58 protein-coding genes, 1 tRNA gene and 1 riboswitch (1 of these 60 running past the window's edge) are annotated in these 53585 nt (G+C 65.0%); of the genes, 30 read left to right on the forward strand and 29 right to left on the reverse strand.

The genetic code is table 11. The annotated features are described in order from the left end of the window. The first annotated feature begins 108 nt into the window (after positions 1-108). Genes L0D16_RS04715 through queA form a run of 5 tightly spaced genes read left to right on the forward strand, consistent with a single transcriptional unit; the run spans position 109 to position 5407 of the window. Entirely contained in the window at positions 109-450 is a 342-nt protein-coding gene (locus tag L0D16_RS04715; RefSeq protein WP_243030289.1) for a DsrE family protein, read from the forward strand. 37 nt (positions 451-487) lie between these two features. After that, positions 488-1246, forward strand: a complete 759-nt coding sequence (locus L0D16_RS04720; RefSeq protein WP_243030290.1) for a TIGR00282 family metallophosphoesterase — start codon at positions 488-490, stop codon at positions 1244-1246. Beyond that, positions 1243-3828 carry a phosphoenolpyruvate carboxylase gene (locus L0D16_RS04725; protein ID WP_243030291.1) on the forward strand — a complete coding sequence of 862 codons (2586 nt, stop codon included), beginning with the start codon at positions 1243-1245 and terminating at the stop codon, positions 3826-3828. The genes L0D16_RS04720 and L0D16_RS04725 overlap by 4 nt, the downstream gene beginning before the upstream one ends. A gap of 11 nt (positions 3829-3839) precedes the next feature. Next, the gene (locus tag L0D16_RS04730; RefSeq protein ID WP_243030292.1) at positions 3840-4376 is read left to right on the forward strand and encodes a LabA-like NYN domain-containing protein; all 537 of its coding nucleotides are present in this window, start codon (positions 3840-3842) and stop codon (positions 4374-4376) included. Then, the gene (gene queA, locus L0D16_RS04735) at positions 4373-5407 is read left to right on the forward strand and encodes a tRNA preQ1(34) S-adenosylmethionine ribosyltransferase-isomerase QueA (RefSeq protein WP_243030293.1); all 1035 of its coding nucleotides are present in this window, start codon (positions 4373-4375) and stop codon (positions 5405-5407) included. The genes L0D16_RS04730 and queA overlap by 4 nt, the downstream gene beginning before the upstream one ends. 58 nt (positions 5408-5465) lie before the next feature. On the opposite strand, the gene L0D16_RS04740 is transcribed toward queA, so the two are convergent. Together L0D16_RS04740 and mgtE are read right to left on the reverse strand one after the other, a co-directional pair. Then, positions 5466-5855, reverse strand: coding sequence for an inorganic diphosphatase (locus tag L0D16_RS04740; RefSeq protein ID WP_341474613.1), 390 nt, complete (start codon positions 5853-5855; stop codon positions 5466-5468). Then, positions 5855-7204 carry a magnesium transporter gene (gene mgtE / locus L0D16_RS04745; RefSeq protein ID WP_243030295.1) on the reverse strand — a complete coding sequence of 450 codons (1350 nt, stop codon included), beginning with the start codon at positions 7202-7204 and terminating at the stop codon, positions 5855-5857. Before mgtE ends, L0D16_RS04740 begins: the two co-directional genes overlap by 1 nt. Positions 7205-7410: 206 nt before the next feature. On the opposite strand from mgtE, the gene ffh reads away from it, so the two are divergent. The 6 genes from ffh (at position 7411) to rplS (ending at position 11097) form a co-directional block, all read left to right on the forward strand. After that, on the forward strand, positions 7411-8715 hold the full coding sequence (gene ffh / locus L0D16_RS04750) for a signal recognition particle protein (RefSeq protein ID WP_243030296.1): 1305 nt from the start codon (positions 7411-7413) through the stop codon (positions 8713-8715). Positions 8716-8721: 6 nt separating this feature from the next. Then, positions 8722-8982: a 30S ribosomal protein S16 gene (gene rpsP / locus L0D16_RS04755; protein ID WP_243030297.1), complete on the forward strand. Its 261-nt coding sequence runs from the start codon at positions 8722-8724 to the stop codon at positions 8980-8982. 115 nt (positions 8983-9097) lie between these two features. Then, positions 9098-9316, forward strand: coding sequence for a KH domain-containing protein (locus tag L0D16_RS04760; protein ID WP_243030298.1), 219 nt, complete (start codon positions 9098-9100; stop codon positions 9314-9316). 60 nt (positions 9317-9376) lie between these two features. Beyond that, on the forward strand, positions 9377-9865 hold the full coding sequence (gene rimM, locus L0D16_RS04765; RefSeq protein ID WP_243030299.1) for a ribosome maturation factor RimM: 489 nt from the start codon (positions 9377-9379) through the stop codon (positions 9863-9865). Next, the gene (trmD, locus tag L0D16_RS04770; protein WP_243026848.1) at positions 9866-10585 is read left to right on the forward strand and encodes a tRNA (guanosine(37)-N1)-methyltransferase TrmD; all 720 of its coding nucleotides are present in this window, start codon (positions 9866-9868) and stop codon (positions 10583-10585) included. It abuts the gene before it with no gap. A 56-nt stretch (positions 10586-10641) separates the two neighbouring features. After that, positions 10642-11097, forward strand: a complete 456-nt coding sequence (gene rplS, locus L0D16_RS04775; RefSeq protein WP_243030300.1) for a 50S ribosomal protein L19 — start codon at positions 10642-10644, stop codon at positions 11095-11097. A gap of 3 nt (positions 11098-11100) precedes the next feature. Here rplS and L0D16_RS04780 read toward each other — a convergent pair whose 3' ends face one another. Beyond that, a complete protein-coding gene (locus L0D16_RS04780; RefSeq protein ID WP_243030301.1) occupies positions 11101-11754 on the reverse strand; it encodes a response regulator in 654 nt (217 codons plus the stop codon). Positions 11755-11798: 44 nt separating this feature from the next. On the opposite strand from L0D16_RS04780, the gene sdaAA reads away from it, so the two are divergent. After that, positions 11799-12662 carry an L-serine ammonia-lyase, iron-sulfur-dependent, subunit alpha gene (sdaAA, locus tag L0D16_RS04785; protein ID WP_243030302.1) on the forward strand — a complete coding sequence of 288 codons (864 nt, stop codon included), beginning with the start codon at positions 11799-11801 and terminating at the stop codon, positions 12660-12662. A 37-nt stretch (positions 12663-12699) separates the two neighbouring features. Here sdaAA and L0D16_RS04790 read toward each other — a convergent pair whose 3' ends face one another. After that, positions 12700-13557, reverse strand: a complete 858-nt coding sequence (locus L0D16_RS04790) for a sulfurtransferase (protein WP_243030303.1) — start codon at positions 13555-13557, stop codon at positions 12700-12702. 257 nt (positions 13558-13814) lie between these two features. On the opposite strand from L0D16_RS04790, the gene L0D16_RS04795 reads away from it, so the two are divergent. Both L0D16_RS04795 and L0D16_RS04800 read left to right on the forward strand, forming a co-directional pair. Then, positions 13815-14495 carry a zinc metallopeptidase gene (locus L0D16_RS04795; protein ID WP_243030304.1) on the forward strand — a complete coding sequence of 227 codons (681 nt, stop codon included), beginning with the start codon at positions 13815-13817 and terminating at the stop codon, positions 14493-14495. Beyond that, positions 14496-14744 (forward strand): TFIIB-type zinc ribbon-containing protein, encoded by a 249-nt coding sequence (locus L0D16_RS04800; protein WP_243030305.1) that lies wholly within the window; start codon positions 14496-14498, stop codon positions 14742-14744. Between the two features lie 54 nt (positions 14745-14798). On the opposite strand, the gene L0D16_RS04805 is transcribed toward L0D16_RS04800, so the two are convergent. The 8 genes from L0D16_RS04805 to L0D16_RS04840 form a co-directional block, all read right to left on the reverse strand. Then, the gene (locus tag L0D16_RS04805) at positions 14799-15449 is read right to left on the reverse strand and encodes a peroxiredoxin (protein WP_243030306.1); all 651 of its coding nucleotides are present in this window, start codon (positions 15447-15449) and stop codon (positions 14799-14801) included. A gap of 75 nt (positions 15450-15524) precedes the next feature. Then, positions 15525-15851: a nucleoside triphosphate pyrophosphohydrolase family protein gene (locus L0D16_RS04810; RefSeq protein ID WP_243030307.1), complete on the reverse strand. Its 327-nt coding sequence runs from the start codon at positions 15849-15851 to the stop codon at positions 15525-15527. Then, positions 15838-18876: an AAA family ATPase gene (locus tag L0D16_RS04815; RefSeq protein WP_243030308.1), complete on the reverse strand. Its 3039-nt coding sequence runs from the start codon at positions 18874-18876 to the stop codon at positions 15838-15840. The genes L0D16_RS04810 and L0D16_RS04815 overlap by 14 nt, the downstream gene beginning before the upstream one ends. Further along, positions 18873-19370, reverse strand: coding sequence for a GerMN domain-containing protein (locus tag L0D16_RS04820; protein ID WP_243030309.1), 498 nt, complete (start codon positions 19368-19370; stop codon positions 18873-18875). The genes L0D16_RS04815 and L0D16_RS04820 overlap by 4 nt, the downstream gene beginning before the upstream one ends. Before the next feature lie 2 nt (positions 19371-19372). Next, positions 19373-20518, reverse strand: a complete 1146-nt coding sequence (locus L0D16_RS04825) for an N-acetylmuramoyl-L-alanine amidase family protein (protein WP_243030310.1) — start codon at positions 20516-20518, stop codon at positions 19373-19375. Further along, the gene (smpB, locus tag L0D16_RS04830; protein ID WP_105317862.1) at positions 20515-20949 is read right to left on the reverse strand and encodes an SsrA-binding protein SmpB; all 435 of its coding nucleotides are present in this window, start codon (positions 20947-20949) and stop codon (positions 20515-20517) included. The genes L0D16_RS04825 and smpB overlap by 4 nt, the downstream gene beginning before the upstream one ends. Position 20950: 1 nt before the next feature. Continuing rightward, complete coding sequence (locus tag L0D16_RS04835; RefSeq protein ID WP_243030311.1) at positions 20951-21661, reverse strand: carbon-nitrogen hydrolase family protein; 711 nt, start codon at positions 21659-21661, stop codon at positions 20951-20953. A 1-nt stretch (position 21662) separates the two neighbouring features. Next, complete coding sequence (locus tag L0D16_RS04840; RefSeq protein WP_243030312.1) at positions 21663-22271, reverse strand: biotin transporter BioY; 609 nt, start codon at positions 22269-22271, stop codon at positions 21663-21665. Between the two features lie 186 nt (positions 22272-22457). Between L0D16_RS04840 and gap the strand changes: the two genes are divergently transcribed. The 8 genes from gap to mnmE all read left to right on the forward strand — a co-directional run bounded on the left by gap (position 22458) and on the right by mnmE (position 31367). Then, positions 22458-23453 carry a type I glyceraldehyde-3-phosphate dehydrogenase gene (gene gap / locus L0D16_RS04845; protein WP_243030313.1) on the forward strand — a complete coding sequence of 332 codons (996 nt, stop codon included), beginning with the start codon at positions 22458-22460 and terminating at the stop codon, positions 23451-23453. Further along, positions 23454-24623: a phosphoglycerate kinase gene (locus L0D16_RS04850; RefSeq protein ID WP_243030314.1), complete on the forward strand. Its 1170-nt coding sequence runs from the start codon at positions 23454-23456 to the stop codon at positions 24621-24623. A gap of 55 nt (positions 24624-24678) precedes the next feature. Beyond that, on the forward strand, positions 24679-25431 hold the full coding sequence (gene tpiA / locus L0D16_RS04855; protein WP_243030315.1) for a triose-phosphate isomerase: 753 nt from the start codon (positions 24679-24681) through the stop codon (positions 25429-25431). Positions 25432-25463: 32 nt separating this feature from the next. Beyond that, the gene (locus L0D16_RS04860) at positions 25464-26579 is read left to right on the forward strand and encodes a pyridoxal phosphate-dependent aminotransferase (RefSeq protein ID WP_243030316.1); all 1116 of its coding nucleotides are present in this window, start codon (positions 25464-25466) and stop codon (positions 26577-26579) included. Further along, positions 26576-27616: a pyruvate dehydrogenase (acetyl-transferring) E1 component subunit alpha gene (pdhA, locus tag L0D16_RS04865; RefSeq protein WP_243030317.1), complete on the forward strand. Its 1041-nt coding sequence runs from the start codon at positions 26576-26578 to the stop codon at positions 27614-27616. The genes L0D16_RS04860 and pdhA overlap by 4 nt, the downstream gene beginning before the upstream one ends. Beyond that, positions 27610-28605, forward strand: coding sequence for an alpha-ketoacid dehydrogenase subunit beta (locus tag L0D16_RS04870; protein WP_243030318.1), 996 nt, complete (start codon positions 27610-27612; stop codon positions 28603-28605). The genes pdhA and L0D16_RS04870 overlap by 7 nt, the downstream gene beginning before the upstream one ends. 185 nt (positions 28606-28790) lie before the next feature. Next, on the forward strand, positions 28791-30065 hold the full coding sequence (gene hemL, locus L0D16_RS04875; protein WP_243030319.1) for a glutamate-1-semialdehyde 2,1-aminomutase: 1275 nt from the start codon (positions 28791-28793) through the stop codon (positions 30063-30065). 3 nt (positions 30066-30068) lie between these two features. Then, entirely contained in the window at positions 30069-31367 is a 1299-nt protein-coding gene (gene mnmE, locus L0D16_RS04880; protein WP_243030320.1) for a tRNA uridine-5-carboxymethylaminomethyl(34) synthesis GTPase MnmE, read from the forward strand. Between the two features lie 2 nt (positions 31368-31369). On the opposite strand, the gene metX is transcribed toward mnmE, so the two are convergent. Further along, positions 31370-32512 (reverse strand): homoserine O-acetyltransferase MetX, encoded by a 1143-nt coding sequence (gene metX / locus L0D16_RS04885; RefSeq protein ID WP_243030321.1) that lies wholly within the window; start codon positions 32510-32512, stop codon positions 31370-31372. Further along, positions 32509-33774, reverse strand: a complete 1266-nt coding sequence (locus L0D16_RS04890) for an O-acetylhomoserine aminocarboxypropyltransferase/cysteine synthase family protein (protein WP_243030322.1) — start codon at positions 33772-33774, stop codon at positions 32509-32511. Before L0D16_RS04890 ends, metX begins: the two co-directional genes overlap by 4 nt. 129 nt (positions 33775-33903) lie before the next feature. Then, a riboswitch (SAM riboswitch) is annotated at positions 33904-34040 on the reverse strand. 114 nt (positions 34041-34154) lie between these two features. Here L0D16_RS04890 and L0D16_RS04895 point away from each other — a divergent pair. The 5 genes from L0D16_RS04895 to L0D16_RS04915 all read left to right on the forward strand — a co-directional run bounded on the left by L0D16_RS04895 (position 34155) and on the right by L0D16_RS04915 (position 38386). After that, a tRNA-Pro gene (locus L0D16_RS04895) sits at positions 34155-34231 on the forward strand. A gap of 40 nt (positions 34232-34271) precedes the next feature. Beyond that, a complete protein-coding gene (locus L0D16_RS04900; protein ID WP_243030323.1) occupies positions 34272-35762 on the forward strand; it encodes a PhoU domain-containing protein in 1491 nt (496 codons plus the stop codon). Positions 35763-35772: 10 nt separating this feature from the next. Then, entirely contained in the window at positions 35773-36288 is a 516-nt protein-coding gene (locus L0D16_RS04905) for an RsmD family RNA methyltransferase (protein ID WP_243030324.1), read from the forward strand. Beyond that, positions 36289-36774, forward strand: a complete 486-nt coding sequence (coaD, locus tag L0D16_RS04910; protein WP_243030325.1) for a pantetheine-phosphate adenylyltransferase — start codon at positions 36289-36291, stop codon at positions 36772-36774. A gap of 19 nt (positions 36775-36793) precedes the next feature. Further along, on the forward strand, positions 36794-38386 hold the full coding sequence (locus tag L0D16_RS04915) for an aldehyde dehydrogenase family protein (protein ID WP_243030326.1): 1593 nt from the start codon (positions 36794-36796) through the stop codon (positions 38384-38386). A 42-nt stretch (positions 38387-38428) separates the two neighbouring features. On the opposite strand, the gene aroH is transcribed toward L0D16_RS04915, so the two are convergent. After that, positions 38429-38797: a chorismate mutase gene (gene aroH, locus L0D16_RS04920; RefSeq protein WP_243030327.1), complete on the reverse strand. Its 369-nt coding sequence runs from the start codon at positions 38795-38797 to the stop codon at positions 38429-38431. 68 nt (positions 38798-38865) lie between these two features. On the opposite strand from aroH, the gene L0D16_RS04925 reads away from it, so the two are divergent. Further along, positions 38866-39519: a PIG-L deacetylase family protein gene (locus L0D16_RS04925; protein ID WP_243030361.1), complete on the forward strand. Its 654-nt coding sequence runs from the start codon at positions 38866-38868 to the stop codon at positions 39517-39519. Here the strand turns inward: L0D16_RS04925 and L0D16_RS04930 are convergent. The 7 genes from L0D16_RS04930 to L0D16_RS04960 are packed head-to-tail and all read right to left on the reverse strand — an operon-like array spanning position 39407 to position 46038. Beyond that, positions 39407-40783, reverse strand: coding sequence for a chloride channel protein (locus L0D16_RS04930; protein WP_243030328.1), 1377 nt, complete (start codon positions 40781-40783; stop codon positions 39407-39409). The genes L0D16_RS04925 and L0D16_RS04930 overlap by 113 nt on opposite strands. Continuing rightward, positions 40783-41892, reverse strand: coding sequence for an amidohydrolase family protein (locus L0D16_RS04935; RefSeq protein WP_243030329.1), 1110 nt, complete (start codon positions 41890-41892; stop codon positions 40783-40785). The genes L0D16_RS04930 and L0D16_RS04935 overlap by 1 nt, the downstream gene beginning before the upstream one ends. After that, the gene (locus L0D16_RS04940; protein WP_243030330.1) at positions 41873-42655 is read right to left on the reverse strand and encodes a GNAT family N-acetyltransferase; all 783 of its coding nucleotides are present in this window, start codon (positions 42653-42655) and stop codon (positions 41873-41875) included. Before L0D16_RS04940 ends, L0D16_RS04935 begins: the two co-directional genes overlap by 20 nt. Then, positions 42628-43737, reverse strand: a complete 1110-nt coding sequence (menC, locus tag L0D16_RS04945) for an o-succinylbenzoate synthase (protein ID WP_243030331.1) — start codon at positions 43735-43737, stop codon at positions 42628-42630. The genes L0D16_RS04940 and menC overlap by 28 nt, the downstream gene beginning before the upstream one ends. Then, positions 43728-44996 carry a serine--tRNA ligase gene (gene serS / locus L0D16_RS04950; RefSeq protein WP_243030332.1) on the reverse strand — a complete coding sequence of 423 codons (1269 nt, stop codon included), beginning with the start codon at positions 44994-44996 and terminating at the stop codon, positions 43728-43730. Before serS ends, menC begins: the two co-directional genes overlap by 10 nt. A gap of 2 nt (positions 44997-44998) precedes the next feature. Then, positions 44999-45268 (reverse strand): Asp-tRNA(Asn)/Glu-tRNA(Gln) amidotransferase subunit GatC, encoded by a 270-nt coding sequence (gatC, locus tag L0D16_RS04955; RefSeq protein ID WP_243030333.1) that lies wholly within the window; start codon positions 45266-45268, stop codon positions 44999-45001. Between the two features lie 26 nt (positions 45269-45294). Further along, positions 45295-46038 carry a DUF554 domain-containing protein gene (locus tag L0D16_RS04960; RefSeq protein WP_243030334.1) on the reverse strand — a complete coding sequence of 248 codons (744 nt, stop codon included), beginning with the start codon at positions 46036-46038 and terminating at the stop codon, positions 45295-45297. Positions 46039-46056: 18 nt separating this feature from the next. Between L0D16_RS04960 and mnmC2 the strand changes: the two genes are divergently transcribed. Continuing rightward, positions 46057-46710 carry a tRNA (5-methylaminomethyl-2-thiouridine)(34)-methyltransferase MnmC2 gene (gene mnmC2 / locus L0D16_RS04965; RefSeq protein ID WP_243030335.1) on the forward strand — a complete coding sequence of 218 codons (654 nt, stop codon included), beginning with the start codon at positions 46057-46059 and terminating at the stop codon, positions 46708-46710. Here the strand turns inward: mnmC2 and L0D16_RS04970 are convergent. Both L0D16_RS04970 and L0D16_RS04975 read right to left on the reverse strand, forming a co-directional pair. After that, complete coding sequence (locus tag L0D16_RS04970) at positions 46619-47800, reverse strand: polysaccharide deacetylase family protein (RefSeq protein WP_243030336.1); 1182 nt, start codon at positions 47798-47800, stop codon at positions 46619-46621. The two genes, mnmC2 and L0D16_RS04970, sit on opposite strands and share 92 nt — an antisense overlap. Next, entirely contained in the window at positions 47791-48957 is a 1167-nt protein-coding gene (locus tag L0D16_RS04975) for an MFS transporter (RefSeq protein WP_243030337.1), read from the reverse strand. Before L0D16_RS04975 ends, L0D16_RS04970 begins: the two co-directional genes overlap by 10 nt. A 14-nt stretch (positions 48958-48971) precedes the next feature. Here L0D16_RS04975 and L0D16_RS04980 point away from each other — a divergent pair, with 14 nt between their 5' ends. Continuing rightward, a complete protein-coding gene (locus tag L0D16_RS04980) occupies positions 48972-49655 on the forward strand; it encodes a glycosyltransferase family 2 protein (protein WP_243030338.1) in 684 nt (227 codons plus the stop codon). Here L0D16_RS04980 and L0D16_RS04985 read toward each other — a convergent pair. The 5 genes in view from L0D16_RS04985 to L0D16_RS05005 are tightly spaced (at most 11 nt apart) and all read right to left on the reverse strand, a layout consistent with a single transcriptional unit that may run on beyond the window. Further along, positions 49594-50805, reverse strand: a complete 1212-nt coding sequence (locus tag L0D16_RS04985; protein WP_243030339.1) for a glycosyltransferase family 4 protein — start codon at positions 50803-50805, stop codon at positions 49594-49596. The genes L0D16_RS04980 and L0D16_RS04985 overlap by 62 nt on opposite strands. 11 nt (positions 50806-50816) lie before the next feature. Further along, positions 50817-51641, reverse strand: a complete 825-nt coding sequence (locus L0D16_RS04990) for a glycosyltransferase family 2 protein (protein ID WP_243030340.1) — start codon at positions 51639-51641, stop codon at positions 50817-50819. A gap of 10 nt (positions 51642-51651) precedes the next feature. Continuing rightward, positions 51652-52773 (reverse strand): UDP-galactopyranose mutase, encoded by a 1122-nt coding sequence (gene glf, locus L0D16_RS04995; RefSeq protein WP_243030341.1) that lies wholly within the window; start codon positions 52771-52773, stop codon positions 51652-51654. Then, complete coding sequence (locus tag L0D16_RS05000; protein ID WP_243030342.1) at positions 52770-53480, reverse strand: glycosyltransferase family 4 protein; 711 nt, start codon at positions 53478-53480, stop codon at positions 52770-52772. The genes glf and L0D16_RS05000 overlap by 4 nt, the downstream gene beginning before the upstream one ends. A 6-nt stretch (positions 53481-53486) precedes the next feature. Further along, positions 53487-53585: the 3' end of a lipid-A-disaccharide synthase-related protein gene (locus tag L0D16_RS05005; protein ID WP_243030343.1), read on the reverse strand. The gene runs 1071 nt beyond the window's last position; 99 of the gene's 1170 nt are visible here — the last part of the coding sequence; its start codon lies off the right edge, out of view; its stop codon occupies positions 53487-53489.

Consider the following 53585-nt stretch of genomic DNA (forward strand, 5'->3'; position numbering starts at 1 on the left):
ACGGAGCCTGCGGGGATAGGTGCTCTAACCTAGAACCGCGAAGCCCCGCTCTTTAGAGTGGGGAGTCGTCACCACCTGGACTTTGGGGATCCTAACCGTTTTGGGCAGATGTTGACCAACATCAGCAACCACCTTTCCGTTTATGACAACGACCCCTTCAAGGTCAAAATCGTTGTGGTGGCCCATGGGGCCGGGGTTCAGTTTTTCCTCAAGGATCTGGAGGGTACCCCGTGGGCCTCGGCCCAGTATGACCGGGAGGCCCTTTTCCGCCGGGTGAAGCAGCTGGCCCAGCTGAGGGTGGAATACTACCTCTGCGAGATCACCTTTAGCCGGAACAACATCCCCAAGGACAAACTTCTGCCGGAGGAGTTCCTCAAGTGGGTGCCCTCTGGGGTGGGGGCTTTAGGGGAACTCCAGGCCAAAGGGTACGCGTACATCAAGGTGGGTTGAACCTGAAAGGACCCGGACGGGTGCGTATAATGCCCCCATGCGGGTCCTCTTCATCGGCGACGTGATGGCCGAGCCCGGTCTCAGGGCGGTGAGCCTGCACCTGCCGGATATCCGGGACCGGTACGATCTGGTCATTGCCAACGGGGAGAACGCCGCCAAGGGCAAGGGCCTAGACCGTCGTTCCTACCGCATCCTACGCGAGGCAGGGGTGGACCTGGTTTCCTTGGGGAACCATGCCTGGGACCACAAGGAGGTCTACGACCTTTTGGAAAAGGAGCCGGTGGTCCGGGCCCTCAACTACCCTCCGGGTACCCCGGGGCGGGGTTGGTGGCGGCTTTGGTCAGGGGAGGAGAGCCTCCTCTTTGTGCAGGTGATGGGCCGGATCTTCATGGACCCCCTGGACGATCCCTTCCGCACCCTGGATGCCCTTTTGGCCCAGGAAAGGGCGGATTATATCCTGGTGGAGGTGCACGCCGAGGCCACCAGCGAGAAGATGGCCTTGGCCCACTACCTGGACGGGCGGGTTTCTGCGGTCTTGGGCACCCATACCCACGTGCCCACCCTGGACGCCATGCGCCTGCCCAAGGGTACCCTGTACCAGACCGATGTGGGCATGACCGGCACCTACGAGTCCATCATCGGTGGGGAGGTGGAAACCTTCCTGGCCCGCTTCCTCACGGGTAGGCCCCAGCCCTTTAGGGCTGCGCAGGGAAGGGCCCGTTTCCATGCCACGGAGCTGATTCTGGAAGGAGGCAAGGGGGTTTCCATAGGCCCTTATGTGTGGGAGGAACCTTGACGCAGGGGAAGGAGGACACCTTTGACCTCTTGCGGGCGGAGGTGGACCTTTTGGGTCGCCTTCTGGGGGAGGCCATCCGGGCCATCTCGGGGGAGCGGTTTTTTGCCTTGGTGGAGGAGGTGCGCCGGCTTTCCAAAGCCCGGCGGCAAGGAGACGAGGGAGCGAGCGCCGTCCTCCTAAAGCGGGTGGAGGGGCTTTCCCTAGAGGAGGCGGAGGCCCTGGTGCGGGCCTTCACCCACTACTTCCACCTGGTGAACCTGGCGGAGGAGAGGCACCGGGTGCGGGTGAACCGGCTCAGGGCCCAGGCGGAAACCCCGGAGAACCCTAGGCCCGAGGGCTTCCTGGCCTTGGCCCAGGCCCTGAAGGAAAGGGGTCTTTCCCTGGAGGAGGTGGAGGCCCACCTCAACCGCCTGGAGCTATGGCTCACCTTCACCGCCCATCCCACCGAGACCCGCCGGCGGACCCTAAGATACCATCTGGAAAAGCTTCAAGAAGAGCTGGAGGCCAAGGACCGCTCCCGCTTGGCAGCCAGGGTAGCCCTGCTTTACGCCACCGAGGAGGTGCGCAAGGCCAGGCCCACGGTGGAGGACGAGATCAAGGGGGGGCTGTACTACCTGCCCACCACCCTTTGGCAAGCGGTGCCGCGGGTGGTGGAGGGCCTCGAGGCGGCCCTGGAACAGGTGTATGGCAAACGGCCCCGCCTGAAGAGCCCGCTGCGCTTTAGGAGCTGGATCGGAGGCGACCGGGATGGCAACCCCTTCGTCACCCCAGAGGTGACCGCCTTCGCGGGTCGGTATGCCCGCCAGGTGGCCCGGGAACGGTTTCTAGGGGAGCTGGAGGGGCTGGTGCGGGACCTCTCCCTCTCCGAAACCAAGGTGCCCGTCCCCCGGGGTATCCGGGAGGGGGGAGAAGGGGTGGAGCGCTTTCCCGGCGAACCCTACCGCCGCTTCTTTGCCCGGCTTTATGCCCGGCTGGAAAGGGAAGAGCTCAGCACCGAGGAGCTTTTAAAGGCCCTGCGGATGGCGGAGGAGGGCCTGGGGACGGTGGGCTTAGGGCAGGTGGCCCTCTCCTTTTTCCGGCCCCTCGAGGCCCGCCTGCAGGCTTTCGGCCTGGAGCTGGCTCCCCTGGACCTCAGGGAGGAGTCCATAAAGCTTCTGGAGGCTGCCCAGGAGCTTCTCCTCGTGGGGGGTGTCCATCCCGGCTTCCTCTCCCTTTCCCCGGAGGAGAAGGAGGCGCTTCTCACCCGGGAGCTGGCAAGCGCCCGCCCCCTTTTGCCCGTGGGGGAGGAGCCCAAGGGCGAGGCCCTGCGGGTGGCCCTGGGGGCCCTTAGGGCCTGGCGGGACAAGGGGGCGCATGTGGTCTCCATGACCCACCATCCTGCGGACATCCTGGCGGTCTTCCTCCTGGCGCGGGAGGTGGGGTTATACCGCCCGGGCGCTTCCTTGCCCTTTGACGTGGTGCCCCTTTTTGAAACCCTAGAGGACCTCCACCGGGCCCCGGAGGTGCTGGCCCGCCTTCTCTCCAACCCCGTCTTTCTTGCCCACGCTCGGGGCCGGGGTGGGCTAGAGGTGATGATCGGGTACTCTGATTCCAACAAGGATGTGGGCTTCCTGGCCGCCAACCTGGCCCTCTACAAGGCCCAGGAGGCCTTGGCCAGGGTGGGGGAAGGCTATGGCCTGCCGGTTTACTTCTTCCACGGCCGGGGTACCTCCACCGCCCGGGGTGGGGGCCCCGCAGGCCGGGCCATCGCCAGCCTGCCCCCTAGGAGCGTGGGGCACCGCATCCGTCTCACGGAGCAAGGGGAAGCCTTGGCGGACCGGTACAGCCACCCTGAGCTGGCCGTGCGCCACCTGGAGCAGCTCCTCTACCATTTCGCCCAGGCAGCCTTGGGGGAGGGGATGGAACCCAAACCCGAGTGGCGGGAGGCCCTTTGGCAGGCGGGGGAGGAGAGCGTGCGCCGGTACCGGGCCCTTCTGGCCCAGGAGGGTTTCTTCCCCTTCTTTGAGGCCCTCACCCCCATCCGGGAGATCGGGGAACTTCCCATCGCCAGCCGCCCCGTGTACCGGCACGGCCGGGTGCGGGAGATCCGGGACCTGAGGGCCATCCCCTGGGTGATGGCCTGGACCCAGGTGCGCCTTCTCCTGCCGGGCTGGTATGGGCTTAGCGCCTTGGAAAGCCTTCCCCTGGATCTTCTCAGACAGATGTACCAGGAATGGCCCTTTTTTGCCACCACCTTGGAGAGCGCCGCCATGGCCCTGGCCAAGGCGGATATCGGGGTGGCGGGGCTTTACCTGCGCCTGGTGCCCGAGGAGCTTCATTCCCTTTTCCATGGCATCGCCCAGGAGTACCGCAAGACGGTGGCGCTTCTGGAAGGCATCTTCCAGGCCCCCCTCCTCCACAACCAAAGGACCCTGGAAAGGCAGATCGGGCTACGCAACCCCTACGTGGACCCCATCAACTTCGTGCAGGTGGAGCTCCTCCGCCGCTACCGTGCCCCCGGAGGCCGGGAGGACGAGGCCCTGAGGAAGGCCCTCTTGCTTTCCTTGCTAGGGGTGGCGGCGGGTCTCAGGAATGCGGGGTAAGATGGAGGCCGATGGAACTCGGCCAGCATCCTGACCAGCGGGTGGGCGTCTTCGTGGACACCCAAAACCTCTACCACTCCGCCCGGGACTACTATGAGCGCAACGTGAACTTTGAGAGCCTCCTGCGTTTTGCCGTGGGGGGGAGGCGCTTGGTGCGGGCCACCGCCTACGTGGTGGAGAAGGAGGGGGACACCTCCGCCTGGCCCTTCATCTACAAGCTTTCCACCATCGGCTACCGGGTTAGGCGCATGTACCTTACGGTGAAGGAGCTGGGCGAGGGAGGGAAGCCCATCTACGAGGGCAACTGGGATATGGGTATCGCTGCGGATATGGTGCGGCTCATGCCCCACCTGGACGTGGTGGTCCTGGGAAGCGGGGATGGGGATTTTGTGGAGATCCTCGAGGTCCTCATGGAAAGGGGCATCCGGGTAGAGGTGATCGCCTTTCGCGAGACCACGGCCCAGAGGCTCATAGACGCCGTGGACCGCTTTACGCACCTCCCGGAGATTCCCAACGCCTTCATGGAGCCCAAAAACACCGAGCGATGAGCCTGGAGGCTTACGATTACTTCCTTCCCCCGGAGCTCATCGCCCAAGAGGGGGTGGAGCCCCGGGACCTGGCCCGGATGCTGGTGGTGTATCGGGAGGGTCCTTTTAGGGTAGAACACCGCCGGGTGCGGGACCTGCCCGAGTACCTGCGCTCGGGAGATGTCCTGGTCTTCAACGAGAGCCGGGTAATCCCGGCCCGTCTCCTGGCTAAGAGGCCCACAGGGGGAAAGGTGGAGGTGCTGTTGGTGCGGGAAAGGTCCCTAGGTCTTTGGGAGGCTTTGGTGGGGCCTGGGAGGAAGGCCAAGCCTGGGACTTGGCTGCGCTTTCTTTCGCCGCGGGATTTGCGGGAGGTTCCCGGCCTGCACGCGGAGGTGGTGGGGGTGGAGGAGGGTGGGGTGCGGCTTCTTCGCTTTGAAGGGGACCTCCTGGCCCATTTGGAAGAGGTGGGGGAGGTGCCCTTGCCCCCCTACATCAAGGCCAGGATTCCCCCTGAGCGCTACCAGACCGTTTACGCCAAGCGCCCGGGCTCGGTGGCGGCGCCCACAGCGGGGCTGCACTTTACCCCTGAGCTCCTCGCCCGCTTATCGGAGATGGGGGTGGAGCTTCGTTTCCTAACCCTTCATGTGGGGCCTGGTACCTTCCGCCCGGTCAAGGGGGACCTGGAAAGCCACCCGATGCACTCCGAACCCTTTGAAATCCCCCAGGAAACCGCCGAGGCCGTAAACCGGGCCAAGAAGGAGGGGAGGCGGGTGGTGGCGGTGGGCACCACCGTGGTGCGGGCCTTGGAAAGCGCCTATCGGGAAGGGGTGGGGGTGGTGCCGGGTGCGGGGGAAACCCGGCTCTTCATCCGCCCTCCTTACACCTTCCGCGTGATAGACGCCCTTTTCACCAACTTCCACCTGCCCCGCTCCACCCTCCTCCTGCTGGTGGCGGCCTTTTTGGGCTATGAGAGGACCATGGAGGCCTACCGGCTGGCGGTGGCGGAGCGGTACCGGTTTTACTCCTTGGGGGATGCCATGCTCATCCTTTAGATTCGGACCTTTTGTGTCCCCGAGATGGGGTCTACAGAAGGGCTTTTCCAGGGTGGTGCTAGAGGGAAAGGCCTAGGCTTTTGAGGAAGGCCTGGGCCTCTATGGGGCTTAGGAAGCGGGCCCGGCGTTCAGGGGAGAACCAGGCCAAAAGGGGCGCCAGCTCCTGGTCCTTGGGGAGGGTGGCGTCCGCTAGGACCAGCTTGTGATCCCCATCCGCTAGCCACACCATCCCCACCACTTCTCCTTCCACCCGGGTTCCCGGGGGGAGGGGTGGGCCCAGATACACGGCATCCACTTCCTCCCCGTCGGCGGGATTGATGAGGCCCGGGATGAGGCCGTAGTTTACCGGCGCCGGTTGGTCCACGGCCACCAGGCGGAGCTTCCCTTCCTTCCAGGCATAGCGGAAGGGGCTTCCCTTGCTCCACTCCACCACCATGGAAAGCCGCATCATCCCAGGTTAAGGAGAAGCTGGGCCACGGTAAGGTAGATGAGGAGGCCCGAGATATCCGAAAGGGTGGCCACCAGGGGATTGGATACCAAGGCCGGGTCTACGCCAAGACGCCTCAGCACCACCGGGAGCATGGCCCCTACCAGGTTGGCAAACAGGACCAGGAGGAAGAGGGCTAGGCCCACCACTGGGGCCAGGGGGGCGTGGCCATCCAGAAAGACCTTGCCCAACAGCAGCGTGGCCAGGGTGAGGCCCAGAAGGCTTCCCACCAGGCTTTCCTTGAGGAGGACCCGCCGCCAGTCCCTAAGGTCCAGGTCCCGGGTGGCCAGGGCGCGGATGATGAGGGTGGCGGATTGGTTGCCGGTGTTGCCTCCCGTGCCCAGGAGCACGGGTACGTAAAAGGCCAGGGCCGTGGCCGCCTCGAGGAGGCTTTCAAACCCTTGCAGGATGGAACTGGTGACCATGCCGGTCAGGATCAGGATCACCAGCCAGCGCACCCGGGCCAGCCACAAGGCGATGGGGGAGGCCTGGCTGTAGACCAAATCCGGCACGTCCACGGCGGCCAGGCGGTGGATATCCTCGGTGGCCTCCTCTTCAATCACGTCCAGGACGTCATCTACCGTGACGATACCCACCAGTACCCCCTCCTCATCCACCACGGGCAAAACGGTGAAGTCGTAGTCGGCCATGAGGCGGGCCACCTCCTCCTGGTCGGTGTCCGTGCGGGCGAAGACCACCTTGGGGTTCATGATCTCCGCCACCTTGGTCCGGGGGTCGGCCACGATCAGGTCCCGCAAGGAGAGCACCCCTTTAAGGCGGCCCGCCTCATCCACCACGTAGATGTAGTAGATGGTTTCCGCATCGGGGGCGGCCCGGCGCAGGAAGCGGATCACCTCCTCCACGGTCATCCCCTCCCGTACCGCCACGTACTCGGGGGTCATGAGGCCGCCCGCCTCGTCCTCCTCGTACTGGGTGAGTTCCTCCACCTCGGCCCGGGTCTCGGGGTCCAGGGCTTCCTTTAGGCGGCGGAAGAGCTCGGGGTCCTCCTCCTCCACCGCCTGGAGGGCGTCGGCCAGGTCGTCTAGGGAGAGTTCCTCCAGGAGTTCCTGCACCCGCCAGGGGGGGAGGGTTTTCAGGTACTCCGCTTGCTCCTCGGGACCTAGGTGGGAGAAGACCTCCGCGGCCCGGTCCTTGGGCAGGAGGGTGAGGACCACGTAGCGGTGCTCCCCTTCCAGCTCATCCCAAAGGCTCAAGAGGTCCTGGGGATGGATTTCCTCCAGGATTTTCTGAAGCGCAAGGGTGTCGCCTTCTCGCAGGGCTTGGCGAAGGGGGGAAAGGGTCGTTTCCACAGGCGGCCTCCTTTCTCGCCGAAGGCCGCCCATGGCGGCCTTCAGGGCCTAGGACTCGAGGGCAAAGCCCCTGTCATACCCTTTCTAGCCTAGGGGGTCAGACTTTCCCCGTCAACCGACCTCGCTAGAAGTGTGGGAAAAATTGAGGTTGACACGCTCAAGGGGTGTGCCCTATCCTAAGGCCCGGCCTGGTGGCCGGGAGGCGCATGTTTGCCAAGCTAGCGGGGAGACTGCAGGAAGCCATAGACCGCCTAAGGGGCCGGGGCCGCATCAGCGAGGAGGACCTGAAGGCCACCCTCAGGGAGATCCGTCGGGCCCTGATGGACGCGGACGTGAACCTGGAGGTGGCCAGGGCCTTCGTGGAGAGCGTGCGGGAAAAGGCCCTGGGCCAGAAGGTCCTGGAGAGCCTTACCCCCGCGGAGGTGGTCCTGGCCACGGTCTACGAGGCCCTAAAGGAGGCCTTGGGCGGCGAGCCCCGTTTCCCTACCTTGAAGGACCGTAACCTCTGGTTCCTGGTGGGTTTGCAGGGCTCGGGTAAGACCACCACTGCCGCCAAGCTGGCCCTCTTCTACAAGGGCAAGGGGCGCAGGCCCCTCCTGGTGGCCGCCGACACCCAGCGCCCCGCGGCCCGGGAGCAGCTTCGCATCCTGGGGGAGAGGATCGGGGTGCCCGTCCTGGAGGTTCAGGACGGGGAAAGCCCCGAGTCCATCCGCCGCCGGGTGGAGGAAAAGGCCAGGCAGGAGGTTCGCGACCTGATCCTGGTGGACACCGCCGGGCGTCTGCAGATTGACGAGCCCCTCATGGCGGAGCTGGCCCGCCTCAAGGAGGTCTTGGGCCCCGACGAGGTGCTTCTGGTCCTGGACGCCATGACCGGCCAAGAGGCCCTGGGGGTGGCCCAGGCCTTTGACCAGAAGGTGGGGGTCACGGGCCTCATCCTCACCAAGCTGGACGGGGATGCCCGGGGTGGGGCCGCCCTTTCCGCCCGGCACGTGACGGGGAGGCCCATCTACTTCGCCGGGGTTTCCGAGCGCCCCGAGGGTCTGGAGCCCTTCTATCCAGACCGGCTGGCGAGCCGTATCCTGGGCATGGGGGACGTGGCCACCCTGGCGGAGAAGGTGAGGGCGGCGGGGCTCGAGGCCGAAGCCCCTAAGTCCGCCAAGGAGCTCACCCTGGAGGACTTCCTGAAACAGATGCAAAACCTCAAGCGCCTCGGTTCCTTCTCGGAGGTGCTCTCCATGCTCCCTGGGGTGGGGAAGGCCTTGCCCGCAGGGGTTCAGGTGGACGATAAGTCCATTAGGCGCCTGGAGGCCATCGTCCTTTCCATGACCCCCGAGGAGCGGAAGGACCCCCGCATCCTAAACGCCTCCCGGCGCAAGCGCATCGCCAGGGGAAGCGGCACCAGCGTGCAGGAGATCAACCGGTTCATCAAGGCCTTTGAGGAGACCAAGGCCCTAATGAAGTCCCTGGAGAAGAACAAGGGCCGGGGACTCATGGGAATGTTCAGGAGGTAAGGGAGAATGGTCAAGATCCGTCTTTCTCGTTTCGGCTCCAAGCATAACCCCCACTACCGCATCGTGGTGGCCGATAGCCGCAAGAAGCGCGACGGGGCGTACATTGAAAAGATAGGCTACTACGATCCCCGGAAGACCACCCCGGAGTGGCTTAAGGTGGACGTGGAGAGGGCCAGGTACTGGCTTTCCGTGGGTGCTCAACCCACGGACACCGCACGTAGGCTTCTCCGGCAGGCGGGGGTTTTCCGACAGGACCAGCCCGCTTAGCCCTTCGCCCAGCTGGGGCCCCAGGTATAGCCAGGGCTCGGGGCCAAGGGGGCGAAGGAGGAGGCCAGGCGCCGGCAGGGTTTTCCCTCCGGCGTTTTCCCATTAGGATTAGGGCATGAAGGACCTGGTGGAATACCTGGCCAAGAGCGTGGTGGACCAGCCGGAGCGGGTCCGGGTGCAGGAAAGGCGCACCCGCGAGGGGCCGGTGTACATGGTGGAGGTGGCCCCTGAGGACAAGGGCCGGCTTATCGGCAAGCAGGGCCGGGTGATTGAGTCCATCCGCACTCTGGTGCGGGCCTACGCCAAGCGCAAGGTGGGGGTGGAGGTGCGCTAGGACTAGACCCCTTCTTCCTCAGCGTGGGCGCAGGCAAGGGGATTTTGGCATAATAGGGGTATGCGCCTGGTGGAGATAGGCCGGTTTGGGGCGCCCTATGCCCTTCAAGGAGGGCTTAAGTTCCGGGGTGAGCCCGTGGTGGCCCACCTGGAGCGGGTCTATGTGGAAGGGCATGGCTGGCGGGCGCTGGAGGACCTCTACCAGGTGGGGGATGAGCTGGTGGTCCACCTGGTGGGGGTGCGAAGCCGGGAGCTGGCGGAGCCCTTGGTGGGCCTCAGGGTGTACGCCGAGGTTTCGGAACTTCCCCCTTTGGCGGCGGGGCAGTACTACTACTTTGCCCTCATGGGCCTGCCGGTGTTCGTGGAGGGGGTTCAGGTGGGCGAGGTGGTGGACATCCTGGACGCTGGGGCCCAGGACGTCTTGATCATCCGCGGGGTGGGGGAGAGGCTTCGCGACCAAAGGGAGTTCCTGGTACCCTTGCAGGCCCCTTACGTGCGGGTGGAGGCGGAAGGGATCCATGTGGAGCCCATCCCCGGGCTTTTTGAGTGAATGCGCTACAGCATCCTTACCCTTTTCCCTGGGCTCATCCTTCCTTGGCTTTCGGAATCCCTGATCAAAAGGGCCAGGGAGCGGGGGCTCATCAGGGTGGAGGTGGTGGACCTAAGGGCCTTTGGCCTGGGCCGCCACCGCACCGTGGACGATACCCCCTATGGCGGCGGGGCGGGGATGGTGATCCGTCCCGATGTGGCGGTGGCGGCTTTGGAGACGGTGCTCCCTGCGGACGAGGTGATCCTCCTCTCCCCGGCGGGGGAGCCCTTCACGCAAAAGGTGGCGGAGGAGCTGGCCGAGAAGGAGCACCTGGTCCTTCTTTCCGGGCGTTACGAGGGGTTTGACGCCCGGGTGGAGGCCTTTGTGACCCGTTCCTTAACCATTGGGGACTATGTGCTCATGGGGGGGGAGGTGGCGGCCTTGGCGGTGTTGGAGGCCACGGCTCGGCTTCTTCCCGGGGTGATCGGGGATCCGGAAAGCCACCGCAAGGACTCCTTTGTAGGGGGGCTTTTGGACTACCCCCACTACACCCGTCCGCCGGAGTTCCGCGGGCTAAAGGTACCCCAGGTCCTCCTTTCCGGGAACCACCAGGAGGTGGAGCGCTGGCGCCGGCGGGAGGCCTTGCGGAAAACCCTGGCCCTGCGCCCCGAGCTTCTTAGGGAGGCGAGGCTTGGGCCCCTCGAGGCCCAGTGGCTTGCAGAAGCGGACCGGGAGGGCTAGACTAGAGACTGTTGCCCATGAACCCCTAAGGGTTCCTCTGGGGTAGGAGGATTGGGATGAACCGAGGAGCTCTTCTTAAAGTGGTGGAGGCCAAGTATACCCGCACCGACCTGCCCGAGTTCCGGCCTGGCGACACCGTACGGGTGGCCTACCGGGTAAAGGAAGGCAACCGCACCCGGGTGCAGAACTTTGAGGGCATCGTCATCAAGATCAAGCGGAACGGCTACAACACCAGCTTCACCGTGCGCAAGGTGAGCTACGGGGTAGGGGTGGAGCGCATCTTCCCCCTGAACTCCCCCCTCATTGAGCGGATTGAGATCGTCCAGCGGGGCCGGGCCCGGCGGGCCAAGCTTTACTTCATCCGTGAGCTTTCCGAGAGGGAGATCCGCCGTAAGCTCCGCGCCGACCGCAAGCGCATCGGCCAGGACCAGGAGATGGCCAAGGCCGCCAAGGAGGCAGCCATCGCCGAGGCCGCCGAGGCACCCGCCCAAGGGGAGTCCAGCGCCGAGTAGCCGTTATCCCGTGCTGGGGGGCGGGGAATCCCGCCCTCCGGCTTTGGTCAGGAACCCCAGGGCTCTGGCCCTGGCCAAGGCCTCCACCCGGTTCCGGGCCAGGAGCTTGCCATAGAGGCTTTCCAGGTGGTCTTTCACCGTATCCGGGGAAAGGCCTAAGGCCTTGGCTATCTCCTTCACGGAAAGCCCGTGGGCCAGAAGGCCCAGCACCTCTTCCTCCCTGGGGGTCAGGACGGGGAGGTCAGGGGGGGTGAGGCGTTCCTCCCCCCGGGCTACGCGCAGGAGGCGCCTTTTCAGCTCGGGGGCGGACAGCTCCTTGGAAAAGTAGGCGTCGGCCCCGGCCAGATAGGCCTCCCGTACCAAAGCGGGCTCCTGGTAGGTGGTGAGAAGGGCGATAAGGCCTTGGTATCCCGCGTGGCGTAGTTTCCGGGTGCACTCTAACCCGTCCAATACGGGCATCCTGAGGTCCAGGAGCACGGCTTCTGGCCTTAGGGCCAGGGTCTTGTCCAGGGCTTCTTGTCCGTCCTGGGCCTCGGCCACCACCACAAGGCCTTCCCCCTCGAGGCCCGCCCTAAGCCCCAGGCGGAAGAGGGGGTGGTCATCGGCGATCAGGACGCGGAGGCTAGGTTCTGGAGTCCCCATTCCTGCCCTTAGCATAGGCCCGCCCCTGGGCGGATGGGGCCAAAGCCTATACTGAGGCTATGCCATTAACCTTGAACGAACTGGCAAGCCTTTCTGGCCGGGCGTCGGGGGCGGTGCTTCGTGAGGAGGTGGAGGAAACCGGTTTAGTCCCCGAGGTTATCCTGGATGGGCTTCGGGAGCGCCTGGGCGTCATGCGGGATTCCATCCGCAGGGGTCTGGCCTCGGATGCCCCCAGCGTGGCGGGGATGGTGGGTTGGAACGCCAAGACCTTGTGGGAGGCCCCCGATCCCTTGCGGGACCCCCTCTTGAAACGGGTCCAGGCCTACGCCATGGCGGTCAATGAGGAGAACGCCCGCATGGGCCGGATTGTGGCCGCACCCACAGCGGGTAGCGCCGGGACCCTGCCGGGGGCTCTTCTGGGGGTGGCGGATCACCTGGGTATCCCCGACGAAGCCCTTCTCATGCCCATGGTCCTGGCCGCCGGCGTGGCCAAGATCATCAACCGCCAGATCTACATCGCGGGGGCCAGCGGGGGGTGCCAGGCGGAGATCGGTTCCTCGGCCGCCATGGCGGCCGCCGCCGTTACCGAGCTCCTCGGAGGGAGCCCCGAGGCTTGTGCCCACGCGGCCGCTTTAGCCCTGCAGAACACCCTGGGCCTGGTTTGCGACCCCGTGGGGGGGTTTGTGGAGGTCCCCTGTGTGATGCGCAATGGGTTTTATGCGGTCCATGCGGTGAGCGCTGCCTCCATGGCCCTTGCGGGCATCAGGAGCGTGATCCCTCCCGATGAGGTGATCCTGGCCATGGCGGGCATCGGCCGTCTCCTGCCCTTGGAGCTAAAGGAAACGGGCCTTGGGGGCTTGGCGGACACCCCCACGGGGCGTCGGCTTGCCGCCCAGGCCCTAGGGCAGGCTTCCGAGGATTGAGCCCGGCCACCCTGGGGCGCCAAGGGGCAGGATGGGGCTACTCCTCGCCTTTGGCCACCGGCACCCCCACCAGGTTGCCCCACTCTGTCCAGGAGCCATCGTAGTTCTTCACGTGCGGATAGCCCAGAAGGTACTTGAGGACAAACCAGGAGTGGCTGGAGCGCTCGGCGATGCGGCAGTAGACCACCACGTCCTTGTCCGGGGTGATCCCCAGGGGCTGGTACAGGGCCTCTAGTTCCTCTACGGTCTTAAAGGTGCCATCGGGGTTTACCGCCTTGGCCCAGGGGATGTTTTTGGCACCCGGGATGTGGCCGGCCCGTAGGGCCCCTTCCTGGGGATAACCGGGCATGTGGGTGAGCTCTCCCCGGTATTCCTCGGGGCTGCGCACATCCACCAAAGCGCCCTTGCCCTCCTTCACCTTGAGGATATGCTTGAGCACCTGGTCCCGGTAGGCGCGGATGGACTCATCCCTATAGGGGACGCGGTAGTGGCCTTTTGCGAAGGTGGGCACCTCGGTGGTGAGGGGGCGGCCCTCCTCCACCCATTTCTGGCGTCCCCCGTTCATCAGGCGCACGTCCTGGTGGCCGTTGTACTTGAGGAACCAGAAGGCATAGGCGGCCCACCAGTTGTTCTTGTCCCCGTAGAGGATCACCGTGGTGTCGTTGGAGATGCCAAGCCTTTCCATGAGGTTAGCAAACCCCTCTTCATCCACGAAATCCCGCACCACGGGGTCCCAGAAGTCCCTCTGCCAGTCCACTTTCTGGGCGTTGGGGATGTGGCCGGTGTCGTAGAGGAGGATGTCCTCGTCCACCTCGAGGATCCGAACCTGTGGGTCCTGCAGGCGCTCCTGAACCCATTCCGTGCTTACCAGTACCTCAGGATGGGCATACCCCATACCGCACCTCCCAGGCCAACATACCCCTGAGCGTGAAGTAATAAAGGAAACGAGCCCACATTTGGCAACAGGGCCTTGCCATGGGGGTGGGCGTCTGGTATAAAGGTACCTGCGGGGAGTAGCCGCCCCCAGTGGGGGCCAGCCGATCGTCAGTACGGGAGCCTTCCCCGGTCGGCTGGGGCGCCTGAAGGCGCATGGCGAGACCACCTACGGGTGGCCTCGGTTTTTTGCTACTCTCCGTAAGGAGGTGCACGGGAATGGACATGTTGGCGCTTTTGCTCATGGTGCTGGTCTTCGTGGCCAGCATGGTGATACAAGGAGGGTTGCAGGCTACGTTTGCCCGCTTTAGCCGGGTGGCCAATAGCCGTGGCCTCACGGGGGCCCAGGTGGCCCGGGCCATCCTGGATGCCCATGGCCTCACCCACGTGCGGGTGGAGCCGGTGCCGGGGGCTCTCACCGACCATTACGACCCCCACGCCAAGGCGGTGCGGCTTTCCGAGCCCAACTACGCCTCGCCCAGCCTAGCCGCCCTGGCGGTGGCGGCCCACGAGGTGGGGCATGCGGTGCAGGATGCCCAGGGGTATGCTTGGCTGCGGGTAAGGGCCAGCCTGCTGCCGGCCGCCAGCCTGGGTTCCAACCTGGGGCCTTGGCTGGTGATCCTGGGGCTTATGGTAGGGGCGATCGGTTTGGCCAAGCTGGGCCTCTACCTCTTCCTGGCGGTAGCCCTTTTCCAGCTGGTCACCCTGCCGGTGGAGTTTGACGCCTCGAGGCGGGCCTTGGAGTTCCTAAGGCGCATGGGCTTTCTTTCCCAACAGGAGATGGCCCCCGCCCGCCAGGTGTTGACCTGGGCCGCCCTTACCTATGTGGCGGCCCTAGCCAGCTCCTTGGCCACCCTTCTTTACTACGCCAGCCTCCTCATGGGCCGCCGGGAGGAGTAGATGCCCCTTCTCCTTTGCCCCAACTGCCAGGTGGGCATGCGGGAGGTGGAAAGACGGGGGGTCCTGTTGGACGTATGCCCCCAGTGCGGGGGTGTTTGGCTGGACAAGGGGGAGCTGGAGAAACTCCTGGCCGAGGCCCGGGAAGTGGAGCGTTCCTACGAGGAGGAAAGGGAGGTCTACTACCGCAAAGAAGGGAAACCTTACAGGAAAAAGAAAGGGTTTCTGGAGATCTTTGACCTCTTTGACTGAGGGCATGCCCCCTGAAAGCCCCCGGGAGACCCCGGGGGCTTTTTCGGGGATGGGCTACTCCGCCTTCTTAAGGCGGAGGTACCAGCGCCTGTACTCGGCGTACTCGGTTTTTCTGGCTTCGTCGGCCTTAAGCTCCTCCAAGGTGGCCGGAGGCTTGACGATGGCGGCCTCCCCGGGTTGCCAGTCGGCAGGGGTGTTCAGGCCGGTGCGGTCGGTGAACTGGAGAGCCCGGATGAAGCGCAGAATCTCGTCAATGTTCCGACCCGTGGTGAGGGGGTAATACAGCATGCCCCGTAGGATACCGTTGGGGTCAATGATGAACACCGCCCGCACTGCAGCGGTTTCGCTGGCGGCGGGGTGGATCATGCCATAGAGCTTGGATACCTTCATGTCCAGGTCGGCGATGACCGGGAAGTTAATCTGGACCCCGGACATCTCCTCCAGGTCCTTCAGCCAGGCCAGGTGGGCGTAGATGGAGTCAATGGAAAGGCCTACCAGCTGAACACCCAGCTCCTCAAACTCCTTTTGCCGCTTGGCGAAGGCCAGAAACTCCGTGGAGCACACCGGGGTAAAGTCGGCGGGGTGGCTGAAGAGCACCACCCATTTGCCCTTGAGGTCGGATAGCCGAAGCTCCCCAGCCGTGGTCTTGGCCACGAAGTCCGGCGCAGGTTCGTTTAAACGGGGAAGGGTAACGGTCTCTTCCATACCAGACCTCCTCGGCTGATGTGCCAGCCGAAGGACACTATACCTTAAAGGGGTATCAGATGCAAGTGATTTGCGTTAGCGGTTGTCCCCTGAGCCCCCGATCCTTCCCCGCTCCAAGCGGGAGCGGAGCTTAGCCAGATTGCCTTGGGCAACCTCCTCCAAGCTCACCCCCAAGTCGGTGGCCAGCTGGGCCACATACCAAAGCACGTCCCCAAGCTCAGCCAGGAGATCCTCCCGAGCGTCCGGGCCGAGGGTTCCCCCGCGGTCTCTAAGCACCTTCTTTACCTTGTTGGCCAGTTCCCCTGCTTCGCCCACCAGGCCCAAGGTGGGGTACAGGATCCGGTAGGCCTCGGGGTAAAGGGCGGTCTTCTTGGCCTCCTGCTGGTACTCATTCAGGGTCATGGGCCACCTCCTTGCGGATGGAGTAGACCCGGCTCACGCCTCCTTGGGCGGTGACCCCGTAGAGGGCGTGGCAGGCCTCCATGGTGCGCTTTTGATGGGTGATGAGGATGAACTGCTGCCCCGAGTGCAGGAACCGGGTGAAACGGGCCAGGTTGGCGTCATCCAAGGCGGCGTCCACTTCGTCCAGTACCGCCAGGGGCAGACCCCCTTGGAGGTCCCCCAGGGAGAACAGAAAGGCCAAGGCGCCCAGGGTTTTTTCTCCCAGGGAAAGGAGGCGGAGGTCCTGGGTGCGTTTGCCTGCGGGAACCAGCGCCAGCTTCAGGCCCCGGCCCTCCCGCCGCACCTCGGCCTGGGCTCCCAGGAGGGCAGAAGCGTTGCGCCGGAAGGCTTCCTGGAACACGGCGAAGCTTTCCCGCAAGCGCTCAGCGTATTCCCTTTCCACGGCCTTGGCCTCCGCCTCGAGGCGGTGCAGGGCTTCCAGGGCTTCTTGGACCTCCTCCTCCTGGGCTTTAAGGCGGGCTTCCAGCTGGACGAGTTCCCTTTCCGCCAGGGCGTTCACCGGTCCTAAACGGGCCCGCTCCCGTTCTAGCTGGGCCAGCTTGGCCTGCAGGGCCTTGGGGGTACCGGGGATCCTTTCCAGGGGAGGCAAAGCGGTCCGCTCCCGCAAAAGCTCCTCCAGGAGGGCTTCCCGGCGGGCCAGGAGGAGGCTTAGGTTTTCCCGCTCGGCCAAAAGGGCGTTGGCCCGGGTGAGGGCCCGGGTTTCCCGTTCCTGAAGCGCTCGCCTTTCCTCCCGTAAGGCCACCAGCTGGCCCTCCAGGGCTTGCATCTCGGCCAGGAGGGGTTCGGTGGCGGCCAGTTGGGCCTTCAGCTCCTCCATTCGCAGCTGGAGGCGGCGCACCTCCTGTTGCGCCTCTTCCCAGGCTTTCTGGGCTTGGGAAAGAAGCTGCCAGCGTTCGTGGGCCTCGGCCTGGGCCAAGGCTTCCTCCAGCTTTCTTAGCTCCTCCTCCAGGACCTGGAGCTGGGTTTCCTCCCAGGGGTCTTGGGGAGGCGGGGGGGGCTCTGGGGGCGGGGGTAGGGGGGAGGCGAGGGAACGCTGGAGGGTGGCCACCTGGGCCCGGAGTTCCTCCAGGTGCTGGTAGGAGGCCAAGGGGGCCAAGGCCTCCTCCAGGGCCCGGACCTTTTGCCGGAGGAGCTCTTCTTCGGCCTCGAGGTCCTCCAGGCGCCGTCTTAGGAGGAGGGTCTCTCCTCCTCCCCTTGGCCTTCCCCCGGTGAGGGCCCCCAGGCGTTCCAGCACCTCTCCTTCTACGGTGACCAGCCGTTCCCTGCCCCCCGCTTTACGGTAGGCGAGGGCGGTATCCAGGTCCCTGAAGACCAGGGTGTCCCCGAAAAGGGTGAGGAGGACTTCCTCTTCGTGGGGTACCCCGAGCCGCAGCCGGGCCAGCCGGAAAGCGGGTCCCAGGAGACCAGGGGCCGGCTGGGGTGAAGGGGGAGGTGGGGGGGAAAGAAGGCTTAAGGGTAAGAAGGTGGCCCGGCCCCCTTCCCGCTTAAGGAAGGCGATGGCGGCTTTGGCGGCTTCCTCATCCTGGGTAAGCACCCATTGGAGCCGGGGGCCCAGGGCCACCTCCAGGGCCAGCTCCAGCCCAGGTTCGGGCCTCACCAGGTCGGCCACCACCCCCAGGACCCCGGGAAGCCTGCGCACCTTTCTGGGGCCTTCTTGCAGGTCGCTTCCCGCCTGCAACAGGCGCCTGAGGCGCTCGGCCTCCCGCTGGGCGGCCTGGGCTTGGGCCTTGAGCTCGGCCAGCCTTGCCTCCAGCTGTCTTCTTTGGGCTGTCTGGGCCTCCAGGACCCTCAGGGCCTCCTGCTTGCGGCCAAGTTCCTCCTCCAGACGTTGCCGCCGGGCAAGGGCCTCCGCATAGGCCTTTTGCTTCTCCTCGTAGCGGGCCCGTTCGCTCAGATAGCGGCGCAGGGCCTCTTCGTGGCGGCGCTTTTCCTCTTTTAGCTGCTTTTCCCGGGCCCGCAGGGCCTTGAGGCGCTGGCGGAGTTCCTCCGCCGGTAGGGGGGGAGGGGGAATGGGGGGACCGGGGTCAGGCGGCGGGGGGCGGTCCAAGGTCTTTTGCAGCCGGGAAAGCTCTCTTAGCTCGCGCTCCCAGCCCTCCCGTTCCTTGAGGCGAAGGCGCACCGCCTCCAGTTCCTGGCGCAAGGCCTCCTCCTTCTTGCCTAGGGTTTGGCGGTGGGCCTCGAGCCCTGCCCGTTCCTCCTTTAGGGTTTCCTCTTCCTGGGCTAGGGCTTCAAGCCTTTCCTGGGCCCTTTGCATCTCCTTCTGGGCTTCCTCTATCCGGGCCTCGAGGAGGCTTGCCTTCAGCGCCAGAACCTGGAGGTCCAGCTCCCGGGCCCTTTGCGCGGTTGCCGCTTCCCTTCTTAGCCCTTCCGCCCGGGCCTGGAGTTCCTCTAGCCCAAGCCTTCGCTGCTCCAAGAGGTCCCAGGCTTCCCGAAGGCGTTCTTCCGTGGCCCGGGCCGCCTCCGCCACGGGCCTAAGTCCCGAGGCCTCCTCCAGATGGCCAAGGAGCACCTCTTCCGGGGCCTCCAGAAGGGCGGCCACCTCCCCTTGGCCCACGATGGCATACCCTCCGCGGCCCAGGCCGGTGCCGGCCAGGTGCAGGGCCAAGGCCTTGGCGCTCACGGGCCGGCCATTCACCCGGAACACGGAGCGCTCCCCCTCGATCCGCCTTTCCACCACCAGGCGCTCCCGGCCCCGGGAAAGCTCTAGGCGCACCTCCGCCATACCCTGGGGAGGGCGGCCATCGCTGCCGTGAAAGAGGAAGGCCTTAAGTTCCTGTCCCCTTAGCTCGTGGGCCCGGGCCCCGGTCACGAAGCGCAGGGCCTCCACCAGGTTGCTTTTGCCCGAGCCATTGGGCCCGATGATGCCGGTGATGGGGTCAGGAAAGTCCAAAGCGGTGCGCTCCGCAAAGGACTTGAACCCCTGGAGGAGCAAGCGGTCAATGCGCCAGGCTTCCTTTTCCCTCATGGCAGGCGATAAGGTTGGCTTAGGTCTAAATGGGCCAGCCCCGGCTTAGGCTCCCCCTCCACCAGGAAGCGCACCTCCTGGGCCTGGGGGAAGGTGGCCAGGAGGGTGTAGGCCAGGCTGTAGAGGCGTAGGGCTTCCTGGCTGGCATCCAGACCCAGGGGGAAATCGGCGGGAAGATCCACCACGAGAACCTGGGCCATCCGGTAGAGGCCCCGGGGTTTAGGGGCCTGCAAGGCCTCGGCCCAGGCGGCCAGAGCTTTGTTCTCCGGCGTATCCCCCGGGGCCAGCTCCAGGGTGCGGGTTTCCTTGCGGAGGCCTTGAGGGGGGTTGGGAAGGTAAAGGATGATGGGCAGGCTGCTTGCGGCCAGGGTCTCCTCCGAGGGCAAGGGCAGGGCGGAGGCAGCCTGGTGCCCTGGGCTTTGCCAGTAGACCAGAGCCCCCAGGGCGAAGAAGGCAAGGCCAAGGAGGTTCCAGAAGGTCAAGAGTCGGCGCATGGTTACTCCAAGTAGGTGCGGATGGCCTGGGCGATGGCCTCCGCCACCTGGTTGCGGGCCTCAGGAGTCTTGAGCCGCTCCACCCCCACCTCCAGGAGTACCCCTGCCCCGGGGATGTCCGTGAGGGCGTAGGGACCCTCGGCCCGGGCCAGCACGAGGCCCAGGGCAGAGAAGGCCTTTTCCAAGGCCACGGCCAGGCGCCGCGGGTCACCGGCATAGACCTTCAACAAGGCGGCTTGCTCCGCTGGGGCCGTGGCCAGGAGGGCCTCGGCGTTCCGGGCAAGGGGAGAGGTGCGGGCCTTGGGGAGGTAGAGGTTCACGGCGCTGCCCTGGGTCACGTGCAGGGAAACCATCACCGAGGCGGTTTGCGCCTGGGCCAAGCGGGCCTCGAGGGGCACGTACTGGTCGGTTTGCCGGGTGAGTCTGGCGTTGGCCAGGCGGGAGGCTACCCTCTTGGCCAGATCCAGGGTGAGGTCCTTTTCCCAGAAGCCCCCCGCCGAGATACCTGGGTCCTGCCCCCCGTGTCCCGGGTCCAGGAGCACCGTGGGCCTGGGTCTAGCCAGGGAACCCCACTCCAGGACCACCTGGCCCCCGCCGGGGTAGAAGAGCCGGGCGGGCGGGCTTTCCAGGGCCAGGCGCAGGCCCTGGGCCTCCTGGCTCAGGCCCGCCCCTTCTCCCTGGGCCAGGAGGAAGAGGACGCTGTTGCCCTCCACCAGGGCGTTCACCTCCCGGGAGAAGCGCAGCAAAAGGCGGGCTGGCCCGCGTTCCACCGAAAGAAGCTTAGCCCAGGGAAGCCGGAGCAGGATACCTTCCTGGGCCCGGTATTCCAGGCCCAAGGCCTCGCTTAAGGGCCGTAGGGGGACAAGGACCTCCTGCCCCCGTTTCCAGGCCGCCCCCCGGGCGGCCGCCTGGGCCTCGTTGGCCACCAGGGGGAAGGCCTTGTAGCGGCTTCCCAGGCCCAGGGCCACCTGGCCTTCCCCTTGCCACAGGGCAAGTCCCAGGCCCCGGGCTATAAGGCCCACTTCCCCGTAGGCCAAGCCCCGCCCCCCGGGATACCAGGCCTGGCCCACCTCCCCCCCCACCAGGAGGGGCCTTGGCGCCTGGGCCAGGGCGAGAAGGAGGAACAAGGCCAGCGCCAGGAACCTCATAGCTCCTCCAGGGCGCGGCGCACGGCCCGCTTCTTGTCGTCTTCCTTCCTTTGATAGGCCTTTTTCCCCCGGGCCAAACCCAGGAGCACCTTGGCGTAGCCCCGTTCGTTGAAGTAAATCTTAAGGGGTACCAGGGTGAGACCCTTTTGCTCCACCTTGCCCCTTAACCGGTTGAGCTCGTGGCGGTGAAGAAGGAGCTTCCGCTTTCTCCTGGGGTCCACGTTGGTGTAGGATCCCTTTTCGTAGGGGGCGATGTAGAGGTTTTCCAGGTAAAGCTCACCGTTTTCAAACTTGGCGAAGCTCCCGGTAAAATCCACCTTACCGGCGCGCAGGGACTTGACCTCGGTTCCCTTGAGGACCAGCCCTGCCTCGTAGGTTTCCAGGATCTCGTAGTCGTGCCGCGCCCGGCGGTTCTCCAGCACGAAGGCCATCTTACCAAAGGCGGTAGGCTTCCGGCCGCCGGTGGCGGAGGATGGGGTAGCGGGCGCGGTACTCCTCCAGGAAGGCAAAGTCTAGGTCCACCAGCAGAACCCCCTCCTCATGCCTTAGGCCCAGGAGGCGCCCATCAGGGGCCACCGCCAGGGAGGGGCTTCCCGTGTCCGCACGGTTGGCCAGGAGCAAATAAGCCTGGTTCTCCGCAGCCCGGGCCCGGGCCAGGACCGAGAGAAGCTCTTGGTACTCCCCGGGCCAGGCCGAGCCCACCAGAAAGCCCTCGGCGCCCATCAGGGCATAACTGCGAAACAGCTCGGGAAAGTCCAGATCGTAGCAAAGGGCAAGCCCGAACCGTTTGCCGCGAAACTCCCAGATCACGGGGCCTTCCCCGGGCGCAATCCCCTCATCCCCCTCCTCGTCCGACGCCAGGTAGGGATGCACCTTATCGTAAAAGGGACCCTGGGGGAAGATGCCAAGCCGGTTCCTGGGGCCAGGGGCCAGGAAGCCTGCGAGCACCGGTATCCGGTTTTCCTCAGCCAGGGCCTTAAGGGCTTGGGGAAGGGTGTCTTCCCCTTGCTTCCCCAGGACCAGCTCGGGAAGGAGGAGGGCCAAGGCCCCCTCCCCTTGCGCCCTTTCTAATAGGGGTAGGAGGGCCTGGAGCAACTCGGAAACGCTAGGCCTTTTGCCCAGGTGGGCTAGGGCTACCCGCACGCTAGCGCTTTCCCAAGAGTTTCCAGGCGGAGGGCAAGAGGAGGGCAGCCAGGACCGCCTTCACCAGGTCCCCGGGGATGAAGGGGAAGAGCCCCATGGCCAGAAGTGCACCGGTTCCGGCGAACTTTCCTGCCCCCATGAGCCAGGCGGCAAGCCAGGGAAGCCCCACCAGGTAGAGGAGGGCGTTGCCCGCCAGCATGGCCAGTAGGGTACCCAGGAAGCTGCGGTCTAGGCCGAACCGCTCCACCAAAAGACCCACGAGCCCCGCTGCCAAGGGGAAGGCCAACAGGAACCCTCCGGTGGGGCCCAGAATCTTGGCCAGGCCGCCCGTGCCCCCCGCGAAGACGGGTAGCCCCATGGCGCCCTCCGCCACATAGGCGAGAAGGGCTAGGAATCCCAGGCGGCTACCCAGGGCCGCGCCCACCAGAAGAATCGCCAGGGTCTGGCCGGTGATGGGCACGGGGGTGAAGGGCAAAGGGATGTTGATCCTGGCGGCCAGGGCCACGAGGAGGCTACCCGCCAGGATTAGGGTGAGGTCGCGAGCCAGGCTACGGTTTGGCCAAAGGATCTTAACCAAGGGGGTATAGGGAAGAACCTCGGTTTTCCACATAGCTACCTCCGGGACCACCTGGGTGGCCGTCAACCATGCTAGGGTTTTGGGGTTTACGGGTCAAGGCTGGGGGTTCGCTTAAGCCAAGTGCCGGGAATCACTTATGGAAAAGCCGCTATACTAAAGCCATAGCTCTTTACCCCGCCGGCACAGCAGGGGGGCAGGAGCCACGCTAGGAGGTAAGCTATGAAGGTAGGCATCAACGGATTCGGCAGAATCGGCCGCCAGGTGTTCCGTATTCTTCATGGGCGGGGCGTGGAGGTGGCCCTCATCAACGACCTGACCGACAACAAGACCCTAGCCCATCTCTTGAAGTACGATTCCATCTACCACCGCTTCCCTGGGGAGGTGGGGTACGACGACGAGAACATTTACGTGAACGGCAAGCCCATCCGGGCCACGGCCATAAAGGATCCCAAGGAGCTTCCTTGGGGGAGCCTGGGTGTGGACGTGGTCATTGAGTCCACGGGGGTGTTCACCGATGCCGACAAGGCCAAGGCCCACCTCGAGGCGGGAGCCAAGAAGGTGATCATCACCGCCCCGGCTAAGGGCGAGGACATCACCATCGTCATGGGGGTGAATCACGAGCAATACGATCCCGCCAGGCACCACATCATTTCCAATGCCTCCTGCACCACCAACTCCCTGGCCCCCGTGATGAAGGTGCTGGAAGAGGCCTTCGGCGTGGAAAAGGCCCTCATGACCACCGTCCACTCCTACACCAACGACCAGCGGGTTCTGGACCTGCCCCATAAGGACCTGCGTCGGGCGCGGGCGGCGGCCATCAACATCATCCCCACCACCACCGGGGCGGCCAAGGCCACGGCCTTGGTGCTTCCTTCCTTGAAGGGCCGGTTTGACGGGAGCGCCCTCAGGGTGCCCACGGCCACGGGGAGCATCTCCGACATCACCGCGGTGCTCAGGCGTGAGGTGACCGCTGAGGAGGTGAACGCTGCCCTCAAGGCAGCGGCCGAAGGTGCCTTGAAGGGCATTTTGGCCTACACCGAGGACGAGATCGTCCTTCAGGATATCGTGATGGACCCTCACTCCTCCATCGTGGACGGCAAGCTCACCAAGGCCCTGGGCAACCTGGTCAAGGTCTTTGCCTGGTACGACAACGAGTGGGGCTATTCCAACCGGGTGGCGGATCTGGTGGAGCTGGTGCTAAAGAAGGGGGTCTAGATGCGCACGTTACAGGATCTGGATGCCCGGAGCAAGCGCATCCTGGTGCGGGTGGACTACAACGTACCCATCAAGGAGGGGGCGGTGCAGGACGATACCCGCATCCAAGAAAGCCTTCCCACCCTGCGCCACCTTCTGGAACAAGGGGCCTCCCTGGTGCTTCTTTCCCACCTGGGTCGGCCCAAGGGGGTGGACCCCAAGTACTCCCTGGCCCCGGTGGCGGAGGCCTTAGGCCGGTATCTAACCGGTGTCCGTTTCGTGCCCCACAGCCCCGGTTCCGACCAGGCGCATCAGGCGGTAGAGGCCCTGGCCCCGGGTGAGGTGGCCCTTTTGGAAAACGTGCGCTTTGAACCGGGGGAGGAGAAGAACGACCCCGAGCTTGCCGCCCGTTATGCCCGGCTGGGGGAGGCTTTTGTCCTGGATGCCTTCGGGAGCGCCCACCGGGCCCACGCCAGCGTGGTGGGGGTGGCCAGGCTTCTTCCTTCCTTTGCCGGTTTCCTCATGGAAAGGGAGGTGAAGGCTCTTTCCCGCCTCCTAAGGAATCCGGAAAAGCCCTATGCGGTGGTCATTGGTGGGGCCAAGGTCTCCGACAAGATCGGGGTGATTGAGAACCTCCTGCCCCGCATAGACCGCCTCTTCATCGGCGGGGCCATGGCCTTCACCTTCATCAAGGCCATGGGTGGTGAGGTGGGGAAGAGCCTGGTGGAGGAAGACCGCCTGGATTTGGCGAGGGACCTCTTGAGGAGGGCGGAGTCCTTGGGGGTGAAGGTGTACCTCCCCGTGGATGTGGTGGCGGCGGAGCGGATTGAGGCGGGGGTGGAAACCCGCACCTTTCCCGCCGATGCCATTCCGGTGCCCTTTATGGGCCTAGACATCGGTCCCCAGACCCAGGAGGCTTTCGCCGAGGCCCTCAAGGGATCCAAGACGGTTTTTTGGAACGGTCCCATGGGGGTCTTTGAGGTACCGCCCTTTGACCAGGGCACCCTGGCGGTGGGCCGGGCACTGGCGGCCTTGGAGGGGGCCTTCACCGTGGTGGGGGGCGGGGACTCGGTGGCGGCGGTGAACCGTCTGGGCCTCAAGGAGCGCTTCAGCCACGTCTCCACCGGGGGTGGGGCGAGCCTGGAGTACCTGGAAAAGGGTACCCTTCCGGGGATTGAGGTCCTAGAGTAAAGAGGCAGGTTCCGGCCCCGCCCTCGCGGGCGGGGTTTTCCTATAGGATGGCGGCATGCGCAGGGTCTTGGTGGCAGGAAACTGGAAGATGCATAAGGTGCCCTCGGAGGCCCGGGTGTGGTTTGCCGAGCTCAAGAGGCTTTTACCCCCCTTGCAGTCCGAGGCGGCGGTGTTGCCGGCCTTTCCCATGTTGCCTTTGGCCAAGGAGGTGTTTTCCGGAAGCCAGGTGGCCTATGGGGCCCAGGATGTCTCCCGCCACCGGGAAGGGGCCTACACGGGGGAGGTTTCCGCCCGGATGCTCTCCGACCTAGGGTGCCGCTACGCCATCGTGGGGCATTCGGAAAGGCGGCGCTACCATGGGGAAAGCGACTCTCTGGTGGCGGAGAAGGCCAAAAGGCTTTTGGAAGAGGGGATTACCCCCATCCTCTGCGTAGGGGAACCCTTGGAGGTAAGGGAAAGGGGGGAGGCGGTGCCCTATACCCTGGCCCAGCTGAGGGGGAGCCTCGAGGGGGTCAACCCCCCGGGTCCCGAGGCCCTGGTCATCGCCTACGAGCCGGTTTGGGCCATCGGCACCGGGCGGAACGCCACCCCCGAGGATGCCGAGGCCATGCACCAGGCCATCCGCCAGGCCCTGGCTGAGCTCTACGGAAGGGCGTTTGCGGATCGGGTCCGCATCCTGTATGGGGGCAGCGTCAACCCCAACAACTTCGCCGACCTCCTTTCCATGCCCAACGTGGACGGGGGGCTGGTGGGAGGGGCCAGCCTGGAGCTGGAAAGCTTCCTGAGCCTTCTCAGGATCACCGGTTGAGGCGCAAAGGGCTTTGGGCTACCCTTATACCTATGCGGCTCCACCCCCGCACCCAGGCGGCCCGGGAAAGCATCTTCCCCAAGATGAGCCAGCTGGCGGCCAGACTCCAGGCGGTGAACCTGGGCCAGGGCTTTCCCTCAAGCCCTCCGCCCGCCTTCCTGCGGGAAGCGGTGCAAAGGGCCCTGGGCCGCTTTGACCAATACGCCCCTCCTGCGGGCCTTCCCCAGCTTAGGGAGGCCTTGGCGGAGGAGTTTGCGGTGGAACCTGAGTCCGTGGTGGTCACCTCGGGGGCCACGGAGGCCCTATATGTGCTCCTGCAAAGCCTGGTGGGTCCGGGGGATGAGGTGGTGGTGCTGGAGCCCTTTTTTGATGTCTACCTCCCCCATGCTTTCCTGGCCGGGGCCGAGGCCAGGCTGGTGCGCCTGCCCCTGGGGGAGGGGGGATTCCGGCTGGATCTAGGGGCCCTGGAGGCGGCCATCACCCCCCGTACCCGGCTTCTCCTTCTCAATACCCCCATGAACCCCACGGGCCTGGTCTTCCGGGAGGAGCTTAAGGCGGTGGCGGACCTGGCCCGGAGGCACCAGCTCTTTCTGGTTTCCGACGGGGTCTACGACGAGCTCTATTTCGGGGAAAGGCCACCCCGGTTACGGGACTTGGCCCCCGAGCGCACCTTCACCGTGGGCAGTGCGGGGAAGCGCCTCGAGGCCACCGGCTACCGGGTGGGCTGGATCGTGGGGCCCCAGGAGTTCATGCCCACCCTGGCAGGGATGCGGCAGTGGACCAGCTTCTCGGCACCAAGCCCTCTGCAGGCGGGGGTGGCGGAGGCCTTGAGGGTGGCCCGAAAGGAGGGGTTCTACGAGGCCTTGCGGGAGAGCTATCGGAAGAGGCGGGATCTGCTCCTTTATGGGCTTAGGTCCTTAGGCCTAAAGGCCCTTGAGCCTGAGGGCACTTACTTCCTTATGGCCGAGCTTCCCGGTTGGGATGCCTTCCAGCTTGTGCAAGTGGCCAGGGTAGCTGTGATCCCAGCCAGCGCCTTCTACCGGGAGGATCCACCCCCATGGCTTTTTCGCTTCGCCTTTTGCAAGGGCGAGAATGAGATCGCCCTAGCTCTGGAGCGCTTAGCTCCTGTGGTAAACTCCCCGGCGTGAAGCCCAAGGTAATCCGATACCTGGATAAGGGGGAGTTTCCCATAGGCGAGGGGGAAGCCTTGGCCCTTTACCGGGCCATGCGCCGGGCCCGGTTTTTTGACGAGAAGGCCCTTCTCCTTCAGCGCCAAGGACGGCTTGGGGTCTATGCCCCCTTCATGGGACAGGAGGCGGCGCAGGTTGGGGTGGCCTTGGCCCTAGGGGAGAAGGACTTTGTGGTGCCCAGTTACCGGGAGTCCGCCATGCTCTTAGCCCGCGGCCTCCCCATCCATACCTTGATCCTCTATTGGCGAGCCCATCCCGCAGGCTGGCGGTTTCCCCAAGGGGTGCGGGCGGTGAACCCTTACATCCCCATCGCCACCCAGATTCCCCAGGCGGTGGGCCTGGCCTTGGCGGGGCGGTACCGGGGGGAGGGTTGGGTGGTGGCCACCTCTATAGGGGACGGGGGGACCAGCGAGGGGGATTTCCACGAGGGGCTTAACTTTGCTGCCGTCTTTGACGCCCCCGTGGTCTTCCTGGTGCAGAACAACGGCTACGCCATCAGCGTGCCGCGGCAGAGGCAGATGCGGGTGGACTATATCGCCCGGCGGGCGGAGGGGTACGGGATTCCTGGGGTGGTGGTGGACGGCAACGACGCCTTCGCCGTCTACCTGGAGGCCAAAAAGGCGGTGGAAAGGGCCAGGAGGGGGGAAGGGCCCACCCTCCTGGAGGCCCTCACCTACCGCCTGGCTCCCCACACCACCTCCGATGACCCAAGCCGCTACCGCACCCGGGAGGAGGAGGAGGCCTGGCGGGCCAAGGACCCCATCCTCCGCCTCCGGAAGGCCCTCGAGGACCAGGGACTATGGGGAGTGGAGGCGGAGGAGGCCCTCTTGGGGGAGCTCGAGGAGGAGTTCGCCCGGGAGGTGGCCTTGGCGGACCAAGCCCCTGAGCCCACGCCCGAGATGATTGTGGAGCATGTGTACGCGCAGATGGGCCCCGACCAGAGGCGGGCCTGGGAGGCCTTAAGGCAGGGGAAACACGTGGAGGAACTATGGTAGCGGAAAAGGCCAGGGTGCTGAACCTGGTTCAGGCCATCAACGAGGCCCTGGACCTGGCCTTGGCTTGGGATGAGCGGGTTTTGGTCTTCGGGGAGGATGTGGGCCGGCTTGGGGGGGTGTTCCGGGTCACGGAAGGCCTCCAGGCCAAATACGGGGAGAAACGGGTATTTGATACCCCCTTGGCGGAAAGCGGCATTCTGGGGCTGGCCATCGGCCTGGCCATGGGGGGATTGCGCCCGGTGGCGGAGATCCAGTTTGCCGGCTTTCTCTACCCGGCTTTGGACCAGATTCTTTCCCACTTGGGCCGCTGGCGTCACCGTTCCCGGGGCCGAGTGGGTTTGCCCGTGGTGGTGCGGGCCCCCTATGGGGGAGGGGTGCACACCCCTGAGCAGCATGCGGACTCTCCCGAGGCCCTTTTGGCCCATACCCCTGGGGTTAAGGTGGTGATTCCCTCGAGCCCCGAAAGGGCCAAGGGTCTCCTCCTTGCCGCCATTGAGGACGAGGACCCCGTCTTTTTCCTGGAGGCCATCAAGCTCTACCGGGGGGTACGGGCGGAGGTGCCGGAAGGCTACTACACCCTCCCCTTGGGGAAGGCCCGGGTGGTGCGGGAAGGGAGGCACGCCACCCTGATCGGCTACGGGGGCATGGTGGAGGTGATGCTGGAGGCGGCTGGGGTGGCAGCCAAGGAGGGGGTGGAGGTCATGGTGGTGGACCTGGAAACCCTGGTTCCCCTGGATGAGGAGACCCTCCTCGAGGCGGTGCGGGAGACGGGCCGGGCGGTGGTGGTCTACGAGGCCATGCGCACCGGTGGCTTCGGGGCCGAGATCGCCGCCCGTATCGCCGAAGGGGCCATAGACTACCTTCAGGCCCCCGTGGTGCGAGTGGCGGGATACGACGCCCCGTACCCTCCTTTCAGCGCCATTGAGCATTACTACCGGCCCAATGCTCGCCGGGTGCTGGCGGCTTTGCGGCGGGTTTTGGGCTTTTGAAAACGCAGGGTTTTAGGTGGGGTTGTCTGGCCCTTGCTTGGGCGCCCTTGATGGTCCCTTTGCTGCTGGTGGCAAGATTTGCAACTATGTCTTGTGTGGCCACGACCCGTCCTCGGGTTATCCGTGGGTTTGAGTAGGACGTAGCCCGTTTTGACCCAGGCGCGGGCTGGCGTAGAGTGTAAGGCATGGAGAGGCCCATCTCTGAAAGGCTTTTTACCGAAGCCCAAAGGCATATCCCCGGCGGGGTTTCCAGTCCCGTTAGGGCCTTCAAGGCGGTGGGGGGTACGCCTCCTTTCCTCGTGCGGGGGGAGGGGGCCTACGTGTGGGATGCCGATGGGAACCGGTATGTGGACTACGTGCTCAGCTGGGGGCCCTTGATCCTGGGCCATGCTCACCCGCAAGTGGTGCAACGGGTTAAGGAGGTGGCGGAAGGGGGCCTCACCTTTGGTGCCCCTCACCCTTTGGAGGCCGAGCTGGCCAAGGCCGTGAAACGGGCCTTCCCCATGGTGGAGCTGGTGCGCTTTGTCAGCTCCGGCACCGAAGCCACCATGTCGGCCTTGCGCCTGGCCCGGGGGTATACGGGAAGGAAGTACATCGTCAAGTTCCGGGGCAACTACCACGGGCATGCGGACGGCCTCTTGGTGGAGGCGGGAAGCGGAGCCCTCACTCTGGGGGTTCCCAGCAGCGCCGGGGTGCCCGAGGAGTACGCCGGCCTCACCCTGGTCCTGGAGTACAACGATCCCCTAGGTCTTAGGGAGGTCTTGAGGGAGAGGGGAGAGGAGATCGCCGCCATCATCTTTGAGCCGGTGGTGGGCAACGCCGGGGTCTTGCTCCCCACGGAGGAGTTCCTAAAGGCCCTGCATGAGGCCCGGCAGTACGGGGTCCTCCTTATCGCCGACGAGGTGATGACGGGCTTCCGCCTGGCCTTGGGCGGGGCCACGGAGCGCCTGGGCCTAAGGCCCGACCTGGTCACCCTAGGGAAGATCCTTGGGGGAGGGCTTCCCGCCGCCGCCTATGGGGGAAGGCGGGAGATTATGGAAAGGGTGGCTCCCCTAGGACCCGTCTACCAGGCGGGGACGCTTTCGGGGAATCCCTTGGCCATGGCCACGGGCCTGGCCACTTTGGAGATCCTGGAGAGAAATCCCGGTTACTACGCGTACCTGGAGGCCCTAGGGGCGAAGCTGGAGGCGGGGCTTAGAGAGGTCTTGTCGCAAAAGGGCATTCCCCACACGGTAAACCGCATGGGCTCCATGTTGACCGTCTTCTTCACCGAGGGGCCGGTGGTCACCTTCCAAGACGCCAGGCGCACGGACACGGAGCTTTTCAAGCGCTTCTTCCATGGCCTCCTGGACCGGGGCGTGTACTGGCCACCCTCCAACTTTGAGGCGGCCTTCCTTTCCGTGGCCCATGGGGAGGAGGATGTGGCCCTTACCCTCGAGGCCCTAGCCAAAGCCCTCTAGCCCATGACCCTGAAGGACCCCATCTGCGCCATCGCTACTCCCTTGGGGAAGGGGGCCATCGGGGTGGTGCGGCTTTCGGGGGAGGGGGCTTTGGCCATTGCCAGCCAGGTGTGGCGGGGAAAGGATCCCCGGAAGCTGAAGGGCGGCCGGTTCACCCTGGGGGAGGTGGTGGACCCGGAAACGGGAGAGGTCCTGGACCAGGCCCTCCTTTTGGTCTTCCGGGCACCCCGGTCCTACACCGGGGAGGAGGCCTGCGAGTTCCACACCCATGGCTCGCCGGCGGTTTTGAGGAGGGTCCTGGAGGCCCTGGTGAAGGCGGGGGCTCGCGTGGCGGCTCCGGGCGAGTTCACCTTCCGGGCCTACATGAACGGGAAGCTGGACCTGGCCCAAGCGGAAGCGGTCTTGGCCCTGGTGGAGGCGGAAGGGGAGTTGGCCCGCCGCCAGGCCTTAAGGAGCCTGGAGGGGAGCTTTTCGCAGAAGATTGCCAGCCTGGAGGACCAGCTCCTTTCCCTCCTGGCCCACATCCAGGCCCTCTTGGACTACCCCGAGGAGGGGGTGGAGCCCCTGGAGGCCAAGCGGGTGATTGGGGAGGTGCTGGAGGAGGTGGAGGCCCTCCTGGCCCAGGGCCGGGCCTCCCGGCTGGCCCAGAAGGGAGCCCGCCTGGCCCTAATCGGGGCGCCCAATGCCGGTAAGAGCTCCCTTCTCAACGCCCTTTTGGGCTACGAAAGGGCCTTGGTGTCCCCTATCCCCGGCACCACCCGGGACTATCTAGAAGCCCCTTTGGAGCTTTTCGGCATTCCCCTGGTGGCGGTGGACACCGCGGGGATAAGGGACACGGAAGACCCCCTGGAAAGGGCGGGGGTGGAACGGGCCTTAAGGATCGCCGAGGAGGCCGACCTGGTGCTTTACGTGGCCGACCGCTCGGCTCCCAAGCCTCCCCTTCCTCCCTTGCCCCCCGGGAGCTTGAAGGTGGCCACCAAGGCCGACCTTCCCCCCCTATGGGAAGACCCGGAGTTCCTTCCCGTTTCCAGCCTCACCGGCCAGGGCCTGGACCGGCTTAAGGAGGCCATCCGGGAGGCCCTTTTAGGCAGGGAAGGGGGGGAGTACCTCCTCACCGAGCGACAGCTCCAGGCCCTCCACCGGGCCAGGGAGAGGCTTCTCGAGGCCTTGGACCTCCCCGAGGACCTGATGGGGCTGGCCCTGGAGGAAGCCGTGCGCACCCTGGCCTCCCTAAGGGGCCGGAGGGAGGTTTCCCCGGAGGTGGTGGCCCGCATCTTCCAGAACTTTTGCGTAGGGAAGTAGGGCTAGGGCAGGAAGGAGTCCAGAATGGCCTCCACCTGGTCGGTCTCAATCAGGAAGGCGTCGTGGCCATGGGGGCTACGGATCTCCCGGTACCGACCCCCGCTGAGCCGGGCCACTTGCCGCACCTCCTCCGCCGGGTAGAGGAGGTCGGTGTCTATGCCTACGAACAGGGAGGGTAGGTTCTTCAAGCGCTTCAGGGCCTCCTCCACCCCACCCCTTCCCCGGCCTACATCGTGGGTGTCCATGGCCCGGGAGAGGACCAGATAGCTTTCCGCATGGAAGCGTTTTAGGAACTTCTCCCCCTGGTAGTCCAGGTAGGTCTCCCCCTTTTCCGGCTCCTGGCCCCAGCGGGCTTCAAAGCCCCGGGGTGCGCGGTAGCTCATCATGGCGATTGCCCGGGCCAGGGCCATGCCCTGTGGGGCAGGGTGGCCCTTTTGGTAGTCGGGGTCTTGCAGGATGGCCTGGCGGCTTAGGTGGTTGAAGGCTCGGGCCCAGGGCCCGTGCCTGGCCGGGGCGGCCAGGACCACCAGCTTCTTCACCCTTTCGGGGTACATGAGGGCGAACTCCAAGGCCACCATCCCCCCCAGGCTTCCCCCGATCACGGTGGCCCTTTCCACCCCCAGGTGGTCCAGAAGCCTGGCCTGGGCCCGGGCCAGGTCCCGGATGGTGAGGGGTGGAAACTCCTTTCCGTAAGGCCTTCCCGTGCGCGGGTCCAGGGAGAGGGGCCCGGTGGAGCCATAGCAGCTTCCCAAGTGGTTGGCGGAGATCACGTAGTAAAGGGCGGGGTCCAGGATCCGCCCGGGGCCCACCAGGGCATCCCACCAGCCATGCCGACCGAAGGCCTTTTCCAGTGGCGAAAGGCTCGGCAAGGTGGCCTCGTCGTAGGTGCCGGCAAGATGGGCGCTTCCCGTGAGGGCATGGAAGACCACGACGGCGTTGTCCCGCAGCCGGGAAAGCCGCCCGTAGGTTTCAAACCGCAGGCGCACCTCGGGCAGGAAGCCGCCCTGCTCCGTGTAGAACCCCTCCCGCCTGGGGAAGAGGACCGCGGTGCGGGGCCTTGGGGGAGGGATGGAAAGGGGAGAACGGGGGGGCTTGAGGATGAGGGCCTCGTGCTCCCCCCAGGTCTCCAAGGCGATCTCGCTCATGCCAAGGCCTCCTGGAGCTCCGCCTTCAGGTCCTCCACGTGCTCGAGGCCCACGCTTAGGCGCACCATCTCCGGGGCAACCCCGGCCAGGGCCTGCTCCTCGGGGGAGAGCTGGGAGTGGGTGGTGGAGGCGGGGTGGATGGCCAGGGTGCGGGTGTCCCCCACATTGGCCAGGTGGGAGATGAGCTTGAGGCGCCCGATGAAGCGCTTGGCGGCCTCGTACCCTCCCTTAAGGCCGAAGGTGAGGACGGCCCCAGGCCTACCCCGGAAGTACTTTTGGGCGCGGGCGTGGTGGGGGTGGTGGGGGAGCCCGGGGTAGTTCACCCAGGCCACCTGGGGCTGTTCCGCCAGCCAATGGGCCAGGTGCAGGGTGTTCTCCACATGGCGCTCCGCCCGCAGGGAAAGGGTTTCCATGCCCAGTAGGACCACCCAGGCCTCAAAGGGGCCCAGGGCCTGGCCCTGGTCGCGGAGGCCGTCCACCCGGGCCTTGACGATGAAGGCCAGGTGGCCGAAGGCTTCCGTCAACTTAAGCCCGTGGTACCCCGGCTGGGGCTCGGTGAGGAGGGGGTAGCGGCCGTTATCCCAGGGGAAGTTTCCCCCGTCCACCATGGCCCCGGCGATCGCCGCCCCGTGCCCCCCTACCCACTTGGTGAGGGAATGGGTCACCACCGCCGCCCCCCATTCCAGGGGTCTTAGCAAATACCCCCCCATGCCAAAGGTGTTGTCCACGAAAAGGGCCACCCCCACCTCCCGGGCGGCTTGGGCCAGGGCCTCGAGGTCGGGGATGTTTAGGGCTGGATTACCGATGGACTCCACCCACCAGGCCCGGGTCCTTTCGTCGGTGAGGGCCAAAAACTCCTCGGGGCGCTCCTCGCGGGAGGTGAAGCGCACCTCAATCCCCAGCCGTTTCAGGGTTACCTTGAACTGGTTAAAGGTTCCGCCGTAGAGGTTCGGGGTAGCCACGAGGTTGTCCCCCGCCTGGGCCAGGGTGGTGAGGGCCAGGAACTGGGCCGCGTGCCCCGAAGAGGTGGCCAGGGCGGCCTTACCCCCCTCGAGGGCCGCCAGACGCCTTTCCAGCACCTCCACCGTGGGATTCATAATGCGGGAGTAGATGTTTCCGAACTCCTTAAGGGCAAAGAGGTTGGCGGCATGCTCGGGGCTTTGGAAGAGGTAGCTGGTGGTGGGGTAGATGGGCACCTGGCGGCTCAACGTGGTGGGCTCGGGCTCGTAACCGGCATGCAGCTGCAGGGTCTCAAAGTGCATCCTTGGCCTCCTTTCCAAGAACCTGCCGGGGGCGCTTGGAAGGGGCCAATAAGAAGGCCCCTTCTGGCGGGAAGTGCAAGGGCACCGTTCTCTCGCCTAGAAGGGGTTGGGCGTGGCGCTTACCCCCCTCTCTTATCGTCCCCGGGCGTTTCCCCCACCCGGGCCGGCCTTGGCACCAGCCCCACCCGCATCCGGCCATGGAACGGAAGGGATGGGAGGTTGCCGCGGTTTCACAGGGCCGTACCCTCCACCGCTCTGGATAAGAGAACGGGCTGGTTTTCGCCGCGCCCCGGCGCGGTTAAGGGTTAGTGTAGGAGGAGGGTTCTTTTCCGTCAACCCTTTGACCTTTTAGCCTTCCTACCCTATACTGATGGGCGCTACGGGGAGTAGCGCAGCCCGGTAGCGCACCTCGTTCGGGACGAGGGGGTCGCTGGTTCAAATCCAGTCTCCCCGACCAGAAGGCCGGCCCTAGGGCCGGCTTTTCGTATACTCCTCCCGTGGGCTTTCTGGCGGGCCTGGCCCTTTTGCTTTTGGGGCTTCACCTCATTGGGGAAGGGCTTTCCTCCGTCAAGGGGAAGCGGTACCTCCTGGCGCGGGCCTTCTCCACACCGGAGGGTCTTTTGCTTTCCGGTTTCCTCTTGGGCCTGTTCTCGGGCAGCGGGACCGGCCTCTCCCTCCTGGCCCTGGGGCTTTTGGAAGGGGGGATCTTTTTCCTGGGGCAGGCCGCTCTCCTTTCCTTGGCGGCCACCTTTGGGGCCAGTGCTTGGGTGGGGGTGGTGGCCCTGGCCCAGCGGGAGGTGGCCGAGGCGCTGTTGGTCCTCGGCCTTCCCCTTTTCCTCTTCCGGGGAAGCCGGAGCGGGGGGCTGGTTCTCCTGGGGTCGGGCCTTCTTTTCCTGGGCTTTTTGGAGATGGGCCAAGGGGCTACGGCCGTTGTGCCTCTTCTGAACCTGTTGGGCCCGGCTCCATGGGTCTTGTATCTGGTGGGGATCCTTCTGGCCTTCTTTTTGGGGACCGCCAACGGGGTGGCGGCTTTGGCCCTGGCCCTTCTACCCTTTTTGGGGCAGGAGGGGGGGATGGCCTTGACCCTGGGGGCAGGGGTGGGGGTTTCGGGGATCCTTTTCCTGGCGGCCTTGGGGGGTAGGAGGGAGGCATGGGCGCTTTCCGCGGTGCTCTTTGGGCATCGGTTGCTTCTCTCCTTGCCCTTCTTGCTCCTGCTTGGGCCCTTAGGGGGGCTGGGGGTGGTGGGGCTCCATCTCCTGAGCCATGGGGTCTATGCCTTGGGCTTTCTTCCTCTCCAGGCCTTTTACCTGCGCGTGGTGCAGCGCCTGTTCCCCCGCCCCAGCATCAGCCCCAAGTACCTTTCCCTCGAGGCCCTGGAAACCCCAAGCCTGGCCTATGCCCTGGTGCGGAGGGAGCTGGGCCGGGTGGCGGATGCCGTGCGGGACATGTTGGCTAAGGCGGTGCGCATCCTGGCCCAGGAGGAGGGCGGCGAGGCGGAGCTCGAGGCCCTGGAGGAGAAGGTGGACCGGCTTACCCGGGAGGTGGTCCTCTACACGGCCGAGCTTTCCACCCGTACCCGGGACGAGCGGGCGGTGCGCTTCTTCGTGGCGGCCAGCGAGCTGGAGCACCTGGGGGATCTGGTGCGCCGGGTGGTACGGCAAGCGGAGAAGCTTTGGGCCCAGGGCTTGACCTTCAGCCCGGAAGGCAAGGAGGACCTTTTAGAGGCGGGGAGGCTGGTGTTAGGCCGCTTGGAGCGCATGGCGGCGGCCTTGGCCACGGGGGACAAGGCTTTGGCGGAGGGGGTTTTGTCCGAGGAAGGGGAGGTGGCGGCCTTTCTGGATCGCTTGCGGCGGGCGCACCTAAGCCGCCTGGAAAGCGGAAGGGCGGAGAGCCGGGCCACCACCTTGGCCCACCTGGATCTCCTCATCACCCTAGAGGAGGTTTCCAGCGGGGTGGATAGGCTTTGCCGCCTGGTCCGGGAGCTTTAAGCTAGGAAGCGTGGTGAGGATCCTGGGCGGCAAGGCCAAGGGGGTTCCGCTGAAGGTGCCGGCTTCGGCCAGGCCCTCCCCAGTGCGCCTGAGAAAGGCCCTTTTTGACTATCTTCGCCTGCGCTACCCCAAGCGGGGCCGGTTCCTGGACCTGTATGCGGGAAGTGGGGCGGTGGGCCTCGAGGCGGCCAGCGAGGGCTTTGAGGCCACCTTGGTGGAAAAGGACAGGGAAGCCGTGGCCCTCCTTAAGGAGAACCTTCGCCGCACGGGGCTTAAGGCCCGCATCGTGCCCTTGCCGGTGGAGGTGTTCCTCCCCGAGGCCAAAGCCCGGGGCGAACGCTACACCGTGGCCTTCATGGCCCCTCCCTACCCCCTGGATCTCGTCCAGGCCTTCCAGGCCCTCCTGGAAAGCGGCCTGGTGGAGAAGGGAGGGCTTTATATCCTGCAGCACCCTAAGGACCTGCACCTTCCCTTCGGGGAGCGGCGGGTGTACGGGGAGAATGCCCTTACCCTGGTGGAGGCTTAGATGCACGTGGTCTATCCGGGAAGCTTTGACCCCCTAACCAATGGTCATCTGGACGTGATCCAGCGGGCAAGCCGCCTCTTTGAGAGGGTCACGGTGGCGGTGTTGGAAAACCCCAACAAGCGCGGGCAGTACCTCTTCACCGCTGAGGAGCGGCTCAACATCGTGCGGGAAGCCACCGTCCATCTGCCAAACGTGGAGGCCCACACCTTTTCCGGCCTCTTGGTGGATTTCGTAAAGCGGGTGGGGGCCCAGGCCATCGTCAAGGGCCTAAGGGCGGTCTCCGACTACGAGTACGAGCTCCAGATGGCCCATTTGAACCGCCAGCTCCTGCCGGGCCTAGAGACCCTTTTCATCCTGGCCGCTACCCGGTACTCCTTTGTTTCCAGCACCATGGTGAAGGAGATCGCCCGCTACGGGGGGGATGTGTCCAAGCTGGTGCCTCCGGCCACCCTTCGGGCCCTCAAGGCCAAGTTCGGCCAGGGGTAAAATCCCCTTGGAGGTGGCCATGAAGGCTTTTTCCAGCAAGTACGGGAACACCTTGGAGTTCGGGCATCTCATCGGCGGGGAGGAGGTCTTTGAAGAGGAGGTCTTGGAGAGGCGGAATCCTGCGGACCTCGAGGACCTGGTGGCCCGCTTTCCCCAAGGCACCAAGGAAACCCTAAGGAAGGCTGCCCTGAGGGCGCGGGAGGCCTTTAGGGAGTGGAGCCAGACCCCGGCTCCCGTGCGGGGACAGGTGCTCTTCAACCTGGCCAAGATTCTAGAGAGGGAGAAGCCCACCCTGACCCGGCTGATGGTGCGGGAGGTGGGGAAGACCTTCAAGGAGGCGGGTGGGGATGTGCAGGAGGCCATTGACACCGCCATCTTCTTCGCCTCCGAGGGGCGGAGGCTTTACGGCCAAACCGTGCCCAGCGAGATGCGGAACAAGGAGCTTTTCACCTTCCGCAGGCCCTTGGGCGTGGTGGGGATGATCACCGCCGGCAACTTCCCCATCGCCGTGCCCAGCTGGAAGCTGATCCCCGCGGTTCTTACGGGGAACACCGTGGTGTGGAAGCCCTCCGATGACTCCCCCACCCTTTCCTATATCTTCGTCAAGCTCTTTGAGGAGGCGGGCCTGCCCCCCGGGGTCATCAACGTGGTCTTTGGCGGGGGTAAGGGCTCCACGGGCCAGTGGCTGGTGGAGCTCATGGACGAGGGCCTCCTTAACAAGTTCGCCTTCACCGGCAGCACCCAGGTGGGGCGCTGGATCGGGGAGGTGGCAGGGCGGAACCTGATCCGGCCCACCCTGGAACTGGGAGGCAAAAACCCCTTGGTGGTGATGCGGGATGCCGATCTGGATTTGGCGGTGGAGGGGGCCTGGTGGAGCGCCTTCGCCACCGGAGGGCAGCGGTGCACCTCGGCGGGAAATATCCTCGTGGACGCACCCATTTATGACGAGTTCAAAAAGCGCTTCCTGGAAAGGGCCGAGGCCACGGTGGTGGGGAACCCCCTTCTCCACCCTGAGGTCACCTATGGTCCCTTTATCAACGAGCGGCTATACCGTCGCTGGGAGGAGCATTACACCTGGGGAAAGGAGGACGGGGCCACCTTGCTCTTGGGCCAGGGGCGCATCACCCGGGAAAACCCCTACCCCCGCTTCCGGGGTGACCCCGAGGCGGGCCTCTACGGCTGGCCCACGGTCTGGGAGGCCAGGCCCGGGATGCGCCAGTTCGCCGAGGAGATTTTCGGCCCCACCATCAACCTGGTCAAGGTGGAGGGCATTGAGGAGGCCATAGAGGTGGCCAACGCCACCCCCTACGGGCTTTCCAGCGCCATCTACACCAACCACCGCCACTGGGCTTACCTCTTCAAGGTGGGCATCCGGGCGGGGATGACCAGCATCAACAACGCCACCGTGGGCGCCGAGGCGCATCTGCCCTTCGGGGGGGTAAAGGCCAGCGGCAACGGGGCCCGGGAGTCGGGTATCTGGGTCATTGAGGAGTACACCTACTGGCAGGCGGTGAACGAGGAGTACTCCGGCAAGCTCCAGCTGGCCCAGATGGATACCGGCTACGTGAACCCCAAGCCCCCCACGCCCTGGGGAGAAATCCTGGGCTTTTGAAGGCCGTGAGGGCCTTCCCCGGGGCCTTGGGATCCCCTTTGGCTACTGGGCGCTTTCCAGGTCGGGCCTGAGGCGCACGGCCTCCCGCAGGTAGACGTGGCGCACCTGGTCCTGGGGGGTGTGCGTGTTCCAAAGGGCCAGGACCCGGATCACCCGGGGCAGGCTTCCCGGCACCGGCACCTCCCGGGCGGAGAGAAGGGGGACCCGGTGCATGCCGATCTGGCGGGCGGCCTCGGCGGGAAAGGCGGAGTGTAGGTCCTCCGTCACCGTGAAGATGATGGCCGCCAGCTCCTCGTGGCTTTGGATGCCGTTTGCCTCCAGCATCTTGAGAAGGAGTTCCCGGGTGGCCTGGTGGATGGCCTCCGGTGTGTCCTCCTCCACGGTGATGGCGCCTCGGATGCCCCGGACCATAGTTGGGCTCCATGGTAAGGGGTTTTCTCCCTCGGGGCAAGGAGGGTAGGCTAGGGACCATGAACCTGATGGCGGTGTTTGCCCATCCCGACGATGAGATCGGGGCTGCAGGCACCTTAGCCCTTCACGCCCGGCGTGGGGACCGGGTGTTGTTGGTTTGGATGACGAGGGGGGAGTTGGCCAGCCAGTTCGGGGCCCTGGAGGAGGCCAGGGTGGCGGAGGTACGGGAAGGGCACGGGGCCCATGTGGCCCAGCTGATCGGGGCCGAGTACCGTTTTCTCCCCTTTCGCGACACCTTTCTCACGGGGAGCCGGGAAGAGGCCCTGGCCCTAGCCCGGGTCATGGCCGAGTTTGCGCCGGATGCCGTCATCACCTGGGACCCTTGGGACGTGCACCCCGACCACCGGGCCACCCACCAGGCGGTGCTTTCTGCCCTGAAGCTTTGCCGCATCCCCAAACTGGTGGGGGAAGCGCACCGGAAGCCGGTTCGCCTGTACCACTACCCTAGGCGGGAGGTTTCCCGGCCTTATGTGTACGTGGATGTCTCCGCCACCCAGGAGGTGGCGGAGGCGGTGTTTGGCTTCTACCAGGCGTTCTACGGCTGGCCCTTTAGCCTCGAGGACTTTCGGGCCCAGCGGCGGCTTCGGGGCCGGGAGGCGGGGGTTCCCTTTGCGGAGGCGTTTCAGACGGACTCCCCTCCGGCGTGGCCGGCCCTTCCCTAAGCCCCTCCTCGGGGTCGTAGGGAGGGGTGAGGACGTAGGCCAGCACCACCGCGGGCAGGACCAGGGGCAAGGTGGCGTACCCGCCCCACTCCGCCGCCAACAGGGTGGCGGCAAAGGGAGCCCGGGCCACCCCCGCCAGCACGGCCACGCCTCCCGCCAGGGCCAGGGCTTCGGGGGGTAGGCCCAGGGGGCCCGGGAGGTGGGCCAGGAAGCTCCCCAGAAGCCCGCCCAAGACCAAGGCGGGGGTATAGGGGGCGCCGTAGGCCCGGACCCCGCTGGCCAAAAGGAGCAGGGCCAGCTTGGCCAGGATAAGGTAAAAAAGAGCCTTGGGTGGGATGAGGGGGGTGGTGGCCACGGCCACAAAGCCTAGGCCCGTACCCAGGGCCTCGGGGAGGAAAAGGAGGGCCAAGGCCAAGGCCAGGCCCAAGAGGCCGTGCCGCCAGGGAAAGGCCAAAGGGGAGAGGTGCCTTTGCAGGAGGCGGGCGCCTTCCATCCAGAGGGTAGCCAGCATGGCGGCTGCCAGGCCCACCAGCGCCCCAGCGGGCAAGGCCCCTAGATCCATGGGGGCGCTAAGGGGCAAAAGGGGAGTGTAGCCAAAGAAGGCCCCGTACACGGCGAAGGCCGAAAGGGCCCCGATGAGGGCTGGGGTTAGGGCCCGGGCCTCGAGGAGTAGGCTCCGGTAGAGGATCTCCGTGGCCAAAAGGGCCCCAGCCACGGGAGCGTGAAGACTGGCCCCAAGCCCAGCGGCAAGGCCAGCAAAGGCGAGACCCCCACCCAGACGGGGAAAGCGCCGGTCCAGGCCCCGGCCCAACCAAAGTCCCAGCACCCCAAAGGGACCTTCCCGCCCCATGGGGGAATAGAGGGAAAGCTGGAGCACCCCACCCAGCACCGCCCGCAGGTGAGCCCCCGGGGGGCTTGGCCGGTCTTCCCGGGCCTGGCGCAGTAAGGCGGCAAGGCCTTGCCCGGTGCCCAAGAGGCTGGTGACGGCAAAGAGGAGGGGTAGGAGGAAGGCCAGAGGCCAAAGGGCGGGTCCGGTGAAGGCCTGGGCTAGGCCACCTTCCCCTGGGGGCTCCGGGGCGAGGTATCCGAAGAAAAGCCCAAGCGCTTCGGTTAGAGCGCGAAGTAGCGCGTTAAGAAGGGCTAGCAGGAGCCCGGCCAAGGCCCCGGTGAAGGCGCTATACAGGATTAAGGGGCCGGTGTGCCGGACCTCTTCGTCCCGAAGGGAGGGGAGGTTGAGCTGGGGGCCGCGGCCCAAGGGGCGCATCAGAGGGAGTGTACCAGACTCAGAGGGGTTCCTCGGGCCAGGCGGGGGGTGGGAAGGCCCAGGGCCCGGTAGCCTCCCCGGGTTAGGGCTCGGATTATGAGCCGGGGTTCCGCCTTCCCCCAGAGGAATAGCGCCTCGTTTTTCACGTCCAGGTCAGGGCTGCTGGCCCGGGAGTCCGTGCCCAGGGCCAGCTCCACCCCGTGGCGGGCATAAAGCCCCAAGGGGGCTTCTCCCACCTGGAGGTTCCCGTTGGACCGGGGGCATAGGACCACCTTGCTGCCCGAATCCGCCACCATCCGCGCCTCTTCCTCATCCACGTGCACCCCGTGCACCAAAACGGTATGGGGCCCCAGGACACCAAGGGTCTGGAGATAGCGCACGGGGGTAAGGCCCGGGGCCTTCCAGGGGGTTCGGCTAAAGCGCCGGTACACCCCGGCCAGGGGGCCTTCCCCCGTCCTCAGGAAGGCCACCTCTTCCGGGCTTTCCGCCGCATGGATCATGAGGGGAAGGTCGTGGGCGCGGGCGTAGCGGTAAAGCTTCTCCAACAAGGGGGCGCTCACCGAGTAAGGGGCGTGGGGGGAAAGCCCAACCCTTATGCGCCCCCCCCTCTTGCGCCAGGCTTCCACCTTGGCCCTCACCCTCTGGAACACCTCCTCCGCATCCTGGGGATCTGGGGCGAAGACCTCATAGAAGGCCACCCCGGGCAGGGGGCTTTCTTGCAGGAGGAAGTCCATCACCTCATCCCGGAAGACGATGTCGGCAAAAGCCCCCACCCCAAGGCGTAAAAGTTCCTCCAAGCCCCTTTGCGCCGCCTCTAGTCCCCGCTTTTCCCGGTGGGCCACCACATGGGGAAGGAAGCCGGAAAAGGGCCCCCGGTAAAGGGGATGCAAGGAGAGATCCAGGTGGGTGTGGGCGTTCACGGGGGGTGGGAAGAGGGCCTTGCCCTTGTGGACCACCTCCGCTTGGGGAAAGCGGGCCTTTAGCTCCTCCAGGCCTCCCTGGCCCACCACCATGCCCCCTTGGACGGCGATGGCCCCCTGGAGCATGGGGGTGCCAAAGCCGGTGTAGACCACGTCCGCGGTCCAAAGCTCAGTCTTTAACCAGAACATAGCGGTTGGGATGCCGAAGGAAGTCCACGGCCTGGTAACCCCTGGCAAAGTAGTGGCCGAGGACCAAGCGGCTATGCTCCCGCCAGGCGAGGGCCAAGTCAGGGTCTTCCCTAAGAATCCTCCCCCAGTCCTCGGGGATCTGGAAAAGGAGGCGGGGGGCCTCGAGGTCCAGAAACCCTTCCAGGGGCCTCTCCTCCACCACCCGGTTGGCCAGGGGTAGGCCCTCCGCTTGGGGTTCGGGAGGAGGGTAGTAGATGCGGGCATAGACCCTTTCTGAAAGGAGTTCCCACTCCGCCAGGAGCCGATCCGAAGGGGCTCCGGCGTTGATGCCCGTCATGGGGCCATAGTGGTCGGGGAGGTAGGTCCTGGTCGTGGCCCCCAGTTTTCTCAGGTTGAAGTTGGCGTTCACCCCCCGTAGGGGATCAAAGGTCCAGACCACCTTCCTGATCCCCCGGGCCAGGCACCAGTCCCGCTGGAAGCGCTTTAGCAGGAGGGCGACCCCCGTGCCCCGGTAGGCCTCCAGGACACCCAGCATGTGGGAGTGCTGGAGGGTGGGGTCTTGGGTGGGAAAGCCGAAGACGAAGCCCACCATCTTGCCTTCCCAGAAAGCCCCCGCCACCAAGCCCCCTTCGTCCTGGATGGCGATGAGGAGGCCCCTGGGCACCAGGTCGCTCTCCGCCCGGCCCCAGACCTCCCGCTGGAGCTCCACCACGGCCTCCATCTCCTCGGGTCCTCTCAGCTCGCGGACATGTACCTCTGCCATAGGGTGATCCGCTCCACCAGGGGAAGCTTCAGGTGCACCCCGATACCTGGACGCTCGGGCACAGGCATGAGGCCCTCCTCCGCCTCGAGGGCCTCCTCCACGATGTCCTCCTCCCAGTAGCGGCTGGCCGAGCTTACGTCCCCGGGCTTGGTGAACCCCGGCAGGGTGGCCAGGTGGAGGTTGTGGGCCCGGCCCACCCCGGCCTCCAGCATCCCCCCCAGCCAAAGGGGAATCCCGGCGCTTTGGGCCAAGGCATGCACCTTGAGGCTGGCTCCGTGCCCGCCAAGCCGGGCGGGCTTGATGTTGAATACCCTTCCCGCCATAAGCTCTATGGCCTTCCTGGCCTTCTCCGGGGAGGTGAGGCTTTCGTCCAGGCAGATGGGGGTGGCAAGCTCCCGCTGAAGCCGGGCGTGGTCCAGGAGGTCGTCGTAGCCCAGGGGTTGCTCCAGGTAGTCCAGCCCAAGCTCGTCCCATCGCCGAAGCCGGTGGAGGTCCGCGAGGGTATAGGCGCTATTGGCGTCGGCGGTAAGGGTGGCCTCGGGAAAGGCCTGGCGCACCGCCTTCAGCACCTCATAGTCCCAGCCTGGTTTCACCTTGAGCTTGATGCGCCGATACCCTTGGGAAAGGTGCTTTTCCACCAGTTTCAGGGTGTCCGCCACCGTGGGCTGGATGCCTAGGGAAACCCCCACCTCCACCCTTTGCCGCACCCCTCCTAGGACCTGCCAAAGGGGTTTTCCCAGGCCCCGGGCAAAGAGGTCCCAGAAGGCCATCTCCAAGACCGCCTTGGCCATGGGGTTTCCCCGAAAAGGAGCGAGAGCCCCGTTTAAGGCCTCAGGATTGGGGAACTCCTTTCCCAGGACCTGGGGGAGGAAGACCTCCTCCAGGAGGTAGCGGGCGCTGGCCACGGTCTCCTCCCGGTAGAGGGGAAGCCTCTCCATCACCCCCTCTCCCAGGCCCTCGAGGCCCTCCCCGAAAAGCCGCAAGAGGAGAATGGTCCTTTGGGTCTGGACCCCGAAGCTGGTTTCAAACCGGAACCTCAGGGGTAGCTCCAGAACCCGCAGCTCCGCCGCCTCTAGGCGCATGGCTCCAGCACCTCCTTGCCCAGGTAGGGGACCAGGGCCTTAGGCACCCGCACCCGACCGTCTTCAAGCTGGTGGTTTTCCAAAAGCATCACCAGGATCCGCGGGGTGGCCAGGGCGGTGTTGTTGAGGGTGTAGGCGTAACGCACCTTGCCCTCCCCATCCCGGTAGCGAAGGTCTGCCCTCCGGGCCTGCCAGTCCAAGAGGGCCGAGCAGGAGTGGGTCTCCCGGTAGCGGCCCTCGGAGGGCACCCAGACCTCCAGGTCCACCTGCCGCCACTTTCCCGGGCCCATGTCCCCAGTGGAAACCTCCAGGAGGCGGTAGGGAAGTTCTAGAAGCCCCAGGATCTCCTCGGCGTTTTGTAAGAGTTCCTGGAAGGCTTGATCTGAGGCCTCGAGGCTCGCCTCGGTCAGCACGTACTGCTCCACCTTGTGGAACTGGTGCACCCGCATGAGGCCCCGCACGTCCTTGCCAAAGCTTCCCGCCTCCGAGCGGAAGGCGGGGGCGTAGCCGGCGTAGCGCTTGGGAAGCTCCTCGAGCCTCAGGATCTCCCCGCTATGGAGGGCGTTCAGAACCACCTCGGCGGTACCCGTAAGGTAAAGGTCCGTGCCGGCAATGGGCCAGACCTGGTCCCGGGCGGCCGGGAAGTGGCCGGTGCCGACAAAGGCCTTTTCCCTGGCGTAGGAGGGTAGGGTCAAGGGGGTATAGCCCTTTCGCACCATAAAGTCCATGGCAAAGCGGATCAGGGCCAGCTCATACAGGGCTAGGTCCCCCCTTAAGGCGTAGGTGCGGCTTCCCGAAACCTGGCTGATCCGAGGTTCCCACCAACCGTTTTTCTCCAGCAGGCTCACGTGGTCCAGGGGAGGGAAGGAGAAGTCCGGAGGGTTCCCCACCCGTCGGATCTCCACGTTGGCGGAGTCGTCAGGCCCCACGGGAGCCCCCGGCCAAGGGGGTAGGGGTACTTGCAGGAGAAGCTCCCCAAGCCTTGCCTCCTTTTCCCGCAAGGCCTCCTCCACCCCCTTGGCCTCTTCCGCCAGGGCCTTGCCCTGGGCGATGAGGGCGGGTCTGGCCTCAGGGGCGGCTTTGGGCACCTCCTTGGCGATGCGGTTGCGCTGGGTCTGGAGGTCCTGGAGCCGGGCCTTTAGGCCCTGGATCTCAGCGTCTAAAGCCAAAAGCGCATCCAGGTCCAGGGCTACCCCTTTGAGGCGGATGGCTTCCCGATAGACCTCCGGGTTGCGGCGCAGATGCCTTAGGTCCACCATGGCTACTCCAACACCTTGGGTACGCGGAAAAGCCCTTCCTCCGCCTCCGGGGCCACCTGCAAGGCCTCTTCCTGGCCAAGGGAAGGAAGGGGCTCATCCTCCCTCAGGCGGCCTTGGGCCTCCTCCTCCCCGGCTTCCTCCACTTGGGGAAGCGCGTCCACGAACTCCAGGATGCCCTTGAGGTCCGCTAGCAGCAAGGCCTCCTCCTCAGGGGAAAGCCGGATTTTGGCCAAGGCTTCCAGTTTGCGAAGAAGCTCGGGGGATAGCTCCATGTCCCGCATTTTACCTTGGGGAAGCCCTACGAAAGCCACTCGGCTAAGGCCCAGACCAAAGGGGCCAGGAGAAGGGCCGGGAGGAAGGAGCCCACCCGCACCTTGGTGAGGCCCAGGAGGTTGATCCCCACCCCCAGGACCATGAGCCCCCCCACCCCCGTCACCAGGAGGACCCGGGGGTCTTGGGCAGGGTCTGGGAGGACCTGGCTTAGGGTACCCGCCAGCAGGGCGATCCCTCCCTGGTAGCCCAGGATCACCAGGACACTAAACCCCACGCCGATGCCGAAGGAGCTGGTGAGGGCGATGGCGGAAAGCCCGTCCAAGGTGGCCTTTAGGAGAAGAAGGCTGGGGTCACCGGTAAGGCCATTTTGGAGGGAGCCGAGGAGGGTCATGGGCCCCACGCAGAAGAGAAGGCTTGCGGCCACGAAACCCTCGGTGAAGCTTCCGCCTCCCCGTACCGCCTGCTTGATCTTCTCCCCGATGCCCTCCAAAGCTTCTTCCAACCGCCACCACTCTCCCAAAAGCCCCCCCAGGACCAGGGCGATGAGCCCCAGGACAACCCCGTCCACGGCCCCACCCTTGGCTTTTCCCAGGGCGCCCGCCATGGAGAACCCGATGAAAAGGGTGGTGAGACCCACCCCCTGGACCATGATGCGGGCCATGCGCTCGGGTAGCCGGCCCCGTAATAAAAGACCCAACCCCGTGCCCAGGGTCACCGTGGCGGCGTTGGCCAGGGTCCCCGAGAGCTTGTCCAGAAGGGTGAGCTCCATGGGGGCTATTCTACGGGTGTGGAGCCCATCCTCACCCAGGACGGCACCCCTACCCTCTTCCATCCGGGGTACAGGGAGGCCTACCATCCCCGGCAAGGGGCCCTGCTCCAGGCCCGGCGGCTTTACCTGGAGAAGACCCTCACCCACCTGCACCCGGCGCCCAGGGTCCTCGAGGTGGGCCTGGGGCTTTTGGTAAACTTTCGCACCACCCTGGAAAGTGCCTTGGAAAGAGGGGTTTACCTCCGCTATCTGGCCGTGGAACGGGAACCCGTGCCCCGGGACCTTTTAGCCCAGGTGCGCCTTCCCCTCCCCCGGGCGGAGGAGGTGTTTGCCGAGGTCCTTAAGGGTTGGCCGGAGGCCTGTTTCCGGGGGCCTTGGGGCGAGCTTCGCATTCTCTTTGGGGAGGTGGAGGCGCTGGAACTTCCCCGGGATTGGGCCACGGCGGTCTACCTGGATCCTTTTAGCCCTCGGGCAAATCCCGGGCCCTGGTCTTTCCCTGTTCTGAGGAAGCTGCACCGGGCTTTGCGGCGTGGTGGGAGGCTGGCCACCTACTCCGCCCAAGGGGCCTTCCGCTGGAACCTTAAGGCGGCGGGGTTTGCCCTTCACCGGGTGCCGGCTTTGGGGAAGCGGGAGTGGACGGTGGGAATCGCCTTAAAAGCTCCTCCCGGGTGAGGTAGGTGAGCTCTACCCGGGCCTGTTTAGGGTTGGGGAGCTCCCCACGGTAGAGCCAGTGGAACCAGGTGCTGCTCAAGGTGGCCACAAAATGGGACCAGGGGGGTAGGGGATGGGTGTTAAAACCAAAGAGCCTACTCCCCTGGGCCAGGTGGCTGTAGCCATAGACTAGGCGCACCTCCGGGTCCTCGGCTACGAGGAAGGCCGCTTTTCTTAAGCTCTCCCGCATGTAGCGGATGGCCTCCAAGGGAGTGAGCTCCATGGCCCGCTGGCTTTCCAGATGGAGTTCAAAGGCGGGTGTTCCCCGGGAAAGGCCTGGGAGGTCGGGGCCGGGAAAGGGCTTTCGCTCCAGCCGAAGGAGGTCAAAGGGGCCGTACCCTGCCCGTACCACCCGATGCCTGGTGTTGTACCGTTCCTCAAACCCCTGCAGGCTACGGATGAGGGCCAGCCTGGGGGTGAGGGGCCTGGGGGCAAGCCCGTCCAAGGTGACCGGCTCGTATCCAAGGTGGAGGATCTGGGGCAGCACCCATTCCAGGAGCTTAAGCGTGCGCTCCGGGCCATCGTGGAAAAGCACGATGGATCCGGGGCGCAGGTAGTAAAGCAGGCGTTCTGCCAGGGCCTCAGGGAAGTGGTTTAACCAGTCCTTGCTTTCCAGGTCCCACAGGGCTACGCGCTTGCCCAGTAACCGGGCAAAAATGCGGGTAAAAGGGGTATGGAGGCCATGGGGTGGCCGGTAATAGCGGCCCGGATTCCGGCGCATGTGTTCCCATTCCAGCCAGGGTAGGAAAAGTTTCCAAGCTTGGTGCCATTCCCCGTGGTCCTCTATCTGGTGTCCTTCCCGCCTTATGGCCTCCACCAGGTCTGGCCGGGCCCGGGCCTTTTCCCCGGTGAGGAAAAAGGTGGCCTTAACCCCATGCCTGCGGAGTACCTCAAGCAGGGCCTCGGTCCTTTCGGAGGGGCCATCGTCAAAGGTGAGGGCGATCTTGGGGGTGCGCCTCGAGGCGTGGGCATAGGCCCCGAGGCCCAGGAAGCGAAAGAGCAAATCGGAAAGGCCGTACAGGAGAAGGACTAGGCCAAGGGCTAGTTCCATCGCACCCTCCAAAAGAGAAAGGCGTAAAGGAGGCTAAGCAGGAAGAAGACGGCACTTCCGGCCAGCAAGGGAGCCTTGATCCCAAAGGACTCCCAAAGCACACCCCCCACGGCAGGTCCCAGGGCGATGCCCAATCCCTCTGCGGTCATCAAGCCTCCCCAGATAGCGGCCCGGTTTTCCTGGGGGAGGTTCTTGGCCAGGAATCCGTTCCAACCGGGAAGGAACAGGCTGTAGCCCACCCCTGCCAGGCTTACCAAGATCACAAGCTCTAGGAAGCTGGGAGCAAAGGCAAGCCGGAGCATGACGAGGCCGAGGAGGAGGAGTCCCCCCACCAGGGCCAAACGGTAGCCCTTGCGGTCCACCTGCCTTCCCGTTACGGGGAGGAGGCCAAAGGCCAGGGCTCCCCCATAGAGGAGAAGTCCTCCCAAGGCGATGGGCTCTAGGGCAAGTTCCTCCTTGGCAAGACGAAGGATGAATAGGGAAACCAAGGCAGGGGCGAAGGTTTGGCCAAAGGCTGCGGGCAGGAAGAGCAAGAGGCGCCGGAAGGGGTATGGCTCCCGCACGGCTTGGGGAAGCGGGATGCTAAAGGGGAAGAGGCTTAAGGCAAGGAGGAGGACCACGCCTTGGGTGGCTAGGAGCAGGGTGAGCGCAGCCTCGGGTTCCTTCTGGGCCACCTGCCCCACCCCCACCAAGCCGATGCCCACCCAAGGCATCACCAAGGTTAGGGTAAAGGAAAGAGCCCTGGCTTCCCGGCCAGGCACGGCGATGCGGCTGGCTAGGGTCATAAGTCCGGGGTATAGGGTGGACAGGCTAAGCCCCCAGAGGATGACCAGTCCCCATAGGAGCCAACCCGTTTGCGCCAGGGGGGTAAGGAGGAGGGTCAGGAAGCCGGTAAGGGCGGCCAGGCTTACGGTGCGCCCAAAGCCCACCCTTTCCGCCAGGAGTCCACCAAAGGTTTTGGACAGGTTTTCCGAGAGTTGGTGGAAGGTGAAGGCAAGGGTAAAGGTGGCAGGGCCAAGCCCCAGGTGCTCGGGCGCATAAAAGGGGAGGAGGCCGGCAAAGTAGCCGCTACGCACCCCCTCCATAAGGCCTACGGCAAGGACCAGGCGCAGGAATACGGGAAGCCCCTCCCTGGCCCACGGCAGATAACGAAACACGCTAAAGTATACCCGTGCGCATCAGCGTGGTGATCCCGGCCCACAACGAAGAGACCCTATTGCCAGGAGCCTTGCAAGCGGTTTTGCAGCAAACCTTGCCTCCTTTTGAGGTGATCGTGGTGGACAATGCCTCCACCGACCGCACGCGGGAGGTGGCGGAGGCGCTTGGGGTGCGGGTGGTGTACTGTGCCAGGAAAGGTGTGGCCTATGCCCGCCAGGCGGGACTTCTGGCGGCCCGGGGGGAATGGGTGGCCATGACCGATGCCGATTCCCTGCCCCTTCCCACGTGGCTTCAGAGCCTGGCCCGCCATGCGGAAGGCGCGGTGGCTCTCTACGGACCCTTGCGCTTTTATGGGGTTTCGCCTTGGGCGGCCGTGGTTTCCGAGTGGGGCTACCGGGCCTTCCTGAACCTGATGGCCTTCCTGGGAAGACCCAATCTGGCCGGGGCCAACATGATGTTCCTGAAGGAGGCCGCCTTGAGGGTGGGAGGGTTCCCGGAGGTGGAGGCTAGGGAGGATGTGCTTTTAGGCTGGAGGCTTCGCCAAATAGGGAACGTGCGGTATGTGCCCCAAGCCTTGGTCCTAACCTCTCCTAGAAGGTTAAAGGGGGGTTGGGGAAGGTTTTTGGCCCAACAGCTTAGAAATCTCTTGGGTGATCCTCGAGGGTACTTCGGGGAAGACGGGGGAAGGGAAAGATAAGCCTCTGGGGTTCCACCCGCAGAATCTCATTGGCTTCGTCATACACGGCGACAATCCTCTCGGCGATTCGCTCCGCAGACCGCTCCATAGCCCAGGCCCGTGCTTGTAAGCTGAAATGCCGGCGTTTGTCCTCATCCCGCAGGAGATCCAAGGCCTTTTCCGCCAGGGCCCGGTAGTCACCCGGAGGCACCAGGTACCCGGTTTTCCCGTCCACCACGCCCTCCAGCACTCCCTCGGCGCCCACGGCCACCACGGGTACCCCCATGGCCTGGGCCTCCCAGATGACCAGCCCCTGGGTTTCGGTCTCGCTGGCGAACAGAAAGACCTCCGCCATCCGATAGTACCCGCCGATATATCGGTAGGGCACGGTGCCCAAGAAGCGCACCCGGTCTTCTATGCCCAACTGGACCGCCAGGCGCTTCAGGCTTTCCAGTTCCGGCCCCTCGCCTATGTGCGCCAGGAGAACATCCTCTTCCCGGGCCATCTCAGCTACAGCTTTGAGTACCACATCAAAGGATTTTTCCTTGCCTAGCCGGCCCACGGTGATGAGCCGCCTTTTGCCCTCCGGCCAGGGGGAGGGTGAGGGAAGGGGCGCTTCCTCCAGAATGCGGTTGTCAATCCCTGTGGGAATGACCCGGATGGGCCTTTGGATGCCGTAGCCCTCCGCCAAGCGCTTGACTGGCTCCGTGGGGGCGATGACCACCTCCACCCGGTTGTAAAAGGCCTTGGCGAGCCTCGGGATGATGCCCGTGTATTTGTCCAGTATGGCTAGCCCGGGAACGTAATGGGCGTACTTCTCGTAGTGGGTGTGGAAGGTGGAAACATGGGGCAGGTTTTTGTTGCGGGCGATCCTTAGGCCCCATACTCCCAGGGTTAAGGGGGTGTGGGTGTGGATGAGCTCAAACTCCGTGGGCAGGTGGCGCGAAGAGGGTAGGGCGATCTGCTGCCCCTCGTAAAAGGGGTAGGGCAGGGAGGGAACCCGGACCACGCCTTCTTCCCGTTCAGGGGCTTCCGGGTGATGGGGAGCCACCACCCAGGCCTCGTGCCCCATTCGCCGGAGCTCCCTAAGGAGAAGGTACACGCTGGTGGTCACCCCGTTGGGGTTGGGGAAGTAGACGTCGGTGAAAAGGCCTACGCGGTAGAGGCGCATGCAAAGCTAGTTTACCAGGGAGGTGGTCGTAGACCGTCGCGCAGGCCTTGGACTAAGGGTTTCCATCCTCGCTTACCTTGTTTCAAAAGGAAAACAAACGCTTCAGCAGCAAAATGAAGTAGAAGTATGATTCGCCAAAGAAGAGATATATCCTTTGTTTGAAAAAGCCAAAGTCGGTTACGGGCCTGATAGTAATACCTACCATTGGTTGTGTCAGCTGGTGTGTAAAAGGCTTTGGTTTTATGCACCACTATACTGCGTCGAGCTACAAAGACGTCTCCGATGCGGAGAAAGAACTCCCAATCATCATTCCAAACAAAAAGCTCCTTTCTTGGCAGCCCTTTTCTGCTGATGGCTTCCCGATTTACCAATACAGACACAAAGCTCGTTAAAAAAACTCCCTGGGTAGCACAACCACGTAGATTAAGGAAGGGGTTGACCCAAGGAATGTTCATGGGGTGAAGCCGGCCATCCGTCCAAACCACTGTACTTCCGATGGCATTGCAGGGGAGCTTTGCCTTTTGCAGGCAGGTGTACGCTTCTAGTAACTCTTCCAGTCCTTTGGGCGTGGGAATGGTATCATCGTCCATCACCCATATCCAGTCATACCCGGCCTCGTAGGCCCGCTTCATCCCCTCATGGAAGCCCCCTGCTCCTCCCTGGTTCTCTGGCAGGGCCAGGACCTCCACCTGGGGGAACTCTTCCCTCAGCATCTCCCGGGTCCCATCGGTGCTGGCGTTGTCCACCACCAGCACGTGGTCCGGGGGGCGGGTCTGGGACAGCACCGCCCTTAGGCACTCCCGCAAGAGCTCCTTGCGGTTGTAGGTCACAATCACCGCACACACCCTATCCACGGGCCACCTCCTCAAAAAGCTTCAAGGCCCTGGCCACCGCCTGGTCCATATTGTAGTAGCGGTAGTCGCCAAGCCTCCCGGCGAAGAGGACGGTCTTCAACTTGGCCGCCTCCTCCTGGTAAAGCCTAAGCCGCTCCTCGTTCTCCTCCCGGGGCACGGGGTAGTAGGGCTCGTTCTCCCCCGGGGTGTAGGCCTCCGGGTACTCATAGGCCACCGTGGTGTGGGGCAAGAGGTCCTGCCCGGTCAGGTGCTTGAACTCGGTGATGCGGGTGAAGGGGTGTTCGCCGGGATAGTTCACCGTGCCCACCTCCTGGAACCAGGGCTGGGGGTGGTGCTCCAGCCGGAAGCGCAGGGAGCGGTAGGGCAGGGGTCCGTGCAGGTAGCCGAAGAACTCGTCCATGGGGCCGGTGAAGATGAGGCGGTGGAAGCGCACCTCCCCCTCCACCTCCTTCCAGTCCGCCCCCAGGAGGACCTTGATGTTGGGATGGTCCAGCATCCTCCGGAAAAGGGCCGTGTACCCCTCCTTGGGCATGGCCTGGTAGGGGTCTTGGAAGTAGCGCTCGTCGTAGCTCACCAGGATGGGGACCCGCCCCGTCACCGAAGGGGAAAGCTCTTCTGGTCGCAAGCCCCACTGCTTCAGGGTGTACCCCTCAAAGACGTTCTTGTACACGTACTCGGCCAGGAAGCGAAGGTCGGGGTCCTGGGCCTCCTTGAGCCTCAGGATAGGCACCCGGCTGCCGTAACCGAAGTGGGTGAGGAGCTTCTCCTCCAACCGGTCCGCCAGCCTCTCCGAGAAGAGGCGTCTCAGGGAGGCCAGGCTGAAGGGGAGGGGAACCGCCTTCCCCTCCACCATCGCCCGCACCCGGTGGTAGTAGGGGCGCCACTCCGTGAACCGGGAGAGGTAGTCCCACACCTTCTTGCTTTGGGTGTGGAAGATGTGGGGGCCGTAGCGGTGGACCAGGACCCCGGAGGGGTCGTACTCGTCGTAGGCGTTCCCCCCGATATGATTCCTCCGGTCCACCACCAAAACCCTCTTGCCCAGCTCCCTGGCGATGCGCTCCGCCAGGGTGGCCCCGGTGAAGCCGGCACCTAGGATAAGGTAGTCTACCTTCACGTTTCCTCCAAAATGGTAAAGAGGCGCTTGGCGCTAGCCTCGAGGGTATGGTGAGTCTGGATGAAGGCGCGCGCTTTGGCTCCCAGGTCCCCAGGTAACCGTTTCAAGGCGGCGGCGATAGCGGAAGGACGGGGCGGCACCAGGAGGCTGGTCTCTCCGTGCTTTACTAACTCTTCCTGGGCTGGAATGGGTGTGGTTACTACGGGAAGGCCCGAGGCCATGGCCTCGAGGGTGGCCAGGCTTTGATTCTCTCCTAAAGTGGGCAGGAGCATGGCATCCACAGCCCGATAAAGCTCGGGGATGTCGCTCCGGCGCCCAAGGAAGTGCACGTTTCTCAGGTTGATGAGGCGAGTGGTGTGCTGCCACAGTTTCATGAGTTCTCCCGTCCCTACCAGGAGAAAGTCTACCTCGGGGAGAAGTCTTGCGGTTAGGAGAACCGCAAGGTGGTTCTTTTCCGGACTCATCCGGGCGGGGACGATGACGGAGAATCTCTTTAAGCCATAGCGTTCTCGGAGAGCCTCTTTTTCCCCAGGTACGGGCGGCCGGAACCGTTCCGTATCTACTCCGTTGGGCACGGAATAGACCCGTTTGACCCCGTGCACCTCCTGCAACCAGCGTGCAGCCCAGCGGGAAACGGTGATCACCGCCTCGGCCCGGACCAGGTTGGGTACTTGCAGTAAGCGGTAGCCTAGGCGGTAGAGGCGCATGCCAATCTAGCTTACCTCAGGGTTCTCCAGTTGGTTACGTATGTGTTGAGCAGTGCCGGTGATTCCGCCTGGGGGTCCGATGCGACATTTGCCTTCTTGGCTAGC

The sequence above is a fragment of the Thermus altitudinis genome (genome assembly GCF_022760835.1).
Classification (GTDB): domain Bacteria; phylum Deinococcota; class Deinococci; order Deinococcales; family Thermaceae; genus Thermus; species Thermus altitudinis.

Bases quoted from the DNA above. Each gene is read 5' to 3' on its own strand.
- serS (WP_243030332.1), bottom strand. From the start codon at position 44,996: ATGGTGGACCTAAGGCATCTGCGCCGCAACCCGGAGGTCTATCGGGAA.
- queA (WP_243030293.1), top strand. From the start codon at position 4,373: ATGAGCCTGGAGGCTTACGATTACTTCCTTCCCCCGGAGCTCATCGCC.
- gap (WP_243030313.1), top strand. From the start codon at position 22,458: ATGAAGGTAGGCATCAACGGATTCGGCAGAATCGGCCGCCAGGTGTTC.
- L0D16_RS04805 (WP_243030306.1), bottom strand. From the start codon at position 15,449: ATGGAAGAGACCGTTACCCTTCCCCGTTTAAACGAACCTGCGCCGGAC.
- L0D16_RS05000 (WP_243030342.1), bottom strand. From the start codon at position 53,480: ATGCGCCTCTACCGCCTAGGCTACCGCTTACTGCAAGTACCCAACCTG.
- gatC (WP_243030333.1), bottom strand. From the start codon at position 45,268: ATGGAGCTATCCCCCGAGCTTCTTCGCAAACTGGAAGCCTTGGCCAAA.
- L0D16_RS04860 (WP_243030316.1), top strand. From the start codon at position 25,464: ATGCGGCTCCACCCCCGCACCCAGGCGGCCCGGGAAAGCATCTTCCCC.
- L0D16_RS04985 (WP_243030339.1), bottom strand. From the start codon at position 50,805: ATGCGCCTCTACCGCGTAGGCCTTTTCACCGACGTCTACTTCCCCAAC.
- L0D16_RS04730 (WP_243030292.1), top strand. From the start codon at position 3,840: ATGGAACTCGGCCAGCATCCTGACCAGCGGGTGGGCGTCTTCGTGGAC.
- aroH (WP_243030327.1), bottom strand. From the start codon at position 38,797: ATGGTCCGGGGCATCCGAGGCGCCATCACCGTGGAGGAGGACACACCG.
- mnmE (WP_243030320.1), top strand. From the start codon at position 30,069: ATGACCCTGAAGGACCCCATCTGCGCCATCGCTACTCCCTTGGGGAAG.
- L0D16_RS04800 (WP_243030305.1), top strand. From the start codon at position 14,496: ATGCCCCTTCTCCTTTGCCCCAACTGCCAGGTGGGCATGCGGGAGGTG.
- L0D16_RS04870 (WP_243030318.1), top strand. From the start codon at position 27,610: ATGGTAGCGGAAAAGGCCAGGGTGCTGAACCTGGTTCAGGCCATCAAC.
- L0D16_RS04960 (WP_243030334.1), bottom strand. From the start codon at position 46,038: ATGGAGCTCACCCTTCTGGACAAGCTCTCGGGGACCCTGGCCAACGCC.
- L0D16_RS04780 (WP_243030301.1), bottom strand. From the start codon at position 11,754: ATGCTAAGGGCAGGAATGGGGACTCCAGAACCTAGCCTCCGCGTCCTG.
- L0D16_RS04840 (WP_243030312.1), bottom strand. From the start codon at position 22,271: ATGTGGAAAACCGAGGTTCTTCCCTATACCCCCTTGGTTAAGATCCTT.
- L0D16_RS04970 (WP_243030336.1), bottom strand. From the start codon at position 47,800: ATGGAACTAGCCCTTGGCCTAGTCCTTCTCCTGTACGGCCTTTCCGAT.
- sdaAA (WP_243030302.1), top strand. From the start codon at position 11,799: ATGCCATTAACCTTGAACGAACTGGCAAGCCTTTCTGGCCGGGCGTCG.
- L0D16_RS04915 (WP_243030326.1), top strand. From the start codon at position 36,794: ATGAAGGCTTTTTCCAGCAAGTACGGGAACACCTTGGAGTTCGGGCAT.
- L0D16_RS04790 (WP_243030303.1), bottom strand. From the start codon at position 13,557: ATGGGGTATGCCCATCCTGAGGTACTGGTAAGCACGGAATGGGTTCAG.
- L0D16_RS04760 (WP_243030298.1), top strand. From the start codon at position 9,098: ATGAAGGACCTGGTGGAATACCTGGCCAAGAGCGTGGTGGACCAGCCG.
- metX (WP_243030321.1), bottom strand. From the start codon at position 32,512: ATGAGCGAGATCGCCTTGGAGACCTGGGGGGAGCACGAGGCCCTCATC.
- L0D16_RS04820 (WP_243030309.1), bottom strand. From the start codon at position 19,370: ATGCGCCGACTCTTGACCTTCTGGAACCTCCTTGGCCTTGCCTTCTTC.
- L0D16_RS04825 (WP_243030310.1), bottom strand. From the start codon at position 20,518: ATGAGGTTCCTGGCGCTGGCCTTGTTCCTCCTTCTCGCCCTGGCCCAG.
- L0D16_RS04810 (WP_243030307.1), bottom strand. From the start codon at position 15,851: ATGACCCTGAATGAGTACCAGCAGGAGGCCAAGAAGACCGCCCTTTAC.
- L0D16_RS04795 (WP_243030304.1), top strand. From the start codon at position 13,815: ATGGACATGTTGGCGCTTTTGCTCATGGTGCTGGTCTTCGTGGCCAGC.
- rimM (WP_243030299.1), top strand. From the start codon at position 9,377: ATGCGCCTGGTGGAGATAGGCCGGTTTGGGGCGCCCTATGCCCTTCAA.
- ffh (WP_243030296.1), top strand. From the start codon at position 7,411: ATGTTTGCCAAGCTAGCGGGGAGACTGCAGGAAGCCATAGACCGCCTA.
- L0D16_RS04940 (WP_243030330.1), bottom strand. From the start codon at position 42,655: ATGGCAGAGGTACATGTCCGCGAGCTGAGAGGACCCGAGGAGATGGAG.
- L0D16_RS04935 (WP_243030329.1), bottom strand. From the start codon at position 41,892: ATGTTCTGGTTAAAGACTGAGCTTTGGACCGCGGACGTGGTCTACACC.
- tpiA (WP_243030315.1), top strand. From the start codon at position 24,679: ATGCGCAGGGTCTTGGTGGCAGGAAACTGGAAGATGCATAAGGTGCCC.
- rpsP (WP_243030297.1), top strand. From the start codon at position 8,722: ATGGTCAAGATCCGTCTTTCTCGTTTCGGCTCCAAGCATAACCCCCAC.
- L0D16_RS04720 (WP_243030290.1), top strand. From the start codon at position 488: ATGCGGGTCCTCTTCATCGGCGACGTGATGGCCGAGCCCGGTCTCAGG.
- hemL (WP_243030319.1), top strand. From the start codon at position 28,791: ATGGAGAGGCCCATCTCTGAAAGGCTTTTTACCGAAGCCCAAAGGCAT.
- coaD (WP_243030325.1), top strand. From the start codon at position 36,289: ATGCACGTGGTCTATCCGGGAAGCTTTGACCCCCTAACCAATGGTCAT.
- L0D16_RS04815 (WP_243030308.1), bottom strand. From the start codon at position 18,876: ATGAGGGAAAAGGAAGCCTGGCGCATTGACCGCTTGCTCCTCCAGGGG.
- L0D16_RS04850 (WP_243030314.1), top strand. From the start codon at position 23,454: ATGCGCACGTTACAGGATCTGGATGCCCGGAGCAAGCGCATCCTGGTG.
- rplS (WP_243030300.1), top strand. From the start codon at position 10,642: ATGAACCGAGGAGCTCTTCTTAAAGTGGTGGAGGCCAAGTATACCCGC.
- L0D16_RS04715 (WP_243030289.1), top strand. From the start codon at position 109: ATGTTGACCAACATCAGCAACCACCTTTCCGTTTATGACAACGACCCC.
- trmD (WP_243026848.1), top strand. From the start codon at position 9,866: ATGCGCTACAGCATCCTTACCCTTTTCCCTGGGCTCATCCTTCCTTGG.
- L0D16_RS04740 (WP_341474613.1), bottom strand. From the start codon at position 5,855: ATGCGGCTTTCCATGGTGGTGGAGTGGAGCAAGGGAAGCCCCTTCCGC.
- smpB (WP_105317862.1), bottom strand. From the start codon at position 20,949: ATGGCCTTCGTGCTGGAGAACCGCCGGGCGCGGCACGACTACGAGATC.
- menC (WP_243030331.1), bottom strand. From the start codon at position 43,737: ATGCGCCTAGAGGCGGCGGAGCTGCGGGTTCTGGAGCTACCCCTGAGG.
- L0D16_RS04925 (WP_243030361.1), top strand. From the start codon at position 38,866: ATGGCGGTGTTTGCCCATCCCGACGATGAGATCGGGGCTGCAGGCACC.
- L0D16_RS04890 (WP_243030322.1), bottom strand. From the start codon at position 33,774: ATGCACTTTGAGACCCTGCAGCTGCATGCCGGTTACGAGCCCGAGCCC.
- L0D16_RS04930 (WP_243030328.1), bottom strand. From the start codon at position 40,783: ATGCGCCCCTTGGGCCGCGGCCCCCAGCTCAACCTCCCCTCCCTTCGG.